At 70.1% G+C, this 57,671-nt stretch carries 44 protein-coding genes and 1 tRNA gene (1 of these 45 running past the window's edge); 31 read left to right on the top strand and 14 right to left on the bottom strand.

The genetic code is table 11. From position 1 onward, the window contains the following. On the bottom strand, positions 1 to 111 hold the start of the coding sequence (locus K8640_RS39580) for a hypothetical protein (protein ID WP_223751813.1). Its footprint begins 1,407 nt before the window's first position; the window shows 111 of its 1,518 coding nt (coding positions 1–111); its start codon is at positions 109 to 111; its stop codon lies beyond the left edge, outside the window. Positions 112 to 374: 263 nt separating this feature from the next. On the opposite strand from K8640_RS39580, the gene K8640_RS39575 reads away from it, so the two are divergent. The 23 genes from K8640_RS39575 to K8640_RS39470 all read left to right on the top strand — a co-directional run bounded on the left by K8640_RS39575 (position 375) and on the right by K8640_RS39470 (position 22,740). Then, a complete protein-coding gene (locus tag K8640_RS39575; RefSeq protein WP_223751812.1) occupies positions 375 to 2,117 on the top strand; it encodes a thiamine pyrophosphate-dependent enzyme in 1,743 nt (580 codons plus the stop codon). Between the two features lie 28 nt (positions 2,118 to 2,145). Next, positions 2,146 to 2,622 (top strand): MEKHLA domain-containing protein, encoded by a 477-nt coding sequence (locus tag K8640_RS39570; protein ID WP_223751811.1) that lies wholly within the window; start codon positions 2,146 to 2,148, stop codon positions 2,620 to 2,622. Between the two features lie 165 nt (positions 2,623 to 2,787). Then, positions 2,788 to 3,294: a hypothetical protein gene (locus K8640_RS39565; protein WP_046713996.1), complete on the top strand. Its 507-nt coding sequence runs from the start codon at positions 2,788 to 2,790 to the stop codon at positions 3,292 to 3,294. A 147-nt stretch (positions 3,295 to 3,441) separates the two neighbouring features. Continuing rightward, complete coding sequence (locus tag K8640_RS39560) at positions 3,442 to 4,812, top strand: phage tail sheath C-terminal domain-containing protein (protein ID WP_223751810.1); 1,371 nt, start codon at positions 3,442 to 3,444, stop codon at positions 4,810 to 4,812. Positions 4,813 to 4,827: 15 nt separating this feature from the next. After that, positions 4,828 to 5,217: a hypothetical protein gene (locus K8640_RS39555; protein ID WP_046713998.1), complete on the top strand. Its 390-nt coding sequence runs from the start codon at positions 4,828 to 4,830 to the stop codon at positions 5,215 to 5,217. 3 nt (positions 5,218 to 5,220) lie between these two features. Next, positions 5,221 to 6,087, top strand: a complete 867-nt coding sequence (locus K8640_RS39550; protein ID WP_223751809.1) for a hypothetical protein — start codon at positions 5,221 to 5,223, stop codon at positions 6,085 to 6,087. A 1,820-nt stretch (positions 6,088 to 7,907) separates the two neighbouring features. Next, positions 7,908 to 8,117 (top strand): hypothetical protein, encoded by a 210-nt coding sequence (locus tag K8640_RS39545; protein ID WP_223751808.1) that lies wholly within the window; start codon positions 7,908 to 7,910, stop codon positions 8,115 to 8,117. Between the two features lie 3 nt (positions 8,118 to 8,120). Then, complete coding sequence (locus K8640_RS39540; RefSeq protein ID WP_223751807.1) at positions 8,121 to 9,149, top strand: hypothetical protein; 1,029 nt, start codon at positions 8,121 to 8,123, stop codon at positions 9,147 to 9,149. A 1-nt stretch (position 9,150) separates the two neighbouring features. Beyond that, on the top strand, positions 9,151 to 10,035 hold the full coding sequence (locus tag K8640_RS39535) for a hypothetical protein (RefSeq protein ID WP_223751806.1): 885 nt from the start codon (positions 9,151 to 9,153) through the stop codon (positions 10,033 to 10,035). After that, positions 10,032 to 10,577 carry a hypothetical protein gene (locus K8640_RS39530; protein ID WP_223751805.1) on the top strand — a complete coding sequence of 182 codons (546 nt, stop codon included), beginning with the start codon at positions 10,032 to 10,034 and terminating at the stop codon, positions 10,575 to 10,577. The genes K8640_RS39535 and K8640_RS39530 overlap by 4 nt, the downstream gene beginning before the upstream one ends. Next, complete coding sequence (locus K8640_RS39525) at positions 10,574 to 11,206, top strand: phage baseplate assembly protein V (protein WP_223751804.1); 633 nt, start codon at positions 10,574 to 10,576, stop codon at positions 11,204 to 11,206. Before K8640_RS39530 ends, K8640_RS39525 begins: the two co-directional genes overlap by 4 nt. A gap of 2 nt (positions 11,207 to 11,208) precedes the next feature. After that, positions 11,209 to 11,859 carry a hypothetical protein gene (locus K8640_RS39520; RefSeq protein WP_223751803.1) on the top strand — a complete coding sequence of 217 codons (651 nt, stop codon included), beginning with the start codon at positions 11,209 to 11,211 and terminating at the stop codon, positions 11,857 to 11,859. Then, positions 11,859 to 12,269: a GPW/gp25 family protein gene (locus K8640_RS39515; protein WP_141323099.1), complete on the top strand. Its 411-nt coding sequence runs from the start codon at positions 11,859 to 11,861 to the stop codon at positions 12,267 to 12,269. The genes K8640_RS39520 and K8640_RS39515 overlap by 1 nt, the downstream gene beginning before the upstream one ends. Before the next feature lie 46 nt (positions 12,270 to 12,315). Continuing rightward, positions 12,316 to 12,804 carry a hypothetical protein gene (locus K8640_RS39510; protein ID WP_141323100.1) on the top strand — a complete coding sequence of 163 codons (489 nt, stop codon included), beginning with the start codon at positions 12,316 to 12,318 and terminating at the stop codon, positions 12,802 to 12,804. Then, the gene (locus K8640_RS39505) at positions 12,786 to 14,369 is read left to right on the top strand and encodes a baseplate J/gp47 family protein (protein WP_223751802.1); all 1,584 of its coding nucleotides are present in this window, start codon (positions 12,786 to 12,788) and stop codon (positions 14,367 to 14,369) included. The genes K8640_RS39510 and K8640_RS39505 overlap by 19 nt, the downstream gene beginning before the upstream one ends. Continuing rightward, entirely contained in the window at positions 14,366 to 15,760 is a 1,395-nt protein-coding gene (locus K8640_RS39500; protein WP_223751801.1) for a hypothetical protein, read from the top strand. Before K8640_RS39505 ends, K8640_RS39500 begins: the two co-directional genes overlap by 4 nt. Continuing rightward, entirely contained in the window at positions 15,757 to 17,505 is a 1,749-nt protein-coding gene (locus K8640_RS39495; RefSeq protein WP_223751800.1) for a tail fiber domain-containing protein, read from the top strand. Before K8640_RS39500 ends, K8640_RS39495 begins: the two co-directional genes overlap by 4 nt. Further along, positions 17,502 to 17,711 (top strand): hypothetical protein, encoded by a 210-nt coding sequence (locus tag K8640_RS39490; protein ID WP_223751799.1) that lies wholly within the window; start codon positions 17,502 to 17,504, stop codon positions 17,709 to 17,711. The genes K8640_RS39495 and K8640_RS39490 overlap by 4 nt, the downstream gene beginning before the upstream one ends. 26 nt (positions 17,712 to 17,737) lie before the next feature. Then, positions 17,738 to 19,441 (top strand): hypothetical protein, encoded by a 1,704-nt coding sequence (locus K8640_RS39485; RefSeq protein WP_223751798.1) that lies wholly within the window; start codon positions 17,738 to 17,740, stop codon positions 19,439 to 19,441. Between the two features lie 13 nt (positions 19,442 to 19,454). After that, entirely contained in the window at positions 19,455 to 20,222 is a 768-nt protein-coding gene (locus K8640_RS39480; RefSeq protein ID WP_223751797.1) for a hypothetical protein, read from the top strand. Between the two features lie 112 nt (positions 20,223 to 20,334). Continuing rightward, on the top strand, positions 20,335 to 21,123 hold the full coding sequence (locus tag K8640_RS39475) for a hypothetical protein (protein ID WP_223751796.1): 789 nt from the start codon (positions 20,335 to 20,337) through the stop codon (positions 21,121 to 21,123). Positions 21,124 to 21,145: 22 nt separating this feature from the next. Continuing rightward, the gene (locus K8640_RS42750) at positions 21,146 to 21,277 is read left to right on the top strand and encodes a hypothetical protein (RefSeq protein WP_255510287.1); all 132 of its coding nucleotides are present in this window, start codon (positions 21,146 to 21,148) and stop codon (positions 21,275 to 21,277) included. A 293-nt stretch (positions 21,278 to 21,570) separates the two neighbouring features. Then, entirely contained in the window at positions 21,571 to 22,740 is a 1,170-nt protein-coding gene (locus K8640_RS39470; protein WP_370640443.1) for a hypothetical protein, read from the top strand. A 29-nt stretch (positions 22,741 to 22,769) separates the two neighbouring features. Here K8640_RS39470 and K8640_RS39465 read toward each other — a convergent pair whose 3' ends face one another. Both K8640_RS39465 and K8640_RS39460 read right to left on the bottom strand, forming a co-directional pair. Next, entirely contained in the window at positions 22,770 to 24,131 is a 1,362-nt protein-coding gene (locus K8640_RS39465; protein ID WP_223751830.1) for a DHA2 family efflux MFS transporter permease subunit, read from the bottom strand. 222 nt (positions 24,132 to 24,353) lie between these two features. Next, on the bottom strand, positions 24,354 to 25,334 hold the full coding sequence (locus K8640_RS39460) for a pirin family protein (RefSeq protein ID WP_223751829.1): 981 nt from the start codon (positions 25,332 to 25,334) through the stop codon (positions 24,354 to 24,356). Positions 25,335 to 25,643: 309 nt separating this feature from the next. Between K8640_RS39460 and K8640_RS39455 the strand changes: the two genes are divergently transcribed. After that, positions 25,644 to 26,753 carry a heparan-alpha-glucosaminide N-acetyltransferase domain-containing protein gene (locus K8640_RS39455; protein WP_223751794.1) on the top strand — a complete coding sequence of 370 codons (1,110 nt, stop codon included), beginning with the start codon at positions 25,644 to 25,646 and terminating at the stop codon, positions 26,751 to 26,753. On the opposite strand, the gene K8640_RS39450 is transcribed toward K8640_RS39455, so the two are convergent. After that, complete coding sequence (locus K8640_RS39450) at positions 26,739 to 27,227, bottom strand: VOC family protein (protein ID WP_223751793.1); 489 nt, start codon at positions 27,225 to 27,227, stop codon at positions 26,739 to 26,741. The two genes, K8640_RS39455 and K8640_RS39450, sit on opposite strands and share 15 nt — an antisense overlap. A 99-nt stretch (positions 27,228 to 27,326) precedes the next feature. On the opposite strand from K8640_RS39450, the gene K8640_RS39445 reads away from it, so the two are divergent. After that, positions 27,327 to 29,198, top strand: a complete 1,872-nt coding sequence (locus tag K8640_RS39445) for a von Willebrand factor type A domain-containing protein (protein ID WP_223751792.1) — start codon at positions 27,327 to 27,329, stop codon at positions 29,196 to 29,198. Between the two features lie 84 nt (positions 29,199 to 29,282). Here the strand turns inward: K8640_RS39445 and K8640_RS39440 are convergent, their stop codons facing one another. Together K8640_RS39440 and K8640_RS39435 are read right to left on the bottom strand one after the other, a co-directional pair. Then, on the bottom strand, positions 29,283 to 29,855 hold the full coding sequence (locus tag K8640_RS39440; RefSeq protein WP_223751791.1) for a hypothetical protein: 573 nt from the start codon (positions 29,853 to 29,855) through the stop codon (positions 29,283 to 29,285). 202 nt (positions 29,856 to 30,057) lie between these two features. After that, positions 30,058 to 30,630 carry a hypothetical protein gene (locus K8640_RS39435; protein ID WP_223751790.1) on the bottom strand — a complete coding sequence of 191 codons (573 nt, stop codon included), beginning with the start codon at positions 30,628 to 30,630 and terminating at the stop codon, positions 30,058 to 30,060. Positions 30,631 to 30,794: 164 nt separating this feature from the next. Between K8640_RS39435 and K8640_RS39430 the strand changes: the two genes are divergently transcribed. Continuing rightward, positions 30,795 to 31,496, top strand: coding sequence for an expansin EXLX1 family cellulose-binding protein (locus K8640_RS39430; RefSeq protein WP_223751789.1), 702 nt, complete (start codon positions 30,795 to 30,797; stop codon positions 31,494 to 31,496). A 51-nt stretch (positions 31,497 to 31,547) separates the two neighbouring features. Here K8640_RS39430 and K8640_RS39425 read toward each other — a convergent pair whose 3' ends face one another. The 3 genes from K8640_RS39425 to K8640_RS39415 all read right to left on the bottom strand — a co-directional run bounded on the left by K8640_RS39425 (position 31,548) and on the right by K8640_RS39415 (position 40,319). Beyond that, on the bottom strand, positions 31,548 to 37,061 hold the full coding sequence (locus tag K8640_RS39425; RefSeq protein WP_223751788.1) for a DNA repair ATPase: 5,514 nt from the start codon (positions 37,059 to 37,061) through the stop codon (positions 31,548 to 31,550). Between the two features lie 144 nt (positions 37,062 to 37,205). Then, on the bottom strand, positions 37,206 to 39,368 hold the full coding sequence (locus K8640_RS39420) for a hypothetical protein (protein WP_141323116.1): 2,163 nt from the start codon (positions 39,366 to 39,368) through the stop codon (positions 37,206 to 37,208). Positions 39,369 to 39,497: 129 nt separating this feature from the next. Further along, positions 39,498 to 40,319, bottom strand: a complete 822-nt coding sequence (locus tag K8640_RS39415) for a hypothetical protein (protein ID WP_223751787.1) — start codon at positions 40,317 to 40,319, stop codon at positions 39,498 to 39,500. A gap of 181 nt (positions 40,320 to 40,500) precedes the next feature. On the opposite strand from K8640_RS39415, the gene K8640_RS39410 reads away from it, so the two are divergent. Then, a complete protein-coding gene (locus K8640_RS39410) occupies positions 40,501 to 41,589 on the top strand; it encodes a DNA topoisomerase IB (RefSeq protein ID WP_223751786.1) in 1,089 nt (362 codons plus the stop codon). Positions 41,590 to 41,612: 23 nt separating this feature from the next. Here K8640_RS39410 and K8640_RS39405 read toward each other — a convergent pair whose 3' ends face one another. Next, positions 41,613 to 42,590, bottom strand: coding sequence for a methyltransferase (locus K8640_RS39405; protein ID WP_141323119.1), 978 nt, complete (start codon positions 42,588 to 42,590; stop codon positions 41,613 to 41,615). 193 nt (positions 42,591 to 42,783) lie between these two features. Between K8640_RS39405 and K8640_RS39400 the strand changes: the two genes are divergently transcribed. The 3 genes from K8640_RS39400 to K8640_RS39390 all read left to right on the top strand — a co-directional run bounded on the left by K8640_RS39400 (position 42,784) and on the right by K8640_RS39390 (position 46,513). Next, on the top strand, positions 42,784 to 43,488 hold the full coding sequence (locus tag K8640_RS39400) for a 2OG-Fe(II) oxygenase (RefSeq protein WP_223751785.1): 705 nt from the start codon (positions 42,784 to 42,786) through the stop codon (positions 43,486 to 43,488). 157 nt (positions 43,489 to 43,645) lie between these two features. Next, a complete protein-coding gene (locus tag K8640_RS39395; RefSeq protein ID WP_223751784.1) occupies positions 43,646 to 45,934 on the top strand; it encodes a zinc-dependent metalloprotease in 2,289 nt (762 codons plus the stop codon). A gap of 207 nt (positions 45,935 to 46,141) precedes the next feature. Beyond that, positions 46,142 to 46,513 carry a DUF1330 domain-containing protein gene (locus K8640_RS39390; RefSeq protein ID WP_046714029.1) on the top strand — a complete coding sequence of 124 codons (372 nt, stop codon included), beginning with the start codon at positions 46,142 to 46,144 and terminating at the stop codon, positions 46,511 to 46,513. 16 nt (positions 46,514 to 46,529) lie between these two features. Here K8640_RS39390 and K8640_RS39385 read toward each other — a convergent pair whose 3' ends face one another. After that, entirely contained in the window at positions 46,530 to 48,185 is a 1,656-nt protein-coding gene (locus tag K8640_RS39385; protein WP_223751783.1) for an amidase, read from the bottom strand. Positions 48,186 to 48,293: 108 nt separating this feature from the next. On the opposite strand from K8640_RS39385, the gene K8640_RS39380 reads away from it, so the two are divergent. Continuing rightward, positions 48,294 to 49,352, top strand: coding sequence for a patatin-like phospholipase family protein (locus tag K8640_RS39380; protein ID WP_141323124.1), 1,059 nt, complete (start codon positions 48,294 to 48,296; stop codon positions 49,350 to 49,352). Between the two features lie 13 nt (positions 49,353 to 49,365). Here the strand turns inward: K8640_RS39380 and K8640_RS39370 are convergent, their stop codons facing one another. The 3 genes from K8640_RS39370 to K8640_RS39360 all read right to left on the bottom strand — a co-directional run bounded on the left by K8640_RS39370 (position 49,366) and on the right by K8640_RS39360 (position 57,669). Continuing rightward, complete coding sequence (locus K8640_RS39370; RefSeq protein WP_370640442.1) at positions 49,366 to 51,765, bottom strand: cation:proton antiporter; 2,400 nt, start codon at positions 51,763 to 51,765, stop codon at positions 49,366 to 49,368. A 261-nt stretch (positions 51,766 to 52,026) separates the two neighbouring features. Beyond that, positions 52,027 to 57,099, bottom strand: a complete 5,073-nt coding sequence (locus K8640_RS39365) for a myxosortase-dependent M36 family metallopeptidase (RefSeq protein WP_223751782.1) — start codon at positions 57,097 to 57,099, stop codon at positions 52,027 to 52,029. Between the two features lie 496 nt (positions 57,100 to 57,595). Further along, positions 57,596 to 57,669: transfer RNA gene (locus K8640_RS39360), tRNA-Met, on the bottom strand. Positions 57,670 to 57,671 lie beyond the last annotated feature (2 nt).

The following is a 57,671-nucleotide window of genomic DNA, read 5'->3' as shown; positions in this document are numbered from 1 at the left end:
CTCCGCGACGCCGTTCCCGGAGGGCGTCCGGACCGGCACGGCCGAAGGCTCCTCCTTCTTCTGGGTGCTCCCGACGTGCGGGCGTGGCTTGCCATCGATGCGGGCGGTCATGGGCAGACTCTCGCGTGCTTGAAGGAAATGACTGACAAACCAGTTCTCGGCCTGGCGCGCGGATTTGTTGCCTCGGCCCGCAGGCCTCGCGCATCTCCCCCGCATGACGCGGCCCGCCGCGAGCCCCGCCAGCCTCCGGGCCCACACCTGGAAATCAAAAACAAACCATCAACACACCGTCACCCGCAGAGCGGCCCGCCATGCCCCAATCAACTCGAAACATAATCGTGCAAACAAATACACGAATCCCTACCCTGGTGCGCATGACAACCAATCCAACGAAGCGACCGAGTGGCTATGACGTGCTCCTGTCCGCGCTGCGGGCCTGGGGCGTCACGACCTGCACTGGAGTCACGGGTGGCGGCCTGCTGCACTTCCTCCAGAACCTGGAGCCCCATCCAGGACGACGGGAGGAGCCGCGCGGCGAGGAGTCTCCCTGGTTCTTCACACTGGGCGAGTACGCCGCGGGCTTCACGCCCCTGGGCAGCTATCTCGCCACGGGCGGGCTGGGATGCTGCGTCGCGACCACGGGCGCGGCGACCAAGCTGCTGTCCTGCGGCTTGAGCGACGCCAAGCTGCATGACATCCCGGCGGTCTTCCTGGTGCCCCTGTGCTCCACGAAGAGTCAGGGGCTCAGCCCACTCCAGGACACCTCCCCGCTCGGCAGCAACATCGTTCCCCAGCTCCAGGCGGAGCTCCCCGGGGGCGTGTTCGTGCTCGACCAGCCCGCCACCCTCATCCCACAGCTGCGCCGGGCCCAGCACCGGCTCCAGCAGTCCAAGCCCATCGTGCTCGTCATCGAGCCGAACCTCCTCAAGCTCCCCAGCGGCGAGGAGTCCTGCCATTTCCACCCGCTCCGTCCACCCGAGGCGAAGCCGGAGGACGTCCGTCACTTCGTCAAGACGTTCCACGCCGCGGCGGAGGGGCGGCGCGTCGTCATCCTTGCCGGCGAGGAACTGGCGCGCGCACCTCGGGCACCGAGGCTCACCACCCGCCTGTGTGAGCAGCTCGGAGCCTCGCTCGTCTGGAGCATCAACGGCGCCAACGGTGTCGAGCGACAGAACCCGTGGGGCCATGGCTACATCTCCTTCGGGGGCAACGACGCGGCCATGGACGTCTGGAAGGACCTGGGCGAGGAAGATGTCCTCCTGGTGCTCGGAGCGTGTCCGGACGAGTACACCGTCAACCTCCAGCCCTACCCCGCCGGGAAGACCTTCGTCGTCACGTCCATCGAGGACGGCTACGGCCAGCTCGACGGCAGCTTCGCCCACCGCTCGCGGCACGAGTTCCATCAATGGGTGACGCCCCTGGACAGCGCCCTGCATGCGCTCGTCGAGCACCTGGAGCACAGCCCTCCGCGCACCCGACGCGCCTCCCCCGCGCCCGCGAACCTCAACCACACGCCGCGCCTCCCACCCCGTCCCGGCTTCGTGGACCTGCGCCAGCTCTTCACCCGGCTGGACACCCGCTGGGCTCCGGGGACACTCGGCTTCGATGATGTCTGTCTTTCCTACAAGGACCGGCAATATGTCACCCAGCGCCCCCATCCGAACGCGCGCTTCTTCTCTCTCTATCGGGGCTCGGCCATGGGCAACGTGCTGGGCCTGTGCATCGGCGCGCGACTGGCAAGCCCCGACAGCCACGTCGTCGGATTCACCGGTGACGGTTGCTTCCGGCTCTTCGCGGGATGTCTTTCCGAGGCGAGCCACCTGGACCTGCTCCTGTTCGTGCTCGACAACTCCAGCTACGGCATCGTCGAGCAGGCCCTGCCCACCATCCTCCCGGGCATCCAGGCCACTCGCCGCCACACCCAGCTCACCCCCATGGAGTTCGGCGACATCGCTCGCGCCTGTGGCTGGGTGGGGTTCGATCTGAAGCCAGACCTCACCAACCTGGACGCCATCCTGAGCCTCCACCGTGCTCGCGCGGGGCAGTCCATCCTGGTGACCGTCCCTGTCGACAGCGAACAGGTGCTCGGCCTCAACCCCCGCGCCGGCAACCTCTGACCGCCCGCGCTTCCCCGGAGGAACCCCGATGAAAGCCATCCACGAAGTGCTGCCGTACCTGAAGCTGCTCGACACCACCTACCGGCGATATTTCAACAAGCCCCTGGGCGTCGGCTTCTGCCCTCCCCACCTCGAGCACGTCTCCGACCCGACCCGCCTCTCGTGGGTCCACACCGAGGCGCCCTTCATGTTGCTGGCCCAGGATGCCCAGCCAGAGCCGGTCTATTTCTACACCAACGCCGCCGCGTCCCGGCAGTTCGGCTACTCCGCCGAGGAGTTCCTCCGAACACCCGCTCGACTCAGCGCGCCACCCGATGGCCGGGAGCATCGCGCGGCCGTGATTCGAGAGGTCGAGGAGCGCGGCTTCATGAAGGGTTACTCCGGCATCCGCGTCACCCAGGGTGGGAAGCTGTTCCGCATCCGCGACACGGAGCTGTGGCTCGTCCATGACGCGAAAGGAACCCACCTGGGCCTGGGCGCGCTCGTCTGGCCCGCGCCGCTCTAGAAGGCCCTCGCATGGGTCACTCGCGACAACTCAAGCCTGGTAGGATGAAACGCTGTTTTGTTGCCTACCCGATAAAACCTTGAATCCGGAGTGTTCCTTCGCATACTCTCCGTGTGCGCTCATGTTTCGCGTGAGCGCGCTCAAATCACTCGAGGGGGACATTCCATGGCAGCAGACGCAGCGGCGAACGTATCCGACGCCCTGGCCACGGTGGACAACATCGCCATCCAGGTCGAGCAGGCGCTGTACAAGCTGTATCTGGCGGTGAGCGGTTCGGGTTTCAAGACCATCACCGACAAGATTGCTGTCATCTGGACGCCGGTGCGCAATGTCCTGAGCTCGGTGCTCAAGCAGGTGGAGGGGCTCATCAAGCCCCTGATGGACCCCAACGTGGTGGACTCCATCAAGAACGTGCTGGAGGCCGGGCGCGACCTGGTGAACTCCACGTTGGATCTGCTGCCGGACTCGGCGCGGAACCTGGCGCTGACGGGACAGCGCTTCCTGAACATCATCGTCGACTTCGTGGGAGCGGGCGTCGAGCACATCGTCGCCATCGTCGACCTGCTGCTCAACGTGGGCAAGGCGCTCATCAACGAGGCGTCCACGCTGCTGCCGGCGACGCTCGCGGCGCTGCGCAAGACGGGCGTGCAGATTCCCGCCACCAATCCCTGATTCCAGACGTCGTCGGCTCAAAAACAACCAGTCATTGAATAGGACCGTGCCCCGGTCGGGGTGGGCGTGTGCCCAGTCACACGGTCCGGGGAACCTGCACCCTGAGCAGGGTTCGATACCCCCTCGCTCACGAGGGTCGGGGAGCGTATGGCCACAGGTCTCATCATTCCCGGTGTCCAGGTCACGGTCGTCAAGGAAGTGTTGCCCCAACAGCTCGCGCCGTCAGGGGTTCTGGGTATCACCGGCTTCCTGGAGTCAGCCCAGGGCAAGGTGATACGTGCCAGCAGCTGGTCGCGGTTCCTGGAGGTGGCCGGACGCGCGAGCGCCTACAGCCTCCCGGAGGCGCGACAGGCATTGGACAACGGTGTCTCGGAGCTGGTGATTTCGCCGCTCGCCGCGACGGCGGGGACGAGCGCGACCATCACCGCGCCGCCGGATGCGAGCAAGTATCCCTCCGGCTCCACCGGGGAGAAGTATGGCGCGACGTTCCAGGCGCGCGTCGCCGGCCCGTGGGCCAACGGCATCACCGTCAAGGTGAGCTACCGGGACAACATCGACAAGACGGTGTCGTTCGACCTGGAGGTCATCCACCCGGCGAGCGGCGCGGCGGAGGTGCTGCGCAACGTGAACTCGGCGGGGCTGGTGTCGACGCTGGACACCTCGTCGTTCATCCGCGTGGACACGACGAAGGGCGTGGGCTGGCCCACGGCGGGCACGTACACGCTGGCGGGCGGCAAGGACGCGTCGCCGGACGAGTACGCCACGGCGCTGGGGAAGCTGAAGGACCATCCCGACGTGGACCTGGTGCTGGCCGCGGTGCAGGACTTCACCGACAGGACCAAGCTGTCGCGCATCTATGGCGACGTCATCAGCCACTGCAACGCGCTGAGCGGCGAGAGCAAGGGGCGCCTGGGCTTCGGACAGATTCCTCCCACGGGGACGCTGGAGGAGACCGCGCAGCTGGCCTCCAACCTGGTGAGTGACAGGTTCGTGCTCGTCGCGCCGCACGGCGTGGTGGGCGCGGTGGCGGGCATGGTGGGTGGCCTCACGCCGCACCAGTCGCCCACGTTCAAGCGCGTGTCCGGGTTGAACGAGCTGTCCCTGAGCGTGGAGGAGCAGAAGGCGCTGCTCAGGGCCTTCGTGGTGCCGGTGGTCACGGAGCGCGGCCGGGGCACCATCGTCGTGCGGGGCCTGACGACGGATGGAGATCAGATCAACGTGCGCCGCGTGGCGGACCGCGCGGTGCGCACGCTGAAGATGGTGGGCGACCTGTTCATCGGGTTGCTCAACAACGCGGACGGGCGCAGCGCGCTGAAGCAGAAGCTGGTGGAAGCGCTGGTGCAGATGGAGAAGGACGGCGCCATCGTCCCCTCCACCGACGGCAAGGACCCCGCCTTCAAGGTGGAGGTCTATTCGTCGCAGCAGGACTTCGCGCTCGGAATCGTGAGGGTCAACATGGCCGTCAGGCCCGTGCGCGCCATCGACTACATCTACGCGACCATCACGGTCCAGGTCTGATGAGGGAACGCATCGATGCCAACGGTATTCTCAGCCAACCGTAGCAGCATCCTCGTCGACGGCGAGGCCGTGGACGGCCTCCAGTCGCTCGCCTTCCGGGTGGTCACGGAGCGCGAGGACATCCGCGCCATCGGCTCCAACGAGCGCGTGGACGTCATCTTCGGCCTGCGCACCGTCATCGGTGAGCTGGTCATCCGCTCCGCCGCCGTGAAGCTGGACTCGCTGCTCGACGCGCGCGGCAAGTTCCAGCTGGTGGCCAACCTCAAGCGCACCGAGGGCACGGACGACACGCGCACCCTGTCCTTCGACGACTGCTTCGTGGAGAGCAAGTCGTTCCAGATGGACGCCCACGGCAGCGCCGCCACGACGTACGCCTTCACGGCGACCCGCCTGCGCGAGGAATAGTCCGTGAGGGAGGCGCCCGCGAGCCCACACACGGAGTCGCCCGGAGCGTCGCTCTCCATCGAGATCGACGGCCGGCGATTCCGCCTCCACACCGAGGACTCCTCGCGGAGCATCGAGGTGGAGGTCGCCACCGGGGAGCGCGTCCCGCTCCGACGGTGGGGCTTCGGGGCGCACCTGCGCGCGCTGGACTCGCACGCGCGGCTGGAGGGCGCGGGGCTGGACTTCGACGCGGAGGGCTTCGCGCTCGACGTGCTGCGGGACTCGGGCGTTCCGGAGTCGTGCTTCACGGAGCTGGCGCCGCTCGCGCTGTGGTGGGCGCTGTGTGGACTTCGCGAGCCGTCCGTCGGGGTGCTTCCCGAGGGATGGCGGCAGGTGGGCGAGGTGCGTGCCCGGCTGCGCCCCTGGACGTTCGCCGAGCGCACCCAGGTGCTCGAGGCGAGCCTGGTCACGCTGGCCGATGGTGCCCGCGAGCTGAGTCTGGAGCGATATCTGCGGGGGATGCTCGACACGTCGGTTGTCGAGTGGGTTCCCCCGGTGGCGTTGGAGTCGCTGGACGGCGCCACCACCGCGGCGCTGCTGGAGGCAGTGGTCACCGTCAACGCGGACCCCGCGAGTCCCGAGGACCGGATGCTGGAGGCTTCCGGCAAGCAGGCCCGGGTCCTCGCGGAGATGACGCTGAAGCTGTGCCGTGCCCTGGGATGGACTCCCGCCCAGGTCTGGGCGACGCCCGCCTCCGAGGTGGACCGACTGCTGATGATGTTGAACCTCACGGAGCCTCCTGCTCCGCCTCCGCGGCAGGCCCCCGCATCGCGGGCCCCGCGGCTGTCCGACTTTCCCGATGCGGTGGTCATCCAGGTGGAGGACGACTGATGCGAACGACGTTCACCACCGCGGAGCTGACCTCACGCCTGCGCACTCCAGCGCTGCGTGCACTCGAAGGGGTCGCGCGGCAGATCGGCGCACCCCTCCCGCGTCCCATCGAGGAGCCACGTCCCGGGCCAGTCGAGGAGAGCGTCGCGAGCGCGACGGCTGGAGCCGAAGCATCCCGCCGGGCTCGCACTCCGAGCCCGTCAGTCCACATGCGGTCCGGAGCGCTCGTCATGGCGAATGACGGAGCCCTCTTGAAGCCCGCGCATGGACACGAGGCGTCCTCAGGCCTCTCGTCGAGGGACGTAGAGCCGCCCCAACGAGCACCCCTCTTCCCATCGAGTGAGACGCGGGGGCTTGCGTCCCGAGCATCCGTTCCGAACAGCCTCTCGACGGATGCCACGCACAAGCTCCAGCGGGGCGTGGCCGCGAGTCAGGCAGCGCATGGGACGCGCGACTTCGCGCTCTCGACGGAGGCCGCGCACATGGCCCCCCAAGGCCCTTCCTCGGGTGACACAGCGCCTGGGCCGCTCGACTTCGCCCTCTCGACGGAGGGCACGCACAAGGCCCAGCGGGCTCCTTCCGCGAGTCACACAGCGCCTGGGATGCGCGACTTCGCCCTCTCGACGGAGGGCACGCACAAGGCCCAGCAGGCTCCTTCCGCGAGTCACACGGCGCCTGGGACGCGCGACTTCGCCCGCTCGACGGATGCCGTGCACAAGGCGCAGCAAGCGCCTTCCGCGAGTCACACTGCGCCTGGGCCGCGCGACTTCGCCCGCTCGACGGATGCCGCGCACAAGGCGCAGCAAACTCCTTCCGCGGGTCACACTGCGCAGGGAACGCGCGACCTCGCCCTCTCAACGGATGCGCCGCGTGAGATGCAGCACGCTTCGCGCGCGAGTCACACAGCACACGGGGCGCGCGATCTTGCCCTCTCGATGGTTGCGACGCGCGAGGCTCGGCACGATCCCGTCGTGAGTCACGCAGCAGATGGAGCAGCGGCCTCCAGCGCGTCTTGGGCCTCATCCCGTGATGCGGCGCATGGGGCATCCGACCTCACATCGCTTGCGTCATCGAGCGAAGCCGCCCTCGCCGCTCGGGGGCTCTCCCCTGATGCGTCCGCGTCTCACGCCTCGTCGGGTGACTCGGTGCGAACCGGTGCCTCCGCGACACATGAACACGCTCCGCGCGTGCAACACGGATTTGCGTCGCGGGCGTCCGAGTCCCTCGGAGCTTCTCCAGTTCCCAGGGGGTGGTCCTCCGACGCCTCGATGTTCGCGAGCGATGACGGAAGCGGCACGGCCACGACTCCCCTGTCCGTCTCCGTGGGACCGCGCCCCGATGCATCGCCGCACGCCAGCGTTTCCCGAGGGCCCGAGGTCTCCGCCGGGACGCACGTTGCTTCCGCCGCAACAAGACCCGCACCGGAAGGACTCCGCATCACCGTCAAGTCCACGGACCCGGCCTCGCCGAAGCGACAGGTCGTCCGGCTCATGAGAGCCCTGCCTCCCCGCAGCGCCGCCGTGCCCGCGCCAACCTCCGCGCCGCCGCTCGTCGCCGATGCGACGAACCTCCCGGCTCCGCACGAGCGAGCCTTCGAGGTCCCCCTCCCCTCGCCCGCCGCGAGCGGTACTCCCACGAGCGCGGACGCCGGCCCACGCCCGCGCGTCGTGCAGCTGCTGTCTCCCACACCGCCGTCGCCCACGACTCCCCACGCTCGTCCCAAGTCCCGACTCACGTTCGCGCCTCCCGAAGCGCCGTCGCCCGCTGCCGCGCCCTCCCCCCAGCCGGTGCTCCCCCTCTCGCGTGATGTCTCCCACGCGATGGCGCCGCTGCTGGAGCACGCGCGACAGCTCTCCGTCCCCGCCCCGAGCACCGAGCCCAACACCAGCGCCCCCGTCCAGAACACGTTCAACGTGAGCGTGCAGGTCGGCGCCGACAACACTGCGACGGGCATGGACCGGCGCACGCTGGAGGACGCGCTGGTGGACATCCTCCGCGAGTCGGCGCGTCGCCACGGACTGGAGGTCTGAGCCATGGCCGGCATCGGATACACGGTGAGCATCGGCTCGCTCCGGGCCTCCAACTCCTCCCGACAGGGCCAGGCCCTCGTCCGCTCCATCTCCAGCGAGCTGACCATGGACGGCGTGGGCGGACGATGCACCGTGGAGCTCGTCCCCTCCGACGCGGGGCTCCCCTCTCCCGGCGAATCCACCACCATCGCCCTGGACCCGGGTGACGGCTCCGTCACCGTCTTCACCGGACAGGTGCTGGAGGCCCGCGCCGCCGCGGACTCCGCCGTCGTCATCGGCGGCGACGCGCTGACCCAGCTCGCCCGCATCGACGCCACGGGCGCCTACGAGCAGATGTCCGCGGGCGCCATCGTGCGAGACCTGCTCGGGCTCGCGAGCGCGAAGGCGGGCACCGTCGAGGACGGCCTGACGTTCCCCAGCTACGTGCTCCACCGCGGCCCTCGCGCCCTGCGCCACATCCAGCGCCTGGCCGAACAGTGCGGCTTCGACGTCTTCACGAACGGAAGAGGCCAGGTGCACTTCTCCGCGCCCAGGAAGGGCGGCGCGGACCACACGTTCGTCTACCGTACCCAGGTGCTGCGCACGCAGCTGCACCAGGCGCTCCCCGCCATCGACGGCTTCGAGGTCTGGGGAGAGGGCGCGGCCAGCTCCCAGGGCGACAGCAAGGCCCACTGGCTGGTGGACGACGTCGCCCCCATCCACGGCAAGGCCGCGCTGGGTGACCAGGGGCAGGTCCGCGGTGGCTCCGTGGGCAAGCACTCGCGCGAGGTGAAGGACGGCGCCGTGCGCAGCGGTGACGGCGCCTCCGCGCAGGCCAAGGGCCGCGTCACCGCGCTGGCGTCACGCAAGCTCCAGGGCTTCCTCGTCGTGCTCGGCGCGCCCGCCGTCCAACCCGGAGACCTCATCGCCGTGAAGGACATCCCCCAGGGACACCCCGTGGAGGACCTGCTCTCCGGACAGGTGCTCCGCGTGCGCACCGTGCGCCACCAGCTCGACGCCCGCACGGGCTTCACCACCCGGCTGGAGCTCTGACATGCCCGTCCGCATCGGAAGAATCGAGCTCATCGGGCTCACGAAGATCTACACCGAGGACGCGCGAAACCTCGTCCAGCAGCGCGTGCCCGGGCAGGCCGGCAGCGTCTTCCAGGACCTGGGCCGCGAGCCCGTCACCGTGGTCATGGAGGGCCTGCTGCTCGGCGAGGACCCGCAGGCCGCGCTGGAGGAGCTGCGTCAGGCGCAGATGAAGGCGACGCCCCTGTCGTTCGCCTCGGACGCCATCGCCGGCGCGGACCTCACCGACGTCCTCATCGCGGACTTCCAGGTGCGCCAGCTCGCGGGCCACCAGAGCCGCTTCAGCTTCTTCCTGCGCGTGAAGGAGTACGTCGAGCCCCCCGCCAAGGCGGACGCGGGCGTGGGCGCCGTGAACGACGCCGTCTCCCAGGACGCGCAGTCCTGGGCCAGGAGCTCCACGGACGCCGCGGGCGTGCTCCAGAAGCCGGAGACGCTCATGGACGCGGTGGACGCGAACCCGGAGCTGCTCGGCCACCTGTCGCCGGACGAGCTGGGCTCGGTGGTCAACGGCACCAAGGGCTCGCTCACCGGAGGCAACTTCAGCAGCCTGCTCGGCAAGCTCGGCAAGGTGAACCCCGGCGCCATCATCGGCTTCGTGCAGTCGCTCAGCCAGGCGGGGAGCCTGGGCGAGTTCATCGAGAAGCTCGCCACCGAGGGCATCAACATCCTGGAGCAGATGACGGGCCTGGACCTGGGCGACGCGCTCGAAATCATCAAGGACATCGCCGGCGCCGGAGACTTCCTCGCCAAGGTCCAGCGCGTGGGCAAGGAGGCCGTCGCCCTGGGCGAGGTCATCAGCGGGTTCGATCCGCTCGGCCCCTTCAAGGACCTGGAGAAACTCCCGTGAGCACGACGGCCGACATCGTGGATGGCATCACCCGGCTCATCGACGCGCTGGACGAGCTGCTCGAATCCAACACCGTCGCCGCCATCGTCCGGCTGGTGCGCAAGTGCGGCATCGGCGCCCCCGTGAAGGTCGTCCTCGACGGCATGGACAAGGCGCTGGACTTCATCATCACGTGGATCGGCAAGCTGGAGCAGGTCGCGGCCATCCCGGACCTGCTCGACGCGCTGGACCCCGCGCTCGATGGGCTCAAGGCGCTGGGCGAGAAGTCCGAACAGGAGATGCGCGACATGGGTCTGGAGCCCCTGGCCCCGCTGGCGGGCGCGGCGCACGCGGCGCACCAGCTCCTGGAGAAGATCCGCGCGGGCGTCACCGTCGTCCTCCAGGGCTACCTGCCCAAGCAGTCCCTCGCGTCGCTGCGCGGGGCCGTCATCGACCTGAAGGACACGCTGAAGGAGCTGGCCGAAGCGCTCGTCGCCCCCGGCACCGAGTCGTTCACCGCCCTGCCGTCCAGCGCGCCCCAGCTCGTGGGAGGCGGAGCATGAGCGACCTGGTCACCATCATCCGCGCCATCATCCGCGACGAGCTGGCCTCGCTGCGCCTGGGAGACCTGGGCGTGGTGACGAGCGCCTTCCCCCACGCGGACGGCGACGCGCACAACCACGAGTGCAACGTGAAGCTGCGCGAGAGCGGCCTGGAGCTGCGCCGCGTGCCGATCGCGACGCCGCACCTGGGCATGGTGAGCGCGCCGCACGCCGGGGACCTCGTCGTCATCACGTACCTCAACGGCGACCCCAACCGCCCCGTCATCACCGGCCGGCTCTACTCGGACAAGCTCAACCCGCCCATCCACGAGGCGGACGAGTGGCGCGTCGTCTCGCCCCCCAACGGCAAGACGTCCATCGCCATCGACCAGGAGCAGTCGGTGGTCATCACCGCCGGGGAGACCGTCGTCACGGTGAAGCAGGACGACGTCATCACCATCAAGGGCAAGACGGACCTGTCGCTGGAGGTGGAGGGCAACGTGCAGCTCAAGTGCACCGACTGCACGGTGGACGCGTCCGGGAAGATCGACCTGGGCAAGGGCGGCAGCGGCGTCATCACCGAGCAGAGCCACAAGTGCTACTTCACCGGCGCGCCGCTCAAGGGCTCGCAGGACGTGAAGGCCAAGTAACCATGCCCGCACCGAGCGGAAGCGAGATAGGCGGCCTGGCGAAGGGCGCCATGCAGTCCGCGGGGCTCCGGGGAGAGAACGCCCCGGACCTGGCCACCGCGCTCGGCGACGCCTGCGGCCAGGCGTTCACCCTCTTCGCGAACATGGCCATCGTGTCACCAGGCATCCCCGCCGCCGCGCCTCCGCCTCCGGGCGCCGGCAGCACCGCGGGACCCGGCATGATGCTGCCCCCGCCCGCGGGCGGCCCCGGCGCGTCGCAGATAGAGCCCATCGCCAAGGGCCTGCTCGCGTCCAACCAGCTCAACGGCGAGCAGCGCGACGCGCTGGCGAAGGCCATCGCGCAGACGGTGGAGCAGGCCCTGGTGCTCTTCACCACGACGGTGATGGTGGCGCCGGGGATGGCCATCGCGGGCTTCACCACCACGTCGCCGGGCAGCCTCATGGGCGCCGCGCCCGCCAAGCCCATGCTCCAGCCGATTGCGCTCGGCTTCCTCCAGGCCGGTGGCATCCGGGGAGAGAACGCGCCGGACCTGGCGGGCGCGATGGCGCAGACGCTGGCCGACGCGCTCACGCAGATGATGACGCGCCTGAAGGTTGCCCCGGGCATCCCCAGCTCGCCCGGCGCCACCGCGGGCCCGGGGAGGTTGCTCTGATGGCGGACGCGCTCAAGACCGACCTGCGGCTCTCCTTCAAGGAGTCGGGCGGCGTGGACCTGGACTGGTCCGACGACGGCGGCGCCGCGACGGTGAGCGGCAAGGACAACCTCATCCAGGCCCTGACGATGCGGCTGCTCGTCTACCGCGGACACCTGGAGCAGCTGGGCCACCAGCGCTACGGCAGCCGGGTGGCGGACCTCATCGGCGAGCCGCTGGACCGCGCCAACCTGGACCTGCTGCGCAGGTACGTGCGGCAGGCCATCAAGGAGGACCCGCGCGTGGACGAGGTGCTGCAGCTCACCGTCTCCGCGCGGCCGGACCTCCCGGGGGCCGTGGAGGTGCGGGCGCGCATCCGCGCCATCACCGGCGACCCGGTGGAGCTGGGGCTGTCGCTCGACCTGGGCTGAGCGCGGCGGGACACACGGGGTACGGACACGACTTCGGGAGAGCGTGATGAACGGCAAGGAAACGCAGGGCATGAACGGAGTGCTGACCCTGGAGCTCTTGAACCTGGACGGCACGCTGATGGAGCGCCGCAAGGTCCCCAACCTCATCACCATCGCCGGCAAGCGACTGGTGGCGGAGCTGCTCATGGGGCGCGTCAACGCGCTGACCACGAGCTGGTCCATCGCCGTGGGCACCGGCACCACGCAGCCGATGCCTTCCAACATCAAGCTCGACAACCAGGTGGACCTGGCCGCGGACACCGCGCCCAAGGTGGAGGAGGTCATCCTCGGCGACGGCACCAGCACGGTGCGCGCCCTGGTGACGGCCACCCTGCCCCCGCCGCCGGCCCAGTCCACGGTCCAGCCCCTGACGGAGGCCGGCATCCTCGTCACGTTGGGGACGGGGGCGCCCATCCTCTTCAACCGCGTGCGCTTCGAGGAGGTCAACCGGGGCTCCAACATGGTCATGAAGATGACGTGGGAGATCTCCTTTTGAGCCTCATCCCTCCGGAGACGACCACGTTCAGCGCCATTGTCGAGCGGCTGCTGGCGAACATGGGGGCCGGAACGGACCCCAACGCCGGAGGCATGGCTCGGACCCTCGCGGAGGCGTACGCGCGGGAGATGGCGACGTTCTACGCGATGATGGAGCTGGCGCACCGCTCGGGCTACCTGGACACCGCCGAGGGCGCGGCGCTGGACAACGTGGTGGCCGTGCTGGGCCTCACGCGCGCACGCGCCGGACGCCTCACCGGGGAGGTGGAGCTCAGCCGCGCCGCGCCCGCGCCGGAGGACATCGGCATCCCCGCCGGACGCCAGGTGACGGGCATGGCGGCGGACGGCCAGCCCCTGCCCCTCTTCGAGACGCGGGAGGACGCCACGCTGCGCAAGGGCGACACGCGCGTGCTCATCCCGGTGCAGGAGGTCCAGTCGGACGACGAGGACGCGCGTCAGGCGCCCCCCGTCATCAACCCCTTCCAGCTGACGCTGATGCCCCGGCCCATCCTGGGCATCGAGGCCGTCTCCAACCCGGCCCCGCTGCGCCGGGACTCGGAGGACGAGACGGACACGGACCTGCGCGCCCGCGCGCGCACCGCGATGCGCGACGGCGAGAAGGGCACGCTGGAGTCCATCGCCGCGGCGGTGCGCAAGCAAGGGGTCCAACACGTCACGGTGCGAGAGCCCGCGGACGCGCCGCCTGGCGTCGTCGACGTGCTGGTGGGCGACACGGACTTCGAGTCGGACGTCGAGGGCGTCCGGCGCGTCGAGGCCGCCATCCGCGAGTCCAAGGCCGCGGGCATCCTGGTGCGGCTGCGCTATGCGCGCACCATCTTCTTCCTGCTCGACTTCAAGGTGGAGCCGAACGACGACGCCATGGACGAGGCGACGTTCGACCGGCTGCGCCGCGAGCTCCAGCAGAAGCTGTCCAGCTACATGCGGGAGCTGCCCGTGGGCGCGTCGGTGAGCCGGCGCAAGCTGGAGGCGCTGTTCTACGGCGACCCGGCGGTGCGGCGCATCTCCGACATCCAGGTGGAGACGTACGTGTGGGGGACCGCCTCCGAGGCCGCGCTCGGGAAGACGCTCGTGCTGGAGTCCACCAGCCGCCTGTATGGGGCCAACCGGGACTGGCGGCTGGAGTCGCTCGAGGCCGCGCGCGTGGACCTGGTGCGCAAGCCGCCGCGCATCACCCGGCTGCGCCCCCCGACGTGGCGGCTGGACCTGGTCGTCACGCTCGCGCAGGGCGACACGCGCACGGCGGAGCAGGTGCGCGACGCGCTGCGCGGCGCGATGGAGGTCCACGCGGCGCGGCTCACCGAGGAGGCGCAGCAGCGCCCCTCCATCCCGACGTACCTCACGCGCGGCAAGCTGGAGGAGGCGCTGCGCTCGCAGGCCCACGTCGCGGGGCTGCTCGGCTGTGACGTCACGCTGCCGTCGGGGACCACGGTGGCCCTGGTCTCCGCCGCCTCCGCGAATGCGCTCACCGAGGAGGTGACGCAGCTCGAGGTGTCCGCGGACCTGCGCCTCGTGTTCGGCGGAGCGGAGCTGGTGGGGGTCGGATGAGCGCGGACCAGCGCAGACGCCGCATGGTCGGCTACCTTCCCCCGGTCCTCCAATCGGGGACGAAGCTCAACGAGTTCTTCTCCACGCTCGCCCTGGAGCTGGAGCAGATGGAGGGCGGGCTGACGCGGCTGATGCGCTCGCGCTGGTACACGCTGGCCCGGGGCTTCGCCGTGGCGGAGTCGCCCGCGGACAAGGCGCTCTCCGAGCTGGGGCGACTCGGGGCGCTCCACGGGCTGCTGCCGCGCCGGGGGGAGTCCGCCGAGTACTTCCGCACGCGGCTGGCGACGGTGGTGGAGCTGCACCGCACGGGCCTGGGCTCGGCGTCCGCGCTGCTGCGCCTGGTCTCCCTGGTCTACATGGCGCGGCAACCTCCGGCGGTGACGTGGGAGGAAGGCCGGACGGTGGCCCGGCTCGTCGTGCCCCGGAAGGACGGCACCTCCCGGCCGCTCACCCTGGAGCTGGTGGACAATCCGCAGACGCCCGCCACCGCCGGCTTCCGCGACGTGAGCGGCGGCCAGCGGCTGCTCACCACGAACGCGGGGCTCGCGACGGCGATGCCCACCATCACCCTGCGGGCGACGTCGCGCGAGGTCGCGGTCCCCATCCTGCGGCACGCGGAGTCCGGGCTCGACCTCATCTACCTGGGCCGCATCCCCCAGGGCGCCACGCTGAAGCTGCGGGACGGCTTCGCGCCCATGCTCGACGGCGTCCCCGTGGAGCGGCCCATCATCCTGGCCCACCCCACCCGCTTCTCCGACGAGAACGGGACGAGCCCGCCGACGCGCTTCGACGCGGTGGACTCCCGCTTCTCCGTGTTCAAGGAGGACCATCGGCTGCCGGAGCTGCCGCCCGGCGAGAGCCACTGGACCTACGGCACGCTGGAGCGGCCCGAGGTGCGCGCCTATCTGCTCGGGTGGAGCGAGGAGGACGTGCTCGAGGCCGAGGCCCAGGCCCTGCCCCAGCGGGACACCCCGCCGTTGGAGCTGCGCTTCGACTGGACGGAGGTGTCCCCCGCCACCTTCTCGCTGCGCATCCCCGCGGACCACATCCCGCCGCACCTGCTGGAGCCGAACGAGGAGGGCGTGACGCCCGGACTGCCAGGGCTGGTGCAGGAGCTGACCGCCGCGCTGGAGTACGGACGGTGCGCCGGCGTGCGCACGCGCATCGAGCTGACGCTGCCCATGCCCGCCGAGGCGCTCGTGGCGCGCGAGGGCCCGCTGGGCGTCGTGCTGGAGGCGGACTTCTCCGAGCGGCTCGTCCCCACCGACGCGCTGACGTCGTTCGGCTCCCACATCGAATTGCACGAACAGTTCCCCGCGCCCCAGGAGTCGCTGACCTGGGGTGGCGTCTTCGACGGCACCCGTTTCGATACCTCGAGGTTCCAGCCATGAGTCAGCCCTACTACCCCGCCCGTCCCGGTGACCCCATCCTCGCGGACACCTGGAACAACATGCAGTTGCAGGCGCGAGCGGAGATCCACAACCACACCCACCGCGGCGGCCTGGATGGCAAGCAGCTCGCGGGCGACAGCATCTCCCCCTCCGCCATATTGAAGGTGACCCGCGTCGAGGCCACCGACACCCTCGTGGTGAGGAATGTCGACGTCACCACGCGCTTCCTGGACCTGGAGGCCCAGAAGCTGTCCCTCACGGGGGGCACCCTGAGTGGCCCGCTGACGGTGAACGCCAACGTGGGCATCGGCGCGGCGCCGGGGACCAAGCGCCTGCTGGTGGTGGCACCGCCGAACACCGAGGCCCCCGCGCCCCTGGAGGTGCGCACCTCGGGCAGCCAGACCTGGGGCATCGGCCTCGTCGTCAAGACGATGGGCGGCGCGGAGGGCGCGTCCATGCTCCTGCGCACCCGAACCAAGAGCTGGCAGGTGCGCGGAGAGCCCGGCTCGGCGGCGCTGGGCTTGCAGATCACCGAGGACGGAGGAGACCCGGAGACGGGCTCGGGCCCGGGCACGCCTCGGCTGCACATCAAGGCCGGCGGAAGCGTGGGGCTCAACACCAACGATCCGCAGGGCGCGCTGGACGTGCGGCTGCCAGGGGGCGCGTCTGGGTTCGACCGCTTCGTGGTGAACCTGACCAGCGACTGGTCCCCCGGCATGTCCCACGTCACCATCGGCGCGGGGCAGGCCGCGGGGCTGATGATCAACAACCCCCACGTCGTCTGGCACAAGGGCGAGTCGCGGGCCTCCATCCGCTATGGCCTGAGCGGCGGCACGGCCTCCGGCCTGTTCTGGGACGTGGGTGCGCGCGCGAACAACGCGTTCTCCTTCATCGTCAACAACACGTCGACGCTGTGGATGAACGCGGATGGGAACATCGGCATCGGCACGCAGACGCCGGGCGCGCGGCTGGACGTCCAGGGGGGCAACCTGCGCGTCAGCGGCGCCATCACGCCCTCCATCGGGAACTCCACGGGCAATGGCATCCAGTTCCCCGTGGACGCCTTCGGTGGCGCGGGCGACGGCGCGTGGATCCGCTACTACCGGCTCCCCAATCCGCTCCCGGGCGACGAGGAGAATGGCCGGCTGGTCATCGGCGTCGAGAACGACCCCGGGGACGCGTTCGCCATCTTCCAGGGGACCGCGGAGCGGCTGTGCATCGTCAACGGCAACGTCGGCATCGGCGCGGCGCGGCCCTCGGCCCCCCTGCATGTCCAGCAGCGCGAGGCGAACGTGGGCATCCGCCTCAGCGAGAACACCTCCGGTCGCTACATCGACATCGCGTACGAGGGCCAGGGCACCTTCCGCATGTTCCACAGCAGCGGCAACGGCCGCTACATGCCCCAGGATGGTGAGTGGCATAAGTTCTCCGACGTCCAGCTCAAGGAGAACATCGAGTCGCTCCAGGGCATCCTCCCGCGCGTGCTCGCGCTGCGCCCGGTGAGCTTCGACCTGAAGTCCACGGGCCATCACCAGCTGGGGCTCGTCGCGCAGGAGGTGGAGCCCCTGTTCCCGGAGCTCGTCTCGGACGCGCCCATGCTCGAGGACGGCAAGCCGCTCAAGGGGCTCGCGTACGAGGCCTTCAGCGTGCTGGCCATCGCAGCGCTCCAGGAGCTCAAGGCGCACTACGACACACGCATCGAGGCGCTGGAGCGGCGCCTCCACGACCAGGAGCAGCACGGATGAAGAGCCAGATCGAGAAGCGCCTCGCGGACCTCAAGGCCGAGCACGAGGCGGGACAGAAGATGCTCGCGGAGCTGGATGCGAAGCGCACGGGACTGGTGCAGACGATGCTGCGCATCGAGGGCGCCATGCAGGTGCTCCAGGAGCTCCTGCCCGCCGACGAGGCCACCAACGCCACCGTGACGAACCTCCCGCACGCCGCGCGCTGAAGCCCCGCGGCGCAGAGACTCCTGCCATGAGCGACACGCGCGTCGGCGCCACGCTGACCTATACCGGAACGGCCACTCCTCCCACGCCCGCGCAGGTGCCGGTGGACCCGGCCGGGCTCGTCGTCGCGCTGGAGGTGCCGGCGGGGGTGGTGTTGCTGCGCGCGTCGCTCGCCCTGCGCGCCCCGGGCGACGACGTGACGGTGAACCTGATTCCCACCGCCACGCTGGCCACGAGCACCGGGCAGAACGTGGTGGACGCGAGCCAGGCCATCACCTGGCTCAGCCTGGACTGGGGCTCGCGGCGGCCCCTGTCCTCGATGGAGCTGACCCTTCCGGCGTTACCGACCCAGACGGCCAAGAAGGGCCGCCTCAGCATCGCGGAGGGCGGCGCCTGGTATCCGCCCACGCCGTCCGACACCGTGGGCGTCAACGCCGTGGAGCCCCTGCCGGGCATCTTCGCCAGCCGCCTGCTGGTGGAGTTCGTGGAGGCGAACAACTCCCATCCTCCGTTGGGGACGCCGAAGACGCTGTCGGCGACGAAGCTCGCGAGCCTCACCCTGCGCGCGCCCGCGCGTCCGCCGGACCTCACCGCCTCCGCGGGCACGGGCTCGGGCGCGCTCTTCTTCCACCAGGCGCTCCCGATGAACGCGCGCCAGGAGCTGGTGATGGAGGACGTGCTCACCCAGGCGCTCCAGCGCGCCTGGCCCGCGAACCTCGAGGCGGGCCGCGTGACGGTGTCCCTGCGCGCCTCCGGGCTGGGCATGTTCGACCGCGTCCGGCTCGCGCTGGACACGCTCGATGACATCCGACGCTTCAGCGACGGCGCCGATGAGCGGACGCTGGCGCTGGACACGGACGGCACCGCCATCGCGAGCGTCTCCGTCCCCAGGGACCGCGCGCTGTCGGAGGTGCGCTTCCACGTGCGCCACGCCTTGCGCGACGAGCACCTGCCTCTGACACCGCGTCCACCCGCGCGGCCCTCGCGCGCTCATCGCTGCGGCTCCGGGCGCTCCGCCGCACAGGCCTTCATCGCGTCGCGTGCTCCGGGGGCGTTGACGGCCGTGGACCTCCACCTGCGCCCGGGGACGCGCCAGGTGACGGGCACCGTCGCCCTCCACGCGGACGTGCACGACCGGCCCGACGAGGCACCGCTCCCGGGGAGCGCCGTGCCACTGCTGCTCGAGGCGTCGGGGCCTCCGCCGTGGCCCGCGCGCTGGGTGTCCTTCACGCTCCCCAAGCCCCTCGCGCTGAACAAGGGGCGCTGGTGGGTGGTCGTCACCACCGACGAGGGAGAGGTCCTCTGGAGCCTCATCGAGCCCGCGTCCGGCACACCCGAGCCGGGAGCGGTGACACCGGACACCACGCTCCATCGCACCGAGCCGACCGGCCCCTGGCTGCCGCGCGACAGCGAGCTGCCCGGAGAGGCCCCGGGAGCCGCGCCGCTCTGGGCCTGCGCCCGTCCCCGCCTCCGCCCCATCGTGCCCGTGCCGCCGCCTCCGCCCCGGCTCCAGTTGCGCTGGGGTACGAAGGTGCTCGACGTGACACCGGACGGTGACGGCGTCGTCCACCTGGACGCCCAGGCGCTGGCGGTGCTCACTCCGCCCGGAGGAACGGGCGAAGCACCACCGCTCGAGCTCATCGTCCAATCCCGCGTGGCCGGTGAGGTCACCCTCTCCGGACTCCAGGTCGTCATCCCCCGGCAGGAGACCTACGCGCTCTTCCCGAGATAGCGAGCCCCCACCCATGCTCCTTGCCATCGAGTCCTACTTCCACGATGCGCTGCGCGCCGCGATTCCCGAGACGGTGGAGGTCGCGACCGGCCCCTCGCGAGGGCCCTCCGTCGAGATGGAGGCGCTCGTCGAGGTCATCGCCTCGCGGATGAAGCTCACGCTGCCCGAGGGCGATGACCTCACCGCGCTGCGACAGCCGTCCTACTTCGCGCAGGTGCATCGCTGGGCTGGCAATGGCACGCGCAAGGACTTCACCCTGCCGGCGAACGCGACGGGACAGGTGGTGGAGGTGGAGTCCCCTCCTGGCCGTCCGCTGCGTCGGGGCGACGACTACGTCGTGGAGGAGTCCACGCTGCGCCTGTACCGCGCGCCCGCGGTCGCCAGCGAGGCCGTGGTGGCCTACCTGCGAGGGACCCGCGCCGAGGGCTTCCTGGAGCGGCGGCGCTGTGAGCTGCGATTGTCCATCCGCGCGTGGGTGAAGTCCCCGGGCAACGCGGCGCCGCTGCTATCCCGCGCGCTCGCCGCGGCCCTGGCCGCGTCCGCGGACCTGGGAAACCTGGAGGACGAGGACACGGAGGCGGAGACCTCCGGGGTGCGTCTGCGATTGCTCCAACCCCAGGCAACCCTGGTGGAGGTCCATCGCACCCTGGAGCTGCAGGGCGACATTCCCTATCACCGCGCCCAGGCGAACTTCCTGGTCCGCGGAGAGCTGGAGCAGCTCGTCTCGCTCGGCACGCCCGAGTCCGAGGGCATCATCCTCGAGGTGCGGCGGGAAACGTAGGATTCACAACAGCTAGACTAAGCAGCAATTGAAGCAACTCCAGCATGTGTCGTCCCATCGACATTCGGGCGCGATCACCCACGCACGCGCTCCGAACCCAAAGGACATCGACATGCCTCGTCATCTGTCGACCGTGCACGCGCTGACCGCGCTCACCGCCTTCGTCACGCTGTCCACCGCCTCCGCCGAGGAGCGCGGCGAGCCCGTCGCCCCCCAGGCCACGACGCCCGCCGTGGTCGTCACCGAGAAGGCTTCGCCCCAAGCGGCGCCCACGTACTCGGACGCGAGGATGGAGTCGGTGGCGCGGACGTGCGGCGCGGACGCCATCGGCAGCATCACGCCGGACGGGTCCATCCGCTGCCAGTCCAAGCCAGCCACCCTCGCGCAGACCGGCCCGCGGGAGCTGCTGGCCGGGACGTACTACGTGTCCATCCCCGCCATCGCCTGCACGCCGCAGGGGACCGCGGCCGCGGCGACGACGGGCCAATGCAGTGGCGGCGGCACGCTCCGGACCGATGGGGACAACCTCTTCCCCTGCACCGTGAACGCCAACGCCACCCGCAACACCTTCGTCTGCGGTCTGGAACTCCCGAACGGCGCGCAGATCCAGGAGGTCATCGCCTACGGCCTGGACTACTCCACCGCCGGATACTTCGAGGCGGCCATCTGGAGCACGGGGGATACGACGTTCGCGCCCATCTACTTCAGCAGCTTCGGAGGCACCTGGCAGTCCTCGGGTGTGGCGTTCAACGGCGGCTTCACCAGCTTCCCCATCTTCTCCGCGTCCCAGCCGGCCCACACGGTGACGGTGGGTAACCGGTATACGATTGGCTTCGGCACGCGCGACCCCAACGCGAGCGTCAATTTCTACGGCTTCCGCGCCCGCTACTTCCTGCCGTGAGCCGCGCGGCCTGGGGTGAGGCATGGACGCGCGGGGCACGCCTCCCGCGCACACCATCCTGGCCGGTGAGCGGTATGTGATTGGCTTCGCGGCCAGGGACCCGAACGGGTTCACCTGGGTCGGCGGCTTCCGCGTCAATGACTACCAGCCCTGAAGTCCGCAGCATGGCGGCCCCTTCCTCTCGAAGGAAGGAGCCGGCACGTCTGGCCATCCCACCCCATCCGCGAGATGAGCCACGCCACGAGTGACACCAATCGCACACTCAGTCACACTGAACCATGAAATCCAGACAAAATAGTCACTCCTGACAAATCTCCCGCGACAATTCCGGCCCCCGCTCGTTCAATCCAATGCATGGGAGGCCGGCACACCGGCGCCCATGTCATTCCAGTCAGCATTCGAGCGAAAGGGAGACACATGGCGTCCTACGTCAGAGCTGTTTCGAGCGTGAAGGGTTTGCGTTGGGGTGCGGTGTTGCTGGCGGGCCTGGTGGGCTGTGAGCCCACGACGACGAAGGAGCCCGCGACGAATCACCAGGAGGTGGGCTCCCTGGAGGAGCAGGCCAGGCTGCTGACGGCGCCTCCGGGCTGTGAGGAGATCACCCTCGGGGAGATGGCCAATGGCATCGAGCTGACGCCGGTCATGTATACCAACCAGCCCACGCTGCGCGGCGACTTCAGCAGCTTCGGAGACCCGGCCGCCCGGGACCGGGCGTTCATCCGCCTGGACGTGGACACGACGCCGGGCCTCTACAACCTGGCCACCGCGGGCGGAAACACCTTCGCGTGCGACCAGTGCGTCTTCGGAACCAAGGACTCGGGCGCGGCCACGCAGAAGGACCTGGTGGCCGAGTCCGGCACGCTGCTGCTGGCGCTGAAGGTGTCCCCCGACCAGACCATCGGCGCGCTGGCCAACGTGGTGCTGCGCGAGGCCGTGGACGCCCCGCCCCTCAACGCGCCCTTCTGGGGCAGCGCGCTGGTGCCGGGTGGGGAGTGCAAGTGGATCCGCTTCGCGACGTGGAACACCGTGCGCCAGGGCGGGTGTGATCCCCGCCAGGGCTCGCTGACGGCGAACCTGCCGGACACCACGTGCGTGCCCACCAACTACGTGGCCTCGGACGGCACGCTGGAGCGCTCGCTGGGGACCAAGACGCAGGGCGAGGCGTGCACCACCACGCCGGCCGCGAGCGAGTACGAGCTGGCGTCGACGGACTGCGAGCAGGGCTACACCTGCACGGATCTGCTGTCGGAGAACGCGCAGTGCACCCAGACGTGTGACTTCCTGGCCGCCGACCCCGGCTGTCCCCAGGGCATGATGTGCGGCGTCTACGGCCTGTGCACCACGCAGGCCGTGCTGCAGTCGTTCGGCTTCCGGTTCGACACCGCGCCGGTGGGCTCCACGTGCACCCCGGGCGTGACGTTCGCCGAGTTCTGCGGCAGCGAGGGCGCGCGCGGCACGTGCCTGGACCTGGGCCGCACGGGCACCGCCACCTGCCTGCGCTACGAGCGGGCCCGCACGAACTGCGGTCCGGGTGAGGAGCTGGGCTACTTCAGCTACTCGCGTCCGCCCGGCGGCTTCGACCGCACCATGGGCTTCTGCTACCACGACGGCCTGTAGTCACCGCCATTCCTCGCGGCCCGGGTGCCTCACGAGGCCCGGGCCGCGCGTCCACCGATGCGCGAGCCCGCGTCCTCGGGCAGCCGGCGGAACAAGAACCCCGCCAGCGAGGACACCACGCCGATGGCGATGAAGGGCATCAGGAAGCGGTCTGGCGTCAGGGGCAGTTCGCCGGCCCCGCGCGCCAGGTGCAGCATGAGCGCGCCGAAGCTGATGCCCACGCTCAACGCCATCTGCTGCGTCACCACCGCCATGGTCGACGCCTGGCTCATCTTCTCCGGGGGGATGTCCGCGTAGGCCACGGCGTTGATGGCGGTGAACTGGAGCGAGCGCACGAAGCCGCTGACGAACAGCGTGACGACGATGACCGGGATGGGCGTGCCCACGCGGAACAACGCCGGCACGGCCGTCAGCACCGCGGCGGCCAGGTTGGAGCCCGTCAGCGTGGCGCGGAAGCCCAGCTTGCGGATGACCCACGGCGCCAGCGGCTTGCAGGACATGGCCCCCAGGCCCGTGCCGATGGTCATCATGCCCGCCTCGAAGGGGCCCCATCCCAGGCCCACCTGCAAGAGCAGCGGCAGCAGGAAGGGCGTCGCGCCCAGGCCCATGCGCACCAGCCCTCCGCCCGCGATGCTGGCGCGGAACGTGGCCACCTTGACCAGCCGCACGTCCAGCACCGGCCGATGGCGCCGCAGCGCGTGGCGCACGTAGAGCACCCCCGCGCCGACGGCCACCAGGGCCATGCCCAGCTGCGTCTCCGGAGGCACCAGCCCCACGCCCAGCGTCTCCACCGCGACAATCGTCAGCGTGATCGCCACGGCGGCGATGGCATAGCCCTTCCAATCGAAGGGCCCCGGGTGCGGCTGCGGCAGCTCCGGGACGAAGCGCGCCACCGCGAGCATGCCCAACAGGCCCACCGGGACATTGACGAAGAAGATCCACGGCCAGTCGGCCACGCCCAGGATGAGCCCGGCGATGGGGGGACCGATGAGCGGCCCCACGAGCGCGGGCATGGTGAACCAGCTCAGCGCGGACACCAGCTTCTCGCGCGGCGCCGAGCCCACCACGATGAGCCTGCCCACGGGCGTCATCAGCGCGCCGCCCAACCCCTGCAGCGTGCGGAAGAGGACCAGCTGCGGCAGCGTGCGCGAGAAGCCGCACAGCACCGAGCCCAGCAGGAAGACGCTCATCGCGACCATGAAGACGCGACGAGGGCCGAAGCGGTCCGCCACCCAGCCGCTCGCCGGCGCGAGCACGGCCAGGGCCAGGATGTACGACGTCAGCGCCAGCTTGAGGTGGATGGGGTCCGTGCCGAAGGCCGCGGACAACGTCGGCAGCGCGGTGGACAGCGCGGTGGAGTCGACGAACTCCATGAACAGCGCGCTCGCCACCGCGATGGACGCCAGCCGGGAGCCTCTCTGGGAGGACGCGGGCGGCGAGCCGGGTGGAGAGGAGCCAGGGGAGTCGGACACCTCTCTTCTATGCACATGTGGCCGCGCGACTGTCACGCTCGACGACACTGCGCGCGGGCGGCCCCTCGCCCACCCTGCCACCGGGCGGCCGGCACTCGGCCGACACCCCGGTGGAATCACGCACGGGGCGCGGGGGACTCGTCAGGCCGGCCGCTCCAGCCGGCCATCCGCGTGCCGGGCGAAGCGCCCCTCCTCGCGCGCGTGCACCGGGTCGTCGCTCTTCCAGGGCCACCCGCCGAACTGGGTGCGCTGGTAGTCGTTGAACGCCTGGACGATCTCCTCCCGCGAGTTCATGACGAACGGCCCGTGCTGCACGACGGGCTCGTTGATGGGGCGCCCCTGGAGCATGAGCAGCTCCGCCTCGTCCGGGCCGTTCTCCAGCAGCGCGTCCGCGTCCGGGCGCAGCTGCAGGACATGCCGGGCGGGGACGTCCCGGCCGCCGACCTTCAGCGTGGAGCCCTTGAAGAAGTACACGAAGCGGTTGCTGCCGCGCTGGGCCGCGGGCAGCGTCCAGCGCGCGCCGGGCGACAGCTTCACCGTCCAGATGGCCACGTCCGAGTCCACCCGCGCGGCCCAGGACTTCGGCGGAGGCGACGGCGGCTTCGCGTCCCCCAGCCTGCCGGCCACCACGGTGACCTCGGTGGTGCGCCCCGCCTCGTCCTTCGCCACGTGGCGGGGGATGGCGTGGTCCCAGAGCATGGAGAAGTGCGGCGCCACGAGCTTGTCGGCGCGCGGGAGGTTGAGCCAGATTTGAAACAGCTCCACGGGGTTGGGCGCGTCCTTCTTCAGGAGCGGGAACATCTCCGAGTGCAGCACGCCGCTGCCCGCCGTGAGCCACTGCACGTCCCCGCCGCCGAAGCGCGCCGCGGCGCCCAGCGAGTCCGAGTGATCCAACAGCCCGCTGCGGACGATGGTCACCGTCTCGAAGCCCCGGTGCGGATGCTGCGGGAAGCCCGGCACCACGGTGCCGTGGTACATGTTCCAGCCGTCGCGACCCTCGAAGTCCTGGCCCAGCTGCCGGCCCGCCAGCGACGCGGTGGGCCCCAGCTGCTCGTTGCCCTGGGGGTAGGCGTCGACGTGGTGGACGCAGAACAGGAACGGGTCCGGCGTGGGCCAGGGCATGCCCCGCAGGGGGCCCATGCCCAGGATGACGGGTGGCGCTTCACTCCCCTTCGACGACTGGCTCATCCCCTGCTCCTCTGCCTTTCCCGGGCTCTTCGTGCAGCTCGCCGTGGTGGTGGCCCCCGCCACCGCGAGCAACCGCAGCGCCGCTCTCCGACTGACTTCCTCGCTCAAGGGGCCTCCTGCCACGCGTGACGCCGTCCGGAGCCTCTAATCCCGGCCAGCCCGGGGCGCATTCTTTCACGTCCGGGGCCCGCCAGCCCGCTCCCCATACACCTTCGCCTGGGGTTGCCGTAGGGTTCGCCCGCCGTGAGCCCATCCCCCCCCTTCGCCGTGTCCCAAGAGCGCGTGCGCGCCATCGACTGGCTGCGCGGCATCGCCGTGCTGTTCATGGTCCAGACGCACTCGCTGGCCCTGCTCACCCCGGAGCTGCGCAAGAGCGTCTGGGTGGGCCGCCTGCTCAAGGTGGACGGGCTGGTGGCCCCCGCGTTCATCTTCTCCGCGGGCTTCGCCCTGGCCCTCGTCATGGTGCGCAGCGCCGCCGCCGGGAAGCTGCGCGAGCGCGTGCCGCGAAACCTCCGCCGCGCCTGCGAGGTGCTGCTGGTGGCCTCGCTGGTCAACTGGGCCTGGTTCCCCCTGCTGAGCGAGCCGAAGTGGCTGCTGCGCATGGACATCCTCCAGTGCGTGGGCGTGTGCCTGCTCCTGATGTTGCCGGTGGCCGCCCTGCTCGCCTCGCGTCCCCGCGCGCTGGCCGGCCTGAGCCTCGCGCTGGCGTTCACCGTCTTCGCGGTGGCGCCGCTGGGGGAACAGGTGACGGGGCCGTGGGCCACGCTGACGAACAAGTCCTCCTTCGCGCCGTTCCCCCTGCTGCCCTGGCTGGGCTTCGGGTGGCTGGGCGCGTTCGCGGGGACACTCGCGGGCGCGTGGGGCCGCCGCGCGCTGGCCCTGGCGTTGCTGGCGCTGGTGACGGTGGGCGCCGTGGGCGCCGCGTCCGGCGACTTCCTCTTCCAGCTCTACCCGCACCACCGCTTCTTCGTGGCCAACCCGTCCAACTCCGCGGCGCGCTTCGCGTGGGTGTGCGCGGTGCTGCTCGGCTTGATGTGGCTGGAGGGGCGCGTGGCGGAGGCGAGCGCGCCTTCGCGCCTGCGGCGGTTCATCGAGGTGTTCGGCACCTCGTCGCTCTCCGCATACTTCTTCCACGAGATGCTGCTGTTCTACCGGCTGGGGGGCGTCTTCTCGTTCCAGCGCTTCTGGGGGGACAAGAGCGACTGGCCCCAGTACTGGCTGCTCACCGCCGTGCTCATCGTCGCCACGTGGATGCTGTGCCTGGCGTGGGACGGGCTGGAGCGCCTGGTGAAGAGCGCGCTCCGGGCCGTGACGAAGCGCCCGCGTGGAGCGCTGACGTCAGTGGGAAGCTGACGCCAGCTTCTCGAAGGCGGAGACGACCTCGGGCGGGGCCTGCACCAGCTCGATGAGCACGCCCTCTCCGCTGTAGGGGAACTGCTCGTTGGCCTTGGGGTGCACGAAGCAGATGTCGAAGCCCGCGGCGCCCTTGCGGATGCCGCCGGGGGCGAAGCGCAGGCCCTGCTTCTCCAACCACGCCACGGCGACGGGCAGGTCATCCACCCACAGGCCCACGTGGTTGAGCGGCGTCTCGTGGACCCGGGGCTTGCCCTCGGGGTTGATGGGCTGCATCAGGTCCACCTCCACCTTGAAGGGGCCCGCACCGGCCGTGACGATGTCCTCGTCCACGTTCTCGCGCTCGCTGCGATAGGTGGAGTGAGGCGTCAGGCCCAGCAGGTCCACCCACAGCTTGCGCAGGGGGGCCTTGTCGGCGGCGCCGATGGCGATCTGCTGGACGCCCAGGATTCGAAAGGGTCTCGAGGTCTCCATGGGGGGCACCCTGTCACGGGAAAATCCGGGGGAATAGACCCATTTCCCAGGTCGTGCGTTTCGAAGCGGCGAACGTCGTATCCGTCCCCCGGAGAACGCATGTCCCAGTCCTTCCTGAAGCGCCGCCTGAGCCAGTGGGGAAGTGCCCTGCTCGTCGCCTGCACCCTGCCGGCGTGCACGTCGTCCAAGCCCACCGCGGAGGGCCTCTCCGTGGCCCCCCAGGCCGACTACAAGCCCCGGGCCGCCCACCGAGATGACTCGGCGCAGGACGGCGCCAAGGACGAGCGCAGGGAGAAGGCCCCCGCGGGCGCCGTGGCGCAGGCGATGCGGCCCGAGGCGCCCAAGGCCGACCCCCACACGTTCGCCGAGACCGAGCACGACGAGTCCTCCGCGGTGGAAGGCGCGCCCATGGAGGAGCCGAGCGCAGTGATGATGGCCGCGCCTCCTCCGCCGAGCCCCGCCACGCTGGGCGGCGCGGGCGCCGCGCCCAGGGCCATGGAGCTCGCCAAGCGCGCGGCCCCCGGCCCCAGCAAGAGCATGCCCAGCCTCCCCACGCGCAAGCCCGCGCAGGACACGCTGGCCCCGGCGGACGCGGACACCACGCACCAGGGCAACACGTTCGAGAACTGGAAGCCCAACGCCTTCACCGAGACGGCCAAGGACGCGCTGTCCACCTTCGCCGCGGACGTGGACACCGCGTCGTACACGGTGGCCCGCCGCTACCTGCAGCAGGGCAACCTGCCGCCGGCCTCCGCGGTGCGCGTGGAGGAGTTCGTCAACTACTTCAAGTACCGCTACGCCCCGCCGGAGAAGGGCGCGTTCACGGTGCACCTGGAGGCGGCGCCCTCCCCGTTCGACTCGAAGCGCCACTTCGTGCGCGTGGGCGTGCAGGGCAAGGTCGTCTCGCGCTCGCAGCGCAAGCCCGCGCACCTGGTGTTCCTCATCGACACCAGCGGCTCCATGGCGTCGCAGGACAAGCTGCCGCTCGCCAAGGAGGCCATCAAGATCGCCGTGAAGAACCTCAACGAGAACGACACGGTGGCCATCGTCACCTACGCGGGCTCGACGCGGGACGTGCTGGCGCCCACGCCCGCCACGGACGTCAAGCGCATCCACGCGGCGCTGGACGGGCTGGAGTCCGGCGGCGGCACGGCGATGGGCTCGGGCATGGAGATGGCCTACAAGCATGCGGTGAAGAAGGCGTCCGGGCAGGTCGTCTCCCGCGTCGTGGTGCTCACCGACGGCGACGCCAACATCGGCAGCGTGTCCCCGGAGTCCATGCTGGAGAGCATCCGCAAGTACGTGGCCGAGGGCGTCACCCTCACCACCGTGGGCTTCGGCATGGGCAACTACCGTGACGACATGATGGAGAAGCTGGCCGACAAGGGGAACGGCAACAGCTTCTACGTGGACAGCTACAAGGAGGCCAAGAAGGTCTTCGAGACGCAGCTGACGGGCACGCTGGAGGTCATCGCCAAGGACGTGAAGCTGCAGGTGGAGTTCAACCCCGCCGCCGTGAGCCGCTACCGCCTGGTCGGCTACGAGAACCGCGACGTGGCGGACAAGGACTTCCGCGACGACAAGGTGGACGCGGGTGAGATTGGCGCGGGCCACAACGTGACGGCGCTGTACGAGGTGGAGCTGGTGAAGGGCGCCAGGGAGTCGCTGGCCACGGTGCGCGTGCGCGCCAAGGCGCCCAACGGCACGGAGGCCTCCGAGCAGGCCTTCCCGCTGGAGCGCTCGCTGCTGCGCGACTCGCTGGAGGCCGCCTCGCCCGACTTCCGCTTCGCGCTGGCCGTGGCCGCCACCGCCGACGTGCTGCGCGGCAACCCGGCCGCCGAGGGCTGGAGCCTGGCCACCGCGCAGAAGCTGGCCGAGGGCGCCGTGGGCGGTGACGCGGACCGCGCCGAGTTCGTCCGGCTGGTGACGCAGGCCCGCGCGCTGTCGGGTGCCTCGGCGCGCGGTCGCTGAAGAGAGGTTCGCTGTCGGGGGTCGTGGGGTGGAAGGCCCACTGGGGGAGCCTTCCACCCCACTTTTTCATTCCGGCACGCCCGCTCAGAACGCGAGGACGGTGCCCGGCGTGGTGCTGGTGAAGAAGTCGGGGTACGACACCACGAACTCCGGGCCGGTGCCCGTCTCACCGTAGATGACGCCGGCCTTGGTCCCGTAGGACGTCAGCGTCGTGCCGTCCAGCTCGATGGCCACCGACGTCAGGTCAATCGTGCCGGACACCTGGTGGCCATCCCGCCGGACGATGGTCATCGTCTCCGGGTCCACGTGGAAGAAGCTCAGCGTGCGGTAGGGCCCGCCGCCGTAGCTGCTCTTGTAGGTGAGGCCCACCGCCACGCCCAGCTCGTTGGCCGCGACGTACAGCGACGGGGGCGCATAGCCGCTGGACGAGGGCAGGGACAGGCTCGCCGCCGCCCACGGGCACGACGCGGACGCGCGCCGGTGCAGCTTGTTCTCGGTGACGGGAGGCACCGGGGCCTGCGTCACGACCACCGACGTCACCTCGAACGTGCAGCCCCTGGACGTCGCCGTGGACGACAGCGCCGCCTCCCGAGCCTCCAGTGACGCCTCCTGCTCGCTCCCGGGAGCCTCCCCACCGCAGGCGGAGAGGACCGACATCGCACAAAGACAGACAGACTTCTTGAGGAACCCCATGACGTGACAACCCCCGGTTCAGGAATGTGGCGGCGGCACCGTACCACCCCCGCAATGTCTTGCATCCGGAATCGCAGCCAGACAAAGACTCACGCGCTGAGAACCCCAACCCCATCCTCTCCGTCTCCGAGAATCACCTGGAGGCCCGGTCCGCCCACGGCCGCGCTCAGTACGCGACGACGCTGGGTGGGGTGGTGCTGGTGAAGAAGTCCGGGAACGTCGCGATGAAGTTGCTGCCGCTGCCCGTCTCGGTGGGGCTGATGATGCCCGCCTTCGTCCCGCCCGCGGTGAGCGTGGTGCCGTCCGCGCCGATGGCCAGGTAGCCCAGGAAGACGCTGCCGGTGCCCAGGTACACGGCGAAGCCGGTGTTGCGCACCACCGTCAGCAGCTCCGGGTCCACGTGCTTGATGCCCACGGTCCTGGGCGAGCTGCCGCTGTAGCCGTTCTTCACCGTGAAGCCCGCCACCACGCCCAGGTCATTGGCCACCAGGGACAGGCTGGGCGTGGAGTTGATGGAGGTGCCCAGCCCGATGCTGGCCGCGGGCCACGCGCACGTCCCGGAGGCCAGCCGGCTCAGGAAGATGTCGTGGATGGGCGGAAGCGTGCCCGCGCGCACCACCGAGGTGAGCTCGAAGACACATCCACGGGACACCGCCGAGACCAGCTCCGCCTCGCGGACGTCGAACACCTCATCGAGTCCGCCCGTGGGCTCCTCCACACCACAGGCCGGAAGGACCATCGCCGCACAAAGAGAGACAGCGCGTCGGAAGCTTCGCATGACGTGACAACCCCCTGGTTCGCTAACAGCGCCCGCACGCTAGCAGCCTGCAAGTCATTGCACCGACATTTCCAGGCAACGGGCCTGGGCACCGGGAGGACGCCTTGCGGTATCCTCCGCCACGTATGCGCCCATCCCACCTGTCCTCCCGAGTGCTGCTCGTTCCCCTCGCCGCCTCCCTCCTCGCCTGCGGCGGCTGCGGAAAAGATGACCCCTCCGGCGGAGGCGTGCCCCTGGGCGAGGAGCAGAAGGGCATCGCGACGTTCTACGACGCCACCGGCGCGGGCAATTGCAGCTACGACGCCAGCCCGGACGACATGATGGTGGCGGCGATGAACACGCCCCAGTACGCCAACAGTGCCGCCTGTGGCCAGTGTGTGGACATCCAGGGCCCCAGCGGCTCGGTGCGAGTGCGCATCGTCGACCGCTGCCCCGAATGCGAAGCGGGCCACCTGGACCTGAGCCGCGAGGCCTTCGCGAAGATCGCCGAGATGCGCCTGGGCCGCGTGGACATCACCTGGAAGGTGGTCTCCTGCGACGTCGCCGGCAACCTGGAGTACCACTTCAAGAACGGCAGCAACCCGTGGTGGACCGCCATCCAGGTCCGCAACCACCGGCTGCCCATCTCGAAGCTCGAGTGGCGACGCGGCGATGGCGCCTGGAAGAACGTGCCGCGCGAGGACTACAACTACTTCGTCGAGTCGGGCGGAATGGGCGAAGGCGCGTTCACCGTGCGCGTGACGTCGTCCACCGGCGAGCAGGTGGAGGACACCCTCCCCCGCGTCCTCGACGACGACAGCGTGCGCGGCACCCAGCAGTTCCGCTGACCCCGAGCACCCCGGACCGAGGCTCGCGCGAAGCGAGCCCCGGCCCGCACCTCAGCGCCGCAGCATCGAGCGCAGGAGCTCCAGCGCCTCGGTGACGTTCTGCCAGACCTGGAGCGACTTGACGCCCTCCCCTTCGCCCTGCACCGCGCGACGGGAGGCCCGCTCCAGGGGCAGCAGCACACCCTCCACCAGCTCGATCTGCCGGCTGAGCTCCGCGGGCGAGGGTCCGGCCACGGCGGTCCGCTGGAGCGCCTCCGCCGGCACCTGGGCCGACACATTCACGGGGCGGTCCGCCAGCGCCGCGAGCGCTCGCGACAGCTGGTCCAGGTACGGCCCGAAGTCCTGCGCGGGCGCCTGCTGGACGACGGGCGCCTGTACGGGCATGGCCGCGCGCTCCGTCAGCGCCTTGAGCAGTTGGGCCAGGTGCTTGAGGTACGGCGTCAGATCCGGGCTCGCGGCGACGGGCGCGGCGGCCGCGACGACCGGAGCCTGCTTCACCTCGCGGCCCACCCGCGCCACCTCCAGCACCGCGTCGCGCAGGGCCTCCAGGTACGGCAGGGCCTCGGCCGTGGGGTCCGCCTCGTCATTCGCGGCGCCCTGGGCCAGCTGCGTGGCCGCCTGCGCGACGGCGTCGCGCACCGCGCCGAGCTGCTCCTCGATGCCGCTGAGCTGCCCGGTGACGCGGGCCACGGGGTCGTCCTCCTTGCCCCCCATGCGCTTGACGCGCGCGAAGCCCTGCTTGATCTCCTCCCAGCGCTTCGCCTTCTCCGGGGTGAGCCGGCCGCGCATCTCCGCCAGCTTCAGCAGATTCTGCTCCGCGGCGGTGGTGAGCGTCTGGGACTCGCCCTGGTAGTGGTCGTCGATGAGCCGCTCCAGCTCCGCGTCCGTCATCGCGGAGACGAGCTTCTCCGTCAGCTTGCTCATGTTGCGGTAGCTGCCCTGGAGCTTGAAGGCCGGCTCGGTGCGGAAGCGCTCGTCCTGCGCCGCCGAGGCGATGTACTGCATGTTCACCTTCAACAGCACCGACTGCACCCGGAACATCCGCTGGAAGATGGCGATGATCTCCTGCAGCTCCGCCGCCGCGTAGCCGTGCTTCATCTCGCCCGCGGGCACCTCCTCGCCCTGGGCCATGCGGATGAGCCGATGCGTGTCCGCCGAATCCCGCGTGGCCAGCGGCGCCGTCACCGTGTTGGAGGTCAGCGCGTTCTCCAGGTAGCTCAGCGCGAACAGGTGCTCCTTCCCGTCCAGGATGTCGCCCAGGTTGTACGTGTCCGCGCGGTTGGCGAGCATGTCCGGGATGCGGAAGCGCTCCCCCGTCTCCGTGTAGGGATTGCCGGCCATGACGACGCAGAACTTCTTGCCGCGCAAATCGTAGGTGCGCGTGCGGCCATTCCAGACGCCCTCGACGCGGCGCTGGCCGTCGCACAGGGAGATGAACTTCTGGAGCAGCTCCGGGTCCGTGTGCTGGATGTCGTCGAGGTAGAGCATCACGTTGTTGCCCATCTCGAAGGACAGGTTGATGCGCTCCACCTCCTGCCGCGCGGTGGCGTTGGGCGCCTCCGCCGGGTCCAGCGACTTCACCGAGTGCCCCAGCGCGGGGCCGTTCACCTTGACGAAGGTGAGGCCCAGGCGGCTCGCCACGTACTCCATCAGCGTCGTCTTGCCGTAGCCCGGCGGCGACATGAGCAGCAGCATGCCCATGCGGTCCGTGCGCTTGCCCTCGCCCGCCGCGCCGAGCTGCTTGGCCAGGTTGGCGCCGATGAGCGGCAGGTACACCTCGTCGATGAGCCGGTTGCGCACGAAGGACGACAGCACCTTCGGCGTCAGCTCCTCCAGGCGCAGCTTGCGCCGCTCGCGCTCCAGCAGGTCCCGCTGCAACGCGCGGTAGGCCTGATACCGGGGCACGCGCAGCTGCCGGAACTCGCCCAGGCGCGCCAGGAACTCATCCAGGCGCAACGGCAGCTTGCGGTCCTGGATGCGCGGGTGGCTGCCCAACAGGCCCGTCACCTCGGCCGCCGTCAGCGCGCCCGCGGGCTCGCGGTCCAGCTTGCGCTCGGTGAGCAGCAACACCGCCGTCTCCAGCACGAAGTAGCCGGAGTCCCCGGGGCCGCCGTCCCGCTGCGCGAGCCACGCCTGCACCCACGCGCGCGCGATGTCCAGCCGCGACGCCAGGTCCTTCTCCAGCCCGCGCAAATCCTCCTCGAAGGCCGTGCGCGTCCCCTGCCGCTCCAGCTGCGCCAGGAACGCGTCCCGGAGCACCAGCGCCTCGCCGCTCGTGGTGAAGCGGGGCCGCTCCACGGCCAGCTCCTCCACCAGGTAGCCACCCGCCAGCCGCGCCTCCGCCGGCGAGTGCGAAAGCCCCTGCGCCTTCAGGAAGGCCCCCACGGCCTCGCCCAGCGCCATGCCCAGTTCGTGCAGGCCGCCCGCCGCGGAGAACGTCTGCCGCAGCCGCGCGAGGCTGCGCGCCCGACGGTGCAGGAGCGCCCGCGCCGCCTCCTCGGTGTCGAAGGCCCAGTACAGCGCCGCCAGGGCGCGAGGCACCGGAGCGAAGCGCAAGAGGCCCGCGCCCTGGTGCAGCGCCAGGAGCTTCTCCAGCACCGCGGCCGCGTCCACGTCGTGCACGCCGCGCTCGTAGCCCTCGTCGAAGCGGTCCGCCGCGTACGCGCGCACGGGCTCCAGCAGCGTCCCGCCCATCACCGCCGCGTGCAGCCCCGTCAGGGACAGGCCGTTCTTGCCCTCCTCCGCGTCGGAGAGGATGCACGCGGCCAGGTACTCGGCGCGGTACACCTCGCGCGTCTCGGAGACCAGGTGCTGGTCCCAGAGGTCCTTCTGCTCGAGCAGCGCCGGGTCCTCCAGCTTCTGCGCGTAGTCGGAGCCGGTGAGCTGCAGGTACAGCGCGCCGTCGCGCGGCACCAGCGTCAAATCCAACGGCTGGGTGTTGACGTTGAAGCGGTAGGTCCCCAGCTTGATGACGTTGTCGCCGTCCGCGAAGAGGTCCTGCTTGTCGCGCAGCGCGCGCAGGGCGTCCTGCTTGGCGGACTTCAGCCGCGACTGCACCTCGTCCGAGCGCACGCTGTCCTGCAGCGCCATCAGCTGCTCGGAGAGCTGCCGCAGCTTGAGGATCATCGCGTCGGTGGCGAAGTACGCGTTGAGCTCGTCGTCGGACTTGAACGCCTTGGAGCGGCGCTGCACGCCCTGGAGGATGCGCTCCGCGGCGCCGAAGATGCTCTGCGCGCGGCGCTGGCGCTCGTCCACCAGCGTCTGCTTGCGCGCGCCGAACGCCTCCAGCAGCTCCTCGCGCTTCTGGGTGATCTGCCCGAGGAACTCGTCGAACTCGCCGAAGCGGCCCTCCAGCTCCTCCAGCTGCACGGTGAGGCGCGACAGGCCCTCGTCGCACTTCTCCGGCACGTCCGCCTGCGCCAGCGCGTTCTCGATCGCCTGCCCGAGCAGCTTGAACTGGGCGCCGAACTCCGCGCGCTTCTCGCGGCCGGACAGCTCCTTGCGCTTGGCGGCCAGGCTCGCGCGCACGCGGTTGAGCCGGCCGAACAGCTCGGAGATGCCCTCCAGGATGCGGGCGCGCGCGAGCGGGTCTCCCACCTGGAGGCCGCCCACCACCTCGCCCAGCACGGTGAGGCCCTGGGCCGTCTTCTCGATGTCCTCGCCCAGCGGCTGCAGCTCCGCCGTCGTCTGCACCGGCTCCAGCTTCGCGAGCAGCTCGTCCAGTCGCGCGGCCAGCGGCTGGAGCGCCTCCCCCTTCTGGAGGAACTCCACGCACGCGGTGCTGGTGGAGTCGGACGCCTCCACCACCGCCTTCTCCAGGGCGTCCACCCGCCCCAGGTCCATGTAGCGGATGTCCTTGAGGGTGATGAGGTGCCCGCGCTGCTGGCGCAGCTCCGCCAGCACCAGCATGAACTCCTCGGCGGTGGTGAGCAGCTCCGGCCGCACCCGCGCGAGCAGCTTCGCCTGGGCCTGCTCCGCCTCCGCCAGGGCCTCCGTGGCGCGCTTCTGGAGGGCGAGCACCTTCTCGAACTCGTCGATGATGAGCTCGGAGGTGCGCCGCAGCGTCTCGATCGGCTCCTGGAGGCCCGTCTCCGCGTGGCCCAGCCAGTAGTACGCGTCCAGCGCGCGCGTGGCCGCGGCGACCAGGTCCTCGTAGGTGCGCCGGCTGGGCTTGTCCGTCTTCGCGATGCGCTGGAGCGTCAGCGAGTCGGAGATGCCGCGCACCAGCTCCGCGTTGCCCACCTTGCCCAGGTACCCGGGCGCGGGCGGCGTCGCCGCCGCGTGCTCGTCCGACGCGAAGGGCGTCTGCCACACCTGCATCGGGTGCACGCGCGTGGGGTCCGCCGACGTCTCGCGGAACACCACCAGCCCGCCGTCCCCGAAGAGGCTGTACCCGTTGCACACCAGCGGGTTCTGCACCTCCTTGCGCACCAGGTTGTACGGGAAGAGCAGGTAGCGCCCCACCTCGCGCTGGTGGAAGACGTAGAGCACGTCCTCGCCATTCGGCGAGCGGATGACCTTCTTGAACTCCATGCCCTCGCCGGTGGCCTCACCGTCGAAAACCTTGTAGTCCCCCGTCTGGAGGTAGTAGCCGCCGGGGAAGATGATGCCCTGGTCCTCGGGCAGCCGGATGCACGCCTGACCGATGGCGTCGATGCGCACCACGTGCTGCGTGCGCGAGTTGAACACCAGGTAGCGCTGCACCTTCTCGCGGAAGGGCAGCACGCGCAGCAGGATGAGCGTGCCCACCTGCGCCCAGGCGAAGCGCGCGTCGTCCAGCGACTGGTTCGCGTCCTCCACCGGCTCGCTGTAGATGCCCAGGCCCGAGGACGTGTTGTCCTCCACCTTCACGGTGAGGTCCCCCTTCACCGTCTCCACGAAGACCTGGTCCAGCACGTTGACGTGCGGGTGGGCGCCCAGCACGTAGTTCTCGCGCGTGGCCACCGTCCACTCGAAGTCGTGCGACGGCGGGAAGGTGTGGTCCTTGTCGCCCTGGTTGTCGAGGTAGGTGGCGTTGCCGTCCGTGTCCAGGCTGAAGCGGAAGACCTTCAGGTCTCTCGCGGACTGGCCCGTCTTGAACACCGCCAACAGGCGCGCGTCCTTGCGCCGCAGCTGCAGGAGCTTCGCGTCCTTGTAGTAGCGGTACAGCTCGCCGAAGTCCTTGATGAAGCGCGGGTCCGCCAGGAAGCCGCCGCCTTCCGTGTGCGGCACCGCGGACAGGTCGAACCCGTCCGCCGTCTTCTCGAAGCGGTGCAGCGAGAACACGTCCGCGACGGACGTCTCCTTCTTCAGCCCGATGAAGACGTTGTAGCCGAAGAGCAGGTACTTGCCGACGCTGACGATGTCGCGCGCCACGCAGTTGTTCTCGGTGCGCACGCGCTCGTTGCCGATGACAGCCAGCTCCGTGCCACCGAAGAACGCCTTGCGCCGCGCGTTGAGGTCCGCCGCCTTGGTGCCCAGCGCCTCCGCCTGCGCGAGCAGTCGCGTCCGGATGACCTCGTAGCTGCCCCCCTCTAGCGCGACCTCGCCCGTGGGCGCCGCGCCCTTGCCACCTTCAGTTGCCATGAGTGCTCACCGGAATTGCGCATGGACCCCGCCCCGTCCCCCGTCGAGGGGACGCCACCCCGGATGGCCCGGGGCGGAGTCGTCGTGACGTCATGGCCGCCACCGCACGGCTCGCGCGGCGATGGCGGCCCCCTGCTGATGGCCTCAGCCCTGCTTGTCGGCGGAGGCGGCCTTGCCGTCGGAGCCCAGCAGGGCCTTCAGGCTCGCCGCCGTCGCGTCCGTCGCGCTCGGCGTCATGCGGTGCAGCAACGCGGCCACGGCCAGGTTCTGCGCGTCGTTGCTCAGACCCGGCTTGGAGAGGATCTCCTTGAGGTCCGCCGGCAGGTCCTTCTCGCCGTTGACGTACCCGCCCAGCGCCTTCTTCAGCGACTCGCTGTGGTCCAGCGCGCCGTCCACCGCCGTGCCGAAGGACACCGCCTTGACGAAGCGCTCGAAGAACTCGCCGTCGCCGCCGACGATGTTGAACTTCGAGTTGGCGAACGCCTTGGCCAGCACCTCCGCCTGCGCCTGCGCGATGTCCTTGCGCACGCGGATGTTCTCCAGCTCCACGTCGCGCTCCTTGCCGAGCCGCAGGCGGAACTCCTCGTGCTCGCGCCCCACGCCGTCCATCAGCTTCATGGACGCCGCCTTCTCCGCCAGGCCCCGGGCCTCGGCGAGCAGCTTCTCCTGGATGGCCGCGGCCTCCGCCAGCTGCTTCTCCTTCGTCGCGATGGCCTCCGCCTCGCCGCGCTTCTGGATGGCGACGGCCTCCGCCTCCTGCACGCGCGCCCGGGCCAGGCCCTTCTCCTGCTCACCCGCGGCCTCCGCCAGGAGCTTCTCGCGCACCGCCTGCGCCTGGGCGTGGCCCTGCTTCTCGATGACGCCCGCCTCGGCCTCCTGCACGCGCACCTGCGCCATGCCCAGCTTCTCCGTGGCCGCGGCGTCCGCCTCCTTCACGCGGATGCCGGCCAGGCCCGTCGCGGCGGCCTCCGCCTGGATGCCCTCGGCCAGGCGCGTCTTCGCCTTGGCCGTCTTGTCCGCGGCCTCCAGGTCCGCCTCGGCCAGGGTGAGCTTCTCCTTCGCCATGTACACCGCCATCTCGCTGTTGGCCTTGGCGGCGTTCACGTCCTTGACGGTCTTCTCCTGCGCCTGGCCCTCGGCGGTGATGATGAGCGCCTGCTTCTTGCGCAGCGCGTCCGACTCCACGCGCAGGTCCTTGATGCGCTCCTCCTCCTGCGCCACCGTCTTCTCCACGGCGATGCGTGCGCGCACCACGTCCGCGATGTCCTTCTTCTGCTCCTCCAGCGCGCGCTCCTTGGCGATGCGCTCCAGCTCCGTCTCACGCTCCCGGCCGATGGCCGCCAGCGAGCGGGCGCGCTCCACGTTCTCCGCCTCCACGCTCACCTCGCGCTCGCGGTGCTTCTGGGCCACCTCGATGTCGCGCGTCTTGTTCTGCTCCTGGACGAGGATCTCCTGCTCGGCCTTGATGCGCGCCAGCTGCGCCTTGGAGTACTGCTCCTGCTTGACGCGCTCGGCCTCCGCGGACTCCTCGGCCTGCACGGATTCAATCGCGCGCTTCTGCTTGGCGGCCGCCTCCTCGCGCTGACGCTCCAGCTCGAAGATGCTCTGGTCGGCCTCGACGTTGCGCTTGGTCACGGCCTGGCGCTCGGTCTGCTTGAGCTCGTTGGTGACGATGTTCTGCTCGGTGGTGAGCTTGGTGATCTTCCGGATGCCCTCGGCGTCCAGGATGTTGTCCTTGTCCAACATCTCCACCGGGGTCTGCTCCAGGTAGTCGATGGCGCAGTCCTCCAGCATGTAGCCGTTGAGGTCGCGGCCGATGACCTCCACCACGTTGTCCTTGATTTCGGCGCGCTTGGTGTAGAGGTCCACGAAGTTGAAGTTCTTGCCCACCGTCTTGAGGGCCTCGGAGAACTTCGCCTCGAAGAGCTTCTCCAGCGTCTCCTGGTCGCTGGCGCGCACGCAGCCGATGGACTGGGCGACCTTGAGCACGTCCTCGCGCGTCTTGTTCACGCGCACGAAGAAGGTGACCTTGATGTCCGCCCGGATGTTGTCCTGGCAGATGAGGCCCTCCTTGCCGCGGCGGTCGATCTCCACCGTCTTCAGGGAGATGTCCATCACCTCCGCCCGGTTGATGATGGGGAACACCACCGCGCCGGAGAAGGTCACCAGCGGCTCGCTCTTGAGCGTGTTGACGATGAGCACCTTGCCCTGGTCCACCTGCCGGTAGAGACGGACGATGGTGAGAATGATGCCGGTCAGGAGGATGACACCTCCGCCGACGGCGGCTACCAGCGTGATGGGATCCATGGCCTTTTCCTGTGAAGTATTGACGGCGGGCCTTGTATCAGGCGCCAGGGATCCCCCGCGAAAGCCCCCTGGCGTCGAATCCATTCACGGCCCGCCCCCCTCTGAAGCGGACCCGTGCCTCGACTCAAGTCATGCGCGTGCCCGGGAGCGTGCCAGCGCCGCGGCCCGCACCGGGTCGCGAAGCTGATCCATCTCCTCCGGCAACAACCAATCCACCGGCTCCACCTCGTACGCGTCGCGCTCGGCGTCGTACGCGAGCACCAGGGCCGGGTCTCCGCGCTTCAGGCCGTTCGCCTTGGCGCAGATGACATTCAAGATGATGCCCGCGCCGCCGTCCTCGAACGTGGCGTGGCCGTTCCTGTCCGTGACGCTGCCGCTGGAGATGGTGCACACCCGGCCGAGCAGCGAGTCACGCCCCGGCGCCTTGTGCGCCACGAACACGGGCCGCAGCGGCCGCACCGCGAAGCCGGAGATGACCAGGCCCGCGATGAAGCACAGGATGCCCAGCGTGGAGTTGATGAGCCACGAGGGCAGCGCCCCGCCGAGCAGCGCGTGCGCCGGCGGCGTGGCCAGCAGCGACAGGAACCACGAGAAGAACGACACCAGGCTCACGGACACCGTGAGCGGAATCCCCGCGAAGCCCAGCGTGGAGAGGATGCCCCCGTCCACGTGCGCGTCGTGGTCATGCCCCGCGAGCGCCTTGCCGCCCTGGAGCGCCTCGCCCGCCGCCTTCGCCCCGCCCTCCAGCGAGCCCGCCAGCGCCTTGCCGCCACCCTCGATGGCCGCGCCCAGCGCCTTGCCGCCCGACTCGAAGTCGACGTGCCCGCCGTCCAGCAGGTCGATCCCCACCGCGCCCACGATGACGAACAGCCAATAGGTCAGCACCACGCCCATGGCGGTGGTGAAGAGGGCGGTGGGGAACGCGAGGATGGCGTCGAAGAAGGGCGTCATCAGCGCTCCGGACTCTAATCCACGGGCATTCCCTGCGAAAACCGGGGGGGTCGTTTTCCTGCCTGCTCCACGGGCGGGAAAGCAGAGGCGACCTTCGTTGCCGCGCGCGCTCGGGATTGGCACCTCCAGAGGGCCGGGACCCAAGGGTTCCCGGGGTCCACCTCCACCCGGAAGCCGCGAAATGCAAGCCACCGCCGCCACTGCCCGCCCGCCTCGAGCCCCCGCCCGGAGCCGGGGTCTCACGCGGCTGGAGCAGCTCCAGCAAGAGGGCCTGCGCCGCGTGGGCTCACCGGCCCGGGGCTTCCGCTACGTGGACGCGAGCGGAAGGCGCGTGGACGCGAGGACGAAGGAGCGCATCGAGGCCTTGCGACTGCCGCCCGCGTGGCGCGACGTGTTCATCGCCCCCTCCCCCACCGCGAGCCTCCAGGCCGTGGGCCGCGACGCCGCGGGCCGCTGGCAGTACCGCTACCACGCCGCGTACCGGAGGAAGGCGGGCGAGGCGAAGTTCCGGCGCATCGTCGGCTTCGCCCGGGCCCTGCCGCGCATGCGCAGGCGCGTGAACGCGGACCTGCGGCGCCAGGGGCTGGGGCGCGACAAGGTGCTGGCCGCCACCCTGCGCATCCTGGGCACGTGCTTCATCCGCCCGGGCAGCCAGCGCTACGCGGAGGACAACGCGAGCTTCGGCATCGCCACCCTGAGGAGGAACCACGTGCGCGTGTCCGGGGACACGGTGTCGTTCGACTTCCCGGGCAAGAGCGGCAAGCAGCAGCACCGCCAGCTCACCGACCGGCGCGTCGCCACGCTCGTGCGCAAGCTCCTGAAGGTGCCCGGGCGGGACGTGTTCAAGTTCGTGCTGGATGACGGGCTGGTGGTGGACGTCCGCCGGCGCCACATCAACGCGTACATCCAGGAGGTCATGGGCGAGGACTACAGCGCCAAGGACTTCCGCACCTGGGCGGGCACCCTCATCTGCGCGTGCGCCCTGGCCCGGGCCCGCGCGAAGCAGGCCCAGGCGAAGGGCCCCGCGCTCAAGAAGAGCATGGTGGCCGCGGTGAAGGAGGTCGCCGAGCACCTGGGCAACACGCCCGCCGTCGCGCGCTCCTCGTACATCTACCCGTCCGTGCTGGCCCTGTTCGAGCGGGGCCAGGTGGTGGACCGCTACTTCGACTCCGTGGACGAGCTGACGTCGTCGCGCGGCGACAGGCTGCACTGCTCCGAGAAGGCGCTCCTGCACCTGCTCGACACGCCCCGGCGCCGGCCCGACGCGTGAGCCGGGCCGGGCCCGTCCCGCGCCTAGGCGGGGACGACCTCCACCACGCTCGGCGGCATGTACGTGGGCAGCACGCGGTGCACGCGCAGGCCCGCCTTCTCCACCAGCGCGGAGTACTCCGGCCCCGTGCGCTCGCGGCCGCCCACCAGCACCAGCATGGCCATGTCGTAGAGGTTGCCGAAGTGCGGCACGTTGTCGCCCGGCAGCACCGTCTCCACGATGAGCAGCTTGGACTGCGGGCCCATCGCCTCGCGCATGTTGGTGAGGATCTTCAGGCTGCGCTCGTCGTCCCAGTCGTGGAGGATCTGCGACAGGATGTAGACGTCGTGGCCCGCCGGAATCTTGGCGAAGAAGTCGCCCTCCAGCACCTGGCAGCGGTTGCCCAGCCCCATCCCGTTCAGCCGCGCCGTCGCCTCCGCCTTCACGTGCGGCAGCTCGAACAGCGCGCCCTTCAGGTGCGGGTGCGACTGGAGGATGTGGCCCAGGAGCGTGCCCGTGCCGCCGCCCACGTCCACCACCGAGCGGACCTGCGAGAAGTCGTACGCGCCCACCACCGCCGGCGCGTTGAGGCTCTGGTACGCGGCCATGCTGCCGTTGAAGATGGCCGCGTCCTCCGGATGACTCGACAGGTAGCCGAAGAAGCTGTCCCCCATGAACTTCTCGACGGACGGCTGCCCCGTCTTCAGCGACGACACCAGGTCACCCCAGGCCGACCACGACAGCAGGTGGCCATGCGCCCGCAGCGAGCCGTACACCGAGCCGGGGCTGTCCTTGCGCAGCATCTCCCCCAGCTCCGTCAGCCCGAAGGCCTGTGTCTGTTCGTCCTTGATGAGCACGCCAAGCCCGCTGAGCAGCCGGAGCATGCGGCGCAGCGCGGGGGCATACGTGCCGCTCGCCTGCGCGAGCTCCTCCGCCGTCTTGGGGACGTCACCGATGATGTCGGCGATGCCGAGCTCCGCCATGATTTGCAGGCTGCGAGAAATCCAGAATCCGTAGACCATCTGGGTCATCACCGCCGCGGCCGGCGGAGAGCTGGGAGCAGCGGAGGGAGCACTGTTGACGGAACGAGGTTGCTGGCTCATGCAGGGGGGACCTTGCGCGGGGGGGAGGGACGGCCCCGCAATTCTGGAACCTAAAAGGTAGGCAGTAAAAGCCAATTGATCCGCTCCCCCTGAAACTCCGTTATTTCTCGTCTTGAGTGCCTACATCACCCACCGTCAAGCCCTGCCTCCCGGTGAGCTGGAGGCCCTCCGGGACGCCCTGCTCGGCTCGCGCTTCGTGGCGCGCAGCCCGTTGATGGGGACGTTCCAGGGCAGCCGGGGCTTCGCCCTCATCTTCACCCGGGAGGGCCGCCCCGCCCTCGAGGCGCGCTTCCCCTTCCTCACGCCCTTCCTGGCACGCGTGCTGGAGCCGGGGAGCGCGCGGGGCCTGCTGCCGTGGCGCGAGCGACTGTTCAGCGGACGACAGCCCCGAGCCGAGCCGAACGCCTTCTATCTGAACCTCCTGCTGCTCGACGCGGGCATGGGCGTGGGCCGGCACATCGACGCCACGCTCCAGGGGCCCAGCGGCGTGCCGGACGCCACGCCCCGCCACGTCAGCGTGCTCTACCTCCAGGTGCCTCCGGGCGCGCGAGGCGGCGCGCTGCGGCTGCTCGAGGACAACCGCCCGCTGGGTGAGGTGCGGCCGCGCCCGGGACTGCTGGTGCACTTCCAGGGACACCTCCAGCACGAGGTGCAGCCCTTCATCGGCGCAAGCGACGACACCCAGCGCGCCAGCCTCGTGTGCGAGCAGTACGTCTTCGCGCCCGAGGCCCTCGCGCGCCTGCCGCCCTTCCGCATCCAGTCCAAGGCGGGCTTCGCGGCCTACCTGGACTCGCAGCGCGAGCGCACCGACGGCTGACCCGCATCCGTACTGCTGGTGTCACCGGATTGCGCGAAACCAAGAAATCAATGTGAGGAGCAACTTCCAGGCAGGCTGCGCGGATGACTCTTTGCGGCATCTCCTTGAGCAAAGGGGAAGCCGCGAAGCGAAGTGGCGAAACCCCATGGAGGCAACAATGAGGTGGAATTCCCCGCTGCGGCGCGGCCTGTTCGGCGCCGTCACCACCATCTTGGCCCTGGGCGTTGGCTGCGGTCCCGCATCCGACGCGAACGAGCCTCAACCCCCGACCCCTGAAGCACCCGCCGAGTCATTGCAGGTGGAGCTGGATGACGCGTTCGTCGCCGTTCCGCGCAAGGTGAGCGCCGAGGAGCAGGGCCGGGTCGTCCAGCGACTGGACGGCTCCGTGTCCAACTCCGGCGAGAGCTTCTACCTGGCCATCCGCAAGAGCGAGCTGGGGCAGCGCTGGTTCATGTCGGCGTACCTCAAGCAGCTGCACCCCGGTGCGGTGTACTACGGCGCGGCGTCCTCGCTAGGCACGCGCGTGGTGAGCTTCAAGGAGCAGAACGGGAAGCTGTTCGTCTTCGACGCGGATGACCGCAAGACGATGAGCGACGTGTTCGACCCGGAGGTGCTCATCGAGGCGTGGCCCATCGTCAACGACTACGGCGCCTTCAACGTCCTGCGCGGCTCCAACAGCTACATCCTGGTGGACCCGACGGCGGGGCTCAACCGCTACGGGGTGATGGGCGAGGCCTACGGCGCCACCGGCGTGCGCTTCCAGACGGAGCTGAGCTTCGCGCAGCGCTTCCGGAAGATCTCCGACGGCGTCACGTTCGAGCAGGTGTTCACCGGCTACGCGGACGTGCCGGACCCGTCCGCGCCGGACTTCCTGGAGGACAACCTGTTCCGCACCTCCGGCACGCTGGGAATCGCCCTGCGCCAGTACAAGGAGGGCCAGGGCTACACCCCCACGGAGCTGCCGTGGCTGGAGCACTACTTCCGCGGTGAGCCGCGCATCCTCCCCAACACGGGCTACGTCACCCAGACGGCGGCGAAGTGGAACATCCGCCCGGGCATGAAGCCCATCAAGTGGATCATCACCGACACGGTGAACAAGGTGCAGGCCGACCCGCGCTTCGCCAACTACGACGTGGTGGCGGCGGTGAAGCGGGGCGTCGAGGGCTGGAACCAGGCGTTCGGCTTCAAGGTGTTCGAGGCCTCCGTGGGCGCGACGTCGGGCTTCGCGGACGACGACAAGAACGTCATCATCTTCGACCCGGACGCGTCCGCGGGCTTCGCCTTCGCCGACTGGCGCCTCAACCCCAACACCAGCGAGATTCGCGGCGCCACCGTCTACGTCAACGCGCTGTGGCTGGAGCTGGCCGACGGTGAGTTCGGCGACGACGCGCAGGCCGCCGTCGCGGCGAAGCTGAAGAACGCGCGCAAGCCGGTGCGCATGTCGTGGGGCGGCTTCGACAAGGACCACCTGTGCGCCATGCCCCTGCCCCCCATGCGCGACGACGCGCTGGCCAAGCACAAGAAGCTGCCGGGGCCCGCGGCGGAGACGCAGCGCACGAAGAAGGAGAAGGTGGAGGCGTACCTGACGCACGTCATCCTCCACGAGGTGGGCCACACGCTGGGCCTGCGCCACAACTTCGCCGGCTCGCTCGTGTACACCGGCGCGCCCAACAGCCCGCGCTCCAATTCGGTGATGGAGTACGTGTACGATCCCGACGCCATCTTCGTGGACACGCCGCAGTCCTACGACGTACAGGCCGTCCGCTACCTGTACGATTTGTCGCCGGACGAGCCCACGGAGCTGTTCTGCACGGACGAGGACACGGAGCTCGAGCCGTACTGCAACCCGTATGACCGCTACTCCGACCCGCTGGGCGCCTTCTACGGCTCCACGTACGCGCTGGTGCAGGAGCTGCTGCTGTACGAAGTCCTCCCCTTCCCGCTGCTCGCGGGCTCGTTCGACTACTACCTGAACGCGACGCTGCAGTGGGCGCGCTCGGGCGTGGAGGTCGACCAGACGTACGCGTACGACGTCGCCATCGCGGCCGTGCGTCCTCCGCTCGCGGTTCCGCCGGACGCGGGCCCGGGCTACGGCGCGGTGGCCGATGACCTCGCCCGTCGCGTGCTGTCCCGCCTGTACCTGGACCCGCTCGCCGCGCGCGGCAGCTTCACGGCCACGCCCGACGAGGACAGCGCCATCACCCCGCAGGTGCTCGCGGACATCCACGGCATCCTCATCAACGTGGACGGCGTGCGCGGCTTCCAGTCCCGCCGCGCCATGGTGGACATCCTGAAGAACATGCAGAGCCTGCCGGCCTACGTGGCCCTGCGCCAGGGCCGCGACGCGGTCCAGGCCCAGTTGGGGACGCTCAGCGGCACGGAGCTCATCCAGGCCGAGGACCTGCTGGCGCGCATCCAGGCCGCGCTGTCGCCGTACTACCGCTGATGACGTGACGCCCGGGGCCTCGTGCACCGGGCTTCCGACCGGGGCCTCCGCCGCTCGTGACGTGCTCGTCGTGGGTGTCGGGGGCCCCAGTGTTTGACAGGGCCGAGTCGCCGGCGCGCCAGGTGCACCACACTGCGCGTCTGGGAGACAATGGCTCGCCGTCTCGATGGGGGGCGGATTGATTCACAGGAGCGAGGAGGCATCACCGTGGCCGTCGATCCGCAGGGCAACGACATCCAGCGATTTCTCCAGGAAGACCCCGGCGGTCCCCTGGTGATGATGAACCTGGTGAAGTTCAAGGAGGGAGGCCGCGCCTCGTTCGCCGAGTACGCGAACGCCGTGATGCCCTTCATGCTGAAGGCGGGAGCGCAGCCGCTGTACGCGGGCGACTGCTCCACCCCGCTGGTGGCCGAGCCGGGCCAGACGTGGGACGCGGTGATGCTGGTGCGCTATCCGAGCCGCGCCGCCTTCCTGCAGATGGTGAGCGACCCGGAGTACCAGCGCTTCAACCACCTGCGCACCGCCGCGCTGCACGAGGCGGTGATGCAGGCGACGCTGCCGTGGGCCGCGTCGCCCTGAGCGGTGTAGCGCCGACTCAGCGCCCGGCGAGCAGCCGCAGCTCGGCGGTGGGCAGGAAGCCGGGCGGACGTCGGTGGCGGGTGGCCTGCTCGTAGGCGTAGGCGAGCTTGAGCAGCGTGGGCTCGCTCCAGGCCTGACCGATGAAGGACAGCCCCACGGGCAGCCCGCGCACGTAGCCCGCGGGCACGGTGAGGGTGGCGTAGCCGGAGACTGCGGCGGGCGTGGAGCTGCTGCCCAGCCAGTGGTCTCCGTTCACCAGGTCGATGAGGCTGGGAGGCGCCTCGGTGGGGGCGACGAGCGCGTCCAGGCGGTGCTTGCGCATCACCGCGTCCAGGCCCTGCTCACGCGACAGCTTGCGGCACGCGGCCAGCGCCTTGCGGTACTTCGCGTCGGTGAGCGGCCCGCGCGCCTGGGCCTGACGGAACAGCTCCTGGCCGAAGTACGGAAGCTCCCGGTCCGAGTGCTCCTCGTTGTAGCGGATGAGGTCCGCGAGCGTGCGCAGCTTCGTCTGGTCGCCCAGGCTCGTGAGCCAGGCCTCCGTGCCGGCCTTGAACTCGTACAGCATCACCTCGAACTCGTGCTCCTGGAGTTTCTCGACGTTGGGGATGGGCGCCGGGTCGATGATGATGGCGCCCTTGGAGCGCATGACCTCCAGGGCCTGCTCCGCGAGCGCGTCCGTGGCGGCGTGGTAGCCGTAGTAGTGCTCGCGCGGGACGCCGATGCGCGCGCCCTTGAGCCCGTCGGCGTCGAGGAACTTCGTGTAGTCGAGCCCGGTGTGGCCCTCACTGCGCGCGGTCGCCGCGTCCGCGGGGTCGATGCCCGCGAGCACCGTGAGCAGCGCGGCGGCATCCGCCACGGTGCGCGTCATGGGCCCCGCGGTGTCCTGGCTCTGGGAGATGGGGATGATGCCCGCGCGGCTGATGAGCCCCACCGTCGGCTTGAGGCCCACCAGTGAGCACGCCGAGGACGGGGACACGATGGAGCCATCCGTCTCCGTGCCCACGGACACGGCGCAGAAGTTGGCCGAGGTGGCCGCGCCCGAGCCGGAGCTGGAGCCCGACGGCGTCCTGTCCAACGCATAGGGATTGCGACACTGCCCGCCCCGTCCGCTCCAGCCGCTGGCCGAGCGCGTGGAGCGGAAGTTGGCCCACTCGCTGAGGTTCGTCTTGCCGAGGATGACGGCGCCGGCCGCGCGGAGCTTCGTGACGAGGAAGGCCTCGCGAGGAGGCACCGCGCCGACGAGCGCGAGCGAGCCCGCCGACGTCTGCATCCGGTCCGTCGTGGCGATGTTGTCCTTGAGCAGCACGGGGATGCCGTGGAGCGGTCCGCGCGCGCCCTTGCTCTTGCGCTCTTCATCCAGGGCCTGCGCGATGGCGAGCGCGTCCGGGTTCACCTCGATGACGGACGACAGCGGCAGCGGGCCCGAGCGGTCCAGGGCGGCGATGCGCGACAGGTAGCGCTGGGTGAGGCCGTGCGCGGTGTACTTCCCTTCCCGCATGCCGGCCTGGAGGTCGGCGACGGTGGCCTCTTCCAGCTCGAACGACGCGGGCAGGGACTTCGTCGCGTCGGGGCTCGCCGAGGCGTCGAGCGTGGCCAGCGCGGTGGCCGCGGCCGTGCCACCGAGGAAGGCGCGACGACTCAGATTCCATTCGGAGGGCGGGAGCTTTTTCATGGCGTCGCGCGCACTACAGCAGTGGTGCATGAACGGCCGCAACCCGGGTGGGACGATTGGAGGAAGTCCCGCGCACGACGCGTCGCCCTGTTAGCGTACCGGGTCGACATGGCATCGAACCTGACGCTTCTGGCCGGCCCCGACGCACTGCGGCTCCTGCGCGCGCGGGGCCTGCGTGGTGACGACGTGGACGTCGTTCCTGGGGCCTCCGGAGGTCCCAAGTGGCTGGTGCTCGCGGGGCTGGACCGGGCGCTCTTCGGTGGGCTCTTCCAGGGGCGCACCCGTCCGCTGCACCTGATTGGCAGCTCGATCGGCAGCTGGCGGCTGGCGTGTCTGGCGCAGAAGGACCCGGTCGCCGCGCTGCATCGTTTCGAGGCGGCGTACATCGACCAGCGCTATCCGCCCAAGCCCTCCCCCGCCCTGGTGAGCGAGACGAGCGAGCGGATCCTCGACGCGCTCCTGGGCGATGACGGCGTGGAGGAGATCCTCCGCCACCCGTGGGCCCGGCTGCACGTGGTCACCGCGCTGTGCAAGGGACCGCTGGGCGTGGAGCATCCGCGCGTGCAACTGCTCGGGCTGGCGCTGTGCGCCATGGGCAACGTGGTGAGCCGCCGGAGCCTGAGCCTGCATCTGCGGCGCGTCATCTTCGACACGGCGGGCGACACCAGCCCCTTCGTGGGACAGAAGGACCTGCCCTCGGTCCACCTGCCGTTGACGAAGGAGAACCTGAAGCCGGCGCTCATCGCGTCGGGCTCCATCCCGCTGGTGCTCAGCGGCGTGCGCATCCCCGGGGCGCATACGGGCGTGTACCGGGACGGCGGCGTCATCGACTACCACCTGGACCTGGACTTCGGCGCGGGCGAGGGCCTGGTGCTCTATCCGCACTTCTATCCATACGTGGTGCCGGGCTGGTTCGACAAGGCGCTGCGCTGGCGACGGGCGAAGCCGCTGAACTTCCGCAGGGCCCTGCTCATCTCCCCTTCCCCGGAGCTGGTGGCGCGCCTGCCCGGAGGACGGATTCCGGACCGCACCGACTTCGAGCGCATGAGCGACACCGCGCGCATCCGCGCCTGGAACCAGGTGGTCGCCGAGAGCGAGCGCATGGGCGACGAGCTCCAGGAGTTGATGACCACGGGCCGACTCGCCGAGCACGTGCGGCCGCTCTGAAGCGACAGCGGTGCTACGTGCGCGCGGGTGGCTCGCTGTCGAGCTGGACCTTGTCCACGTAGCACCAGCCCCAGCGCTCGCCCGGCTCCAGGGAGCGGATGATGGGGTGGTCCGACTCGTGGAAGTGCCGCGTCGCGTGCTTGTTCTTCGAGTCGTCGCAGCACCCCACGTGGCCGCACGTCATGCACAGCCGCAGGTGCACCCAGGTGTCGCGGAGCTTCAGGCACTCCTCGCACCCGCGGGTCCTCGGTCGCACGGGTCGCAGCCGGTCGAGGTGGCCACAAGGCCCTGTGCCCGGCTTCGGCAGGAACTCGAGGGTCGCCTGCGTGTCGATGAGCTCCGCCGACGTGCGAGGCGCGGCGGGCACGGGCTCCATCTCGAGCCCCTCGGGCGCGGGGGTGCGGAACAGCTCGGCGCAACGCGCGAAGGCGTCCGCGGCGCCCTTGAGCACCAGCTCGTCACCGGCCTCGAAGAGGGTGTGGGGCGTGACGGAGGTCAGCGGCACGTCGTCTCGTCGCAGCTCCAGGACTCCAAGGGCGCCGCCCGCGCGTTCGATGAGCGCCGAGACCGAGAGCCCCACGAGGGGCGCGCCCGGACGGACCGACACCCGGCGGGAGCCGAGACAGTCCTTCTCCAGCGCACAGACGAGCAGCGGCTTCTCCAGCGCGCCGGACATGCGCAGCGCCGCGTAGCCGGAGCGACGCACGGAGTCCTCGTGGCCCTCGATGTCCTCGGGGGATTGGCGGTAGTCCTCGAGCACCGAGGAGAGCACGGCCACCAGGCTCTCCAGCTCCTCGCAGACCACGACGTCCGCGCCGGCCTCGCGCAGCGGCTCCACGTCCGCCACGGCGCGCACGCGGGCGACGAGTCGCAGCGTCGGGTTCTCCATCCGCGCGACAGCGACCACACGGTGGGCCATGGCCGCGTCGTCATCCACGACGAGCAGGAGCTTGGCGCGCTGGACCCCCGCGACGCGCAGCGTGCGCTGTCGGGCGTAGTCGCCGCGGAGCACCGCCATGCCCTCGGCCTCCGCCTCGTTCGCGCCCGGGGGACTCAGCGTGGAGACGAGGAAGGGAATGCCCGAGCCGCGCAGCACGCGCGCGAGCCTGCGTGCCCCATCTCCGTAGCCCGCGACGATGACGTGGTTCTCGTAGCGGGCGAAGGACTCGGCCGCGAGCGCCTCCGCCTCGTCCGTGGTGGGGCCCGCCTGCGCCACCGCGCGATGGACCTTGCGGGTGAGCCGCCCCTGGGCCCAGCCGCCCAGCCGTGACAGCAGCGGCGTGAGCACCATCAACATCACGGTGGCCGCGATGAACGCCTGCGAGCCCTCCTCCAGCCCCGCGGGGAACAGGCCCAGCCGACGGCCGCTCCGCTCCAGCACGAAGGAGAACTCGCCCACCTGGGCCAGCAGCAGCGCGCTCTCCACCGCCACCGGCATGCGGTAGCCGAGCGCCAGCACCGCGATGCCCGTGGTGAGGACCTTCACCAGGAGCACCGCGATGATGGCCAGGAGCACCTCCGGCAGGTGCTCCACGAGGAAGCCCACGTCGAGCAGCATGCCGACGGAGACGAAGAACGTGGCGCTGAAGAGGATTTGCAGCGGGAGGATTTCGCCGAAGGCGTGCTCGCTGAAGCGGCTCTCGCTGACCACCAGCCCCGCCAGGAACGCGCCCAGCGACACGCTGACGCCCGCGAGGCTGGTGAGGTACGCGGTGCCGAAGCACACGGCGATGACGGTGAGCAGGAACAGCTCCGGTGAGCACGTGCGCGCCACCACCTCGAGGAGCCTGGGCATCAACCTGCGCGCCACCACGAGCACCGCGACGATGATGCCCAGTGCCTTGCCGAAGGCCCCCAGGAAGTGGAGCGGCGTATCGCCCTTCCCCGCCAGCACGGGCACCAGCAGCACCATCATCACCACGGCCAGGTCCTGGAAGATGAGCAGCCCCAGCGACACCTGCCCCACGTCCGAGGACGTCTCGCCCCTATCTCCCAGCAGCTTGAGGACGATGGCGGTGGAGGACAGCGCCACCAGGAAGCCCGTGAAGAGCGCGGGCCGCCACGCCACGCCGAACAGCATCAGCAGGCCCATCATCCCCACGGACGAAAGGCCCACCTGGAGCCCGCCGCCGCCGAACAGGAGCTTCTGGAGCCGCACCAGCTTCTCCAGGCTGAACTCCAGGCCGATGCTGAACAGGAGCAGGATGACGCCCAGCTCCGCGGCCGAGTTCACCAGCTCCAGGTCCTTCACCAGCTTGAGCGCGTTGGGACCAATCAGCGCGCCGGCGAGCAGGAAGCCGACGATGGGCACCAGCCGGAAGCGATGGCCGACATAGGCCATGAGCGCGCCTGCGAGAATCAGCACCACGATTTCCTGCAGGAACGGCGCGGTGGCGGTGGCGAGCTGGGGCATGGGCGCGACACGCAGGCCCCACGATGGGCCCGCCGTGTGCCTCCAGCCTGCTCCGGGCCCGCGTCCGGGCTTCATGCCCCACGGGAGCATTCGTGCACCAGTCAGCGCCCGCTGCAGCGCGAAAGCTCAACGGCCGACACCCTCGCGCGAGGATGCCGGCCGTCGGACTGCTTCAGACTGTCTCGAGCGACTCCGGGTCCGGGCCTGTCAGGCACCCGGCCCCGGAGGGTACCACCTCTCCGAGGAGAGGCGGCGTCCGGATCAGCTCACGCGGCGACGACGGTGCAGCAGGCTGAGGAGCGCCAGGGCGATCATGCCCGCCGGAGCACCCGCGCCCGTGGAGGAGCAACCCCCGCCCTCGTCGGGCCTGGCCGTCGCCTGCACGGTGACGCTGTGCGAGGCGCCGCTGGGGTCCTTCACCGTCAGCTTGAAGGAGAAGGTGGCGCTCTCGCCGTCCAGGTCCGGCACGTCCACGCTGAGCACCGCGCGGGTGGACTCGTTGAGCGTGACGCTCGGGCCCCCCGTCTGCTCCCACTTGTACGTCAGGGCGTCACCATCGGGGTCGCTGGACTCCGAGCCGTCGAGCGTCAGCGACGTCTGGGAACCATTGACGATGATGCGGGCCTTCGCCACCGGGTCCTGGTTCGGAATCGGCGACGGGGTGACCTGCACGTCCACCGTGTCGCTGGCGATGACGCTGCCATCGCTCACCGTCAGGCGGAACGTCAGCGTCTCGGCGGCCGACAGGTCCGGCGCGGTGAATGTCGCCACGGCGGAGGTGGCATTGGACAGCGCCACCGCCGTACCCGCCGTCTGCACCCACGTGTACGAGAGCGTGTCACCGTCCTCGTCCGTCGCCGAGCCGCTCAGCGTGGCCGTGGCGCGCGCGGCCACGGTGCCATCCAGACCCGCGTTCACCGTCGGCGCGCGGTTGACGTTCAGCACGTCCACCGACACGTCCTGGGTGGCGCTGGCCGTCCCGTCGGACACCGTCACGCGGAAGGTGAGGACGGCGTTGGCGGCCACCTCACCCGTGGCGAACGTGGCCGTCGCCGTGTTGGCGTTGTCCAGCGTCACCGGCGTACCGGTCAGCTGCGTCCAGGCGTACGTCAGCGTGTCGCCGTCGGCGTCCGAGGCCACGGCCGTGAGCGTGGCCGTGCTGCGCTCGTTCACCGTCACGGACGTCGCCGTCACCACCGGCGCGCGGTTCGCGGGGTGGATGACCACGTTCACCGTGTCGTTCACGCTCGTCTTGCCGTCGGACACCGTGAGGCGGAAGGACAGCGTCTCGTCCCCCGTCACCTCGGGCGCGACGAAGGTCGCCGTCGGCGTCGTGTAGTTCGCGATGGCCACGGGCGTACCGGACACCTGGGTCCAGAGGTACGTCAGGGGGTCGTTGTCCGCGTCCGTCGCGGCGCCGGACAGGGTGACGGTGCTGCGCTCGTCGGCGGATCCATCCGCGCCCGCGTTCACCGTGGGAGCGCGGTTGACGTTGCGCACGCGCACCGTGACGTTGTCGGAGGTCGTCAGGGTGCCGTCGCTGACGGTCAGCCGCAGGACGATGTTCGAGTCGACGGCCACTTCGGGCGCCGTGAAGGTGACCGTCGGCGTGGTCGCGCCAGACAGCGCCACCGCCGCGCCGGACACGCGCGTCCACTGGAACGTGAGCGAATCGCCGTCGGCGTCCGTGCCGCTGCCCGCCACCGTGACGAGCGTGCGCTCGTCCACCGTGAGGTCAGGGCCCGCGTTGGTGACGGGGGGACGGTTGAAGCAGACGCCCGTGTCCGCCACCAGGCTGGTGAACGGGGTGTTGGTGATGCCCGTGAAGGCGATGTTGTCGATGGCCCAACCCGTCGTGCCCGTCGCGTTGTCCGTGCCGATGCGGAAGCGCAGCTGCACCGTCTTGCCCGCGTACGTGGTGCCCAGGTTCAGCGTGGCGGCCACCAGGTTCGGGAAGCCCGCGCTCGTGCCGACGATGGCCTGACGGCCCTGCAGGTTGTTGATGATGCCCGCGGCCGTGTTCAGCGTGCCGCCATAGAGCGGAGTGCCGACGTCCACCCATGACTGCCCGCCATCCTGGGTCAGCTCGATGACGGCGCCGTCGTAGTAGACGGTGGGGTTGGTGCCCGTCTCGAACTGGTAGGCATGGTCGAACCGGACGATGAGGTCCCCCGTCTCCGCCACGTTCAGCTCCGGCGTCTTGAGCCAGAAGTCCGTGGGTCGACCCGCGGCCTGCCCGAGGAACGCGCGGTTCAGGCCACGCGTGTCCAAGGTGGTGAAGGAGAAGTACTGCTCGGTGATGCCACCACCCTCGGCGGACTCCATCTCCCATGGCAGCAGGAGGATGTTGGACTGGACCGTCTCCGTGGTGCTGGTCGCCGGCGCCTCGTTGTAGTTCGTCGTGGCGGCCATCGAGGCGACCACGTCTCCGGGGTTCGCGCTGTCGGGATCCCGGAGCGCGACGGTGAACTCCGCGACCGTGCTGGGCGCCGCGTCCGTCAGCGTCACCGGCACGGACACCGTCGCCTGCTCGAAGGAGCCCAGCGCGGGGATGGCGACGACACCATTGTTGCCGAGGGTGATGCCCCGCGTCGGGGAGATGACCGTGGCGGTGCTCGCGTTCGCCGGCACCGAGCCATTGTTGATGACGGTCAGGACCAGGCGGCCCGTCTCGCCGTTGTCGAGCACGCCGTCGCGATCACACGAGCCCGTCGGAGAGTCGTCCGCGAGCGTGAGCGCCACGAACTCGAGCGAGGCGCCGACCTTGAAGCTCTCGACGACGCCCGCATGCGTGGTGGAACCGCGCGGTGGGGAGATGGCGCCCGGGCCCATGCCGCGCTTGGCGAAGGCCACCCAGAAGCGCTGCGCGTCCTCGGGATCATTCGCCTCGGCGGCGGCGATGAGGGCGTTGCGCGCCTCGTTGTAGGTGGGCGCGGCCGGCGTCAGCATGTAGCCGGTGACCAGGTAGCGCTTCATGCGCGCCTGGGCCTCCTCGAACGGGTGGACCCGCAGCAGGGACGTGTACGCCTCCCAGAGCATGGTGGCCCAGATCTCACCCGAGTTGTGGACCTGCGAGTTGACGCTGGCGCTCGGAGAGATGGGCGCGGTGGTGGGCAGCGGCACCCCGTTCATGATGTGGCGGAACGTCAGCGCGTTCTTCGCCATGTCCGACGAGTAAGCCACCCGGCGGATGCCGTAGAAGGCGCTGTCCAGGGAGATGGCGCGCGTGGCGAACTCGCCCGGGCCGTAGGCGCCCATCCAGTTGGCGTTGGACTCGACCTGGATGTCCTCCGGACGCGTCATCATCAGCAGGCCGTGGAAGTCCGCCCAGCCCTCGCCCATCGCGCGGCCCTGGTTGTTGGTGAGGCCCGCGGCGTTCTGGACGAGGCGGTTGCTGATGTAGTGACCCCACTCGTGGGCCACGATGAAGTTGTCGACGGTGCCATCCGGCCGGTACGTCGCGGTGCGGTTGAGGTGCAGCGTCAGGCCCGGCGCGTTGCGGATGCGGGTCGCATCCGGCAGGGTGATGAGCACCACGGGAATGCCGATGGTCCTCGAGGAGCCACCGAGGTTCGCGACCGCGCCCGCCACGTTGTTGGCGATGATGACGGCCGCGGCGCCAGCCGCCTCCGCGTTCTGCACCTTCACGACGAAGGAGCACTCAGGGGGGCCGCCACGGTCGATGATGGCGATGTTCCCCGCCACCTCCGCGGCGTTGGTGAGGGGGCTGCAGCCATCACGGTCCGTCGAGCCAGGACCCGCCGCGTCCAGCGCGTTGACAGCGGGCCGCGTCAGGTCGAAGCCCTGCGGCCCCATGTCCATCGCGATGCCCACGGGGACACTGCCCGCGACCTCGGAAGGTGCCGTCACCGTCAACGTCGCGATGCGCTCCGCGTTGAAGACGTACATCTGCATGACGGGCGAGGCACCGTCCGCCGGCGTCGACATGTTGGCGTTGTTGGTGCCGCTGTAGTCCTGCGCCTCCGCGAGGACCGGGTCACCGCCGATGCCACCGCGACCGAAGTTGTCGGTCTGCGCGTTGCCCGACGCCTCGTCGAAGCCGGAGTCGTAGTACCAGTCGTGCAGCCAGTTGTTCACGAAGAACAGGCTGGTGGTCGCCGCGGCGATCTGCTCGTCGTTGATGTTCGGCCGCATGTCGAACTGCATCGTCCGGTCGAACACGCCGGGCGCGGTGACGGTGGGCCGCAGATCTCCGGCGGAGAAGCGCGGGGGGGCCACGAGGTCCGCGTAGGCGTCCACGTTGTTGCCCGTCGTCACCGTCGCGTCCGCGGGCAGCCACGGGTCGTTCCGGCTGAAGGGCGCGTTCTGCAGCGTGATGAGCGCGGGGGGCACGAAGGCCGGGCGGAAGCCGGTGGGCGCGCCGTCCGGGTGCGGGCTCGCGTTGGTGCCCGCGGGGCCGTCATGCGGCGTGTACGGAGGCGTGGTGTCCGCGAACGCGCGGTAGCTGAAGGCGGCCTCCTCGCGCATGTTCTTGCGCATGAGGACCTGCCCATCCACCGCGGAGATGACGTACGAGTACGCATCCCACTCGAGGCTGTCCTCGCGTCCGCTCTGCACCTCCACGTAGTACGCGGGGACGAGCCTGTCCTCGAACGGGTAGTAGAGCGGCCGGGCCCGGGCCGGGACGCGCAGCCCCTCCTCGAGGGGACGCGCGTAGGTCGCGAGCGAGAAGTGCGTGTACCGGTCTCCAGGCCGCGCGCTCTTGACCTGCGCCAGCAGGCTCGCGTCCAGGCGCGTGCCGGTGACGTCCTGGTACGCGGCGGCGATGGCGGCGCTCGCGCTCCCCTTGAACGCCAGGCGCTCGGGGACGGCGCTGGTGGACACGTGCTCGGACAGCGCACCGGACAGGCCCACCACGGAGTTGCCCTTGTCGAGCAGCACCGTCACGTTGTTGCGGAACACCTCGACGCCGCCGAACTCCTGCGTCAGCGTGACGAGCCGGGCGTTGCCGAGCAGCTTCACGGAGGTGACGCGCGCGCCGGCCTCCTCGAAGGAGCGGAGGCCGAAGTCGGAGGCGTAGTCCTTCAGCTGCGAGAGCGCCGCGGCCTCGGGCGACATCTTCGCGAGCTTCGCACGCTGCGACTTCTGCGCGTCCGTGGTCCGGGCCCAGATGAAGCGAGGAGCACTCGAGCCTGCCGCGGGCAGCGAGACACGCGCACTCGTGTCACCAGCCGCGGACTTGAGCTTCGCGGACTTGGGCTCCGCGGGCTTGGCTTCCAGGTATGCGTCGTAGTTCGGCAGCGTCCGAGCGAAGGAACCGGTACCCGAAAGTACCAGCGCCAGGCCGGACAGCTTGGCAACCAACCTTCTCACGTGGGGGTGCTCCCTTGGGAAAGCGCGGGGGTAGGAAGCCACCCCGAAGAGACGGGTATTGCGCGCCCCGGACAGCTCACCGGGTACACGGATCTCTTCGGGAAGGCCCCCAGGTGACAAATTGTCACCTGTTGAAGAGATTAGTGCCTTTACTGATGTAGGTTGAAAGGCGACAAAGCCGTTTTTTCTACGCTCGCGGGAGATTTTCATGGGCACGGGAGACCCAGCGCAAAATTTCTCCAGCAAGGACAGAGGGTTGCAATGTCCCTGGCACACATTCCACTGAGGACGGACCTACCCAGTTTCTCCAGAGTCAAGTCAGTGATGACCCGCACGGTGGACAAAGTGTCGCGGCGGAGACAGGCGGGACTCGGAGCCCCTCTGGCGAAAGCTCGACGCGAGCCTGGGCAACGGCACGCGGAACTCGCGGAGCAGGACGCCTGAAAAGCGAAACCCCATCCTCCGGAGCGGGAGGATGGGGTCTCTTGAAACATCATTGCGGGGGCAGGATTTGAACCTGCGACCTTCGGGTTATGAGCCCGACGAGCTACCAGGCTGCTCCACCCCGCGTC

Origin of the sequence: Myxococcus sp. XM-1-1-1 (assembly GCF_020037095.1) — a bacterium.
Taxonomy (GTDB): domain Bacteria; phylum Myxococcota; class Myxococcia; order Myxococcales; family Myxococcaceae; genus Myxococcus; species Myxococcus fulvus.
This window is presented reverse-complemented; position numbering and strand designations above follow the sequence as displayed.

What these genes read in the sequence shown, in the direction of transcription:
- K8640_RS39535 (WP_223751806.1), top strand. Translation starts at nt 9,151, where the DNA reads ATGCCCGTCCGCATCGGAAGAATCGAGCTCATCGGGCTCACGAAGATC.
- K8640_RS39450 (WP_223751793.1), bottom strand. Translation starts at nt 27,227, where the DNA reads ATGGAGACCTCGAGACCCTTTCGAATCCTGGGCGTCCAGCAGATCGCC.
- K8640_RS39440 (WP_223751791.1), bottom strand. Translation starts at nt 29,855, where the DNA reads ATGTCGGTCCTCTCCGCCTGCGGTGGGGAGGCTCCCGGGAGCGAGCAG.
- K8640_RS39500 (WP_223751801.1), top strand. Translation starts at nt 14,366, where the DNA reads ATGAGCGCGGACCAGCGCAGACGCCGCATGGTCGGCTACCTTCCCCCG.
- K8640_RS39495 (WP_223751800.1), top strand. Translation starts at nt 15,757, where the DNA reads ATGAGTCAGCCCTACTACCCCGCCCGTCCCGGTGACCCCATCCTCGCG.
- K8640_RS39445 (WP_223751792.1), top strand. Translation starts at nt 27,327, where the DNA reads ATGTCCCAGTCCTTCCTGAAGCGCCGCCTGAGCCAGTGGGGAAGTGCC.
- K8640_RS39425 (WP_223751788.1), bottom strand. Translation starts at nt 37,061, where the DNA reads ATGGCAACTGAAGGTGGCAAGGGCGCGGCGCCCACGGGCGAGGTCGCG.
- K8640_RS39560 (WP_223751810.1), top strand. Translation starts at nt 3,442, where the DNA reads ATGGCCACAGGTCTCATCATTCCCGGTGTCCAGGTCACGGTCGTCAAG.
- K8640_RS39405 (WP_141323119.1), bottom strand. Translation starts at nt 42,590, where the DNA reads ATGGTCTACGGATTCTGGATTTCTCGCAGCCTGCAAATCATGGCGGAG.
- K8640_RS39370 (WP_370640442.1), bottom strand. Translation starts at nt 51,765, where the DNA reads ATGCCCCAGCTCGCCACCGCCACCGCGCCGTTCCTGCAGGAAATCGTG.
- K8640_RS39570 (WP_223751811.1), top strand. Translation starts at nt 2,146, where the DNA reads ATGAAAGCCATCCACGAAGTGCTGCCGTACCTGAAGCTGCTCGACACC.
- K8640_RS39430 (WP_223751789.1), top strand. Translation starts at nt 30,795, where the DNA reads ATGCGCCCATCCCACCTGTCCTCCCGAGTGCTGCTCGTTCCCCTCGCC.
- K8640_RS39460 (WP_223751829.1), bottom strand. Translation starts at nt 25,334, where the DNA reads ATGCCCTGGCCCACGCCGGACCCGTTCCTGTTCTGCGTCCACCACGTC.
- K8640_RS39555 (WP_046713998.1), top strand. Translation starts at nt 4,828, where the DNA reads ATGCCAACGGTATTCTCAGCCAACCGTAGCAGCATCCTCGTCGACGGC.
- K8640_RS39540 (WP_223751807.1), top strand. Translation starts at nt 8,121, where the DNA reads ATGGCCGGCATCGGATACACGGTGAGCATCGGCTCGCTCCGGGCCTCC.
- K8640_RS39575 (WP_223751812.1), top strand. Translation starts at nt 375, where the DNA reads ATGACAACCAATCCAACGAAGCGACCGAGTGGCTATGACGTGCTCCTG.
- K8640_RS39520 (WP_223751803.1), top strand. Translation starts at nt 11,209, where the DNA reads ATGCCCGCACCGAGCGGAAGCGAGATAGGCGGCCTGGCGAAGGGCGCC.
- K8640_RS39515 (WP_141323099.1), top strand. Translation starts at nt 11,859, where the DNA reads ATGGCGGACGCGCTCAAGACCGACCTGCGGCTCTCCTTCAAGGAGTCG.
- K8640_RS39415 (WP_223751787.1), bottom strand. Translation starts at nt 40,319, where the DNA reads ATGACGCCCTTCTTCGACGCCATCCTCGCGTTCCCCACCGCCCTCTTC.
- K8640_RS39435 (WP_223751790.1), bottom strand. Translation starts at nt 30,630, where the DNA reads ATGGTCCTTCCGGCCTGTGGTGTGGAGGAGCCCACGGGCGGACTCGAT.
- K8640_RS39510 (WP_141323100.1), top strand. Translation starts at nt 12,316, where the DNA reads ATGAACGGCAAGGAAACGCAGGGCATGAACGGAGTGCTGACCCTGGAG.
- K8640_RS39395 (WP_223751784.1), top strand. Translation starts at nt 43,646, where the DNA reads ATGAGGTGGAATTCCCCGCTGCGGCGCGGCCTGTTCGGCGCCGTCACC.
- K8640_RS39525 (WP_223751804.1), top strand. Translation starts at nt 10,574, where the DNA reads ATGAGCGACCTGGTCACCATCATCCGCGCCATCATCCGCGACGAGCTG.
- K8640_RS39480 (WP_223751797.1), top strand. Translation starts at nt 19,455, where the DNA reads ATGCTCCTTGCCATCGAGTCCTACTTCCACGATGCGCTGCGCGCCGCG.
- K8640_RS39380 (WP_141323124.1), top strand. Translation starts at nt 48,294, where the DNA reads ATGGCATCGAACCTGACGCTTCTGGCCGGCCCCGACGCACTGCGGCTC.
- K8640_RS39485 (WP_223751798.1), top strand. Translation starts at nt 17,738, where the DNA reads ATGAGCGACACGCGCGTCGGCGCCACGCTGACCTATACCGGAACGGCC.
- K8640_RS42750 (WP_255510287.1), top strand. Translation starts at nt 21,146, where the DNA reads ATGGACGCGCGGGGCACGCCTCCCGCGCACACCATCCTGGCCGGTGAG.
- K8640_RS39385 (WP_223751783.1), bottom strand. Translation starts at nt 48,185, where the DNA reads ATGAAAAAGCTCCCGCCCTCCGAATGGAATCTGAGTCGTCGCGCCTTC.
- K8640_RS39490 (WP_223751799.1), top strand. Translation starts at nt 17,502, where the DNA reads ATGAAGAGCCAGATCGAGAAGCGCCTCGCGGACCTCAAGGCCGAGCAC.
- K8640_RS39410 (WP_223751786.1), top strand. Translation starts at nt 40,501, where the DNA reads ATGCAAGCCACCGCCGCCACTGCCCGCCCGCCTCGAGCCCCCGCCCGG.
- K8640_RS39420 (WP_141323116.1), bottom strand. Translation starts at nt 39,368, where the DNA reads ATGGATCCCATCACGCTGGTAGCCGCCGTCGGCGGAGGTGTCATCCTC.
- K8640_RS39545 (WP_223751808.1), top strand. Translation starts at nt 7,908, where the DNA reads ATGGCGCCGCTGCTGGAGCACGCGCGACAGCTCTCCGTCCCCGCCCCG.
- K8640_RS39565 (WP_046713996.1), top strand. Translation starts at nt 2,788, where the DNA reads ATGGCAGCAGACGCAGCGGCGAACGTATCCGACGCCCTGGCCACGGTG.
- K8640_RS39475 (WP_223751796.1), top strand. Translation starts at nt 20,335, where the DNA reads ATGCCTCGTCATCTGTCGACCGTGCACGCGCTGACCGCGCTCACCGCC.